Below are 57671 nucleotides of genomic sequence, written 5' to 3'. Positions count from 1 at the left end.
GCGCTTCACACCCTGATACGGGTATCATGCAGCTCGAAGCGGACGACAGCCGAGCTGCGGGTGGTGGCATACCGCCCGCCCATTGCCGCCCGTGGCGTCTGCTTGCTGCCGTCAGCGGCGCAGGCCGACGTTCCCGCCGTTTGCAACAGCGTCCCTATCGTCGTTCCGCTCGATTCTTCTACAAGGAGCTCTCATGTCCCAGCTCTACCTCGTCCGCCACGGTCAGACCCTTTTCAACGCACTCCGCCGCAAGCAGGGTTGGTGCGACTCGCCCCTCACCGAGGTGGGTATCAAGCAGGCCCACCTTGCTGGCAAAGTGCTGCGCGAGCGCAGCATCACCTTCGACCACTTCTACTCATCTCCCGCCGAGCGCGCCTGCGACACGCTCGAGATTGTGCTCGATGAGCTCGGCTTGGCGGGCACGCCGTACGAGCGCGTAAAGGGTTTGAAGGAGCAGAACTACGGCATCTTTGAGGGGCTTACCGAGGACACCAATCCGCCGCGCGGCACGCGGGGCTTCTACGCGCGGTTTGGCGGCGAGTCCGAGGAGGAGGCTGCTGCTCGCATGGCAGCGTGTATGGCCGAACTTATGGGTCGCGAGGGCCACGAGCGCGTGCTTGCCGCGGTCCACGGCGGCGTGCTCTGGTTCACGCTGCTCGCGGCTGGCAAGGAGCACCTCGCGCGCCTCGACAACCCGCAGCCCATCCCTAATGCGGCGATTCTCGTGTGCGATTGGGATGGCTCATATCTCACACCCGTCGAGCTCATTGACCCGGCCGAGGGGCAGGGCGTCTGCTAGTGAGAACCGTGATCCCTCACAATACGGGATGACCGTCGTCTCGTTGTTGGCGGTTCCGCGGCGTATGACATGTTCGTATCGCTTCTCGCTCGAACAGCCTCTTGGACAGCGCGCTCAGTGGTTGCACGCGTCGCGCGCTCGCCGATTCCTCGTGGGTCGTAGCGCTCGATGCCCGCATAATGGGGATACCGGAAGGGCGAGCGAGGGGAGCTTCACATGGGACACGACAATAATGCGGCGGATGCCCCAGCAGATGCGCACGAGCTGTTGACGGCTGCGGACCGTGCCGTCATCGAGGCGGCTGCCGAGGCAGACTGGTTTCGCGCCGCTCCGGTATCCGAGGCGTTTCGCGCGCAGTTCTCACCCGATTTTCTGAGTTTTGTCTTTATCCCCTCTCAGGCGCGACAGCGTTTGGTGCAGCTTTTTGGTACGTCATCGAATACATTCGCGCTCATCGCGGCTGACTGGGCGTGCGCGTTTGCTGCGGACGCTCTCTACTTGCACGACGAGCGCTCCGTGAGCTTTGCGACCCACGTGCCACTTGCCAATGGCCATGCAGTTGAGGTCTCCATCGCTAAGAGCAAGCGGCCAGACGGTTTGCCGTGGTACCTTTCCTATGTGCCACAGGTGGAGCGTCTGCGCCTGCGTCGCGATGTTGCACGGCAAGATGCTGCTACGGTCCCTTCTGCCCCCTTGACAACGGCGGTTTCGTCACCAGTGCTGGGCGCGGCGCATGCCGTGCCAACGGATGCGCTTACGGGAGACGTACCAACAGAGGCTGCGGCTTCCGATACGGTTGCCAGCGGTCAGATTGCTGAAGTCGCATCCACGGCTGAGCCCGTTACTCGCGCTACATCCGAGGGCACGTTCGCGGATTCATTGCCGCCTGTGCGACCCGAGGCGCTCGAGGCCATGCGCGCGTCGGAGGACTATCAGCTTGGTCCCGTGCCCGAGGCTTTATGGAGTGAGGTTGCGAGCGCGGGTGGCATCTTTACCGACCTTGTATGGGTTTCGCAGCGTTGGACAGAGAAGCTCCGCTCTGCTGCCAAAGCGCCCATCGACGTTTACGCGCTTCTCAACCGCGACTGGGCAGAAGCGTTGAGCACCCATACCGTCCGCAGCTATGAAGGCAAGCTGCTCTTTCCCGTGAGCATCTTGCGCTCGGATGGGACCACACTTGTGGAAGTAGCCTTGAAGCGCGACCGCGCGCCAGAAAAGTCAGGCTCCAAGCCTTGGTTTGTCTGCTATGTGGACGACTTCGCCAAACAAAGGGTCGTGGCTGGCCACGCGCTTACCGATTGGGCATATCTTGGCAACATGACAGAGTTGCTCGACACGCTTGCTACCATCGCCTTACCTGAGCGCTGGAGTTTCGACGATGAGCAAAACGAGCATGCGCGCCCCATTTTGCGCAGCTACCTCACCTATACGTTCTATCGCCTGCAAGCTGAGGGCAAGGTGCTCGAGAATAGGGAACAGGGTATTGCTGCCTTCAATACAGGCCTCGTCGATCGGACATATGAGCCGCTTTACGCGTGCTTCTCGCCCTCGTCGCTCGGTGAGCAGTGGCGGTTTGAGGCATTTTGCAAGGCGGGGTCTCGCCAATGGGGCAAAAAGCTCGTGGCCACCTTCAATCCGCTGCCGCGCCGTCCGCAGTATTTCAAGCGTAAAGAGGACCTGCTGTTCGATACCGACCGCGAGCTCAGGCGTGACGTGGACCACATATTGCTCGACAATATCAACCGTTTGCCACGTGATTTTCTGCTGGAAGAAATGAGGACTTCCGCCGAGGCGCCTGCCGTTATCGAGCGGGCGTATACCTCGCAGGATCCGGGTGAGCGGATTCTTGCGTTTGACGAGCTCAGAGAGATCATCGAGGATGATCCGCGTATCAAGCGGCGCCTCATCAATCGGCTGGATGATGCCATCGAGCTCGCGCAGAAGCGCGTGGACTGGAACTTCAAGACGGCGGTGCCGGCGTTCTATCCCACCAAGAACACGATGAGTCTTTTGCTGCCGCTTGATTTGACAGAGGACGATAGGCCTGACGTGGCGCTGGTGGTGGAGCTCATGGAATCGGGCGCCTACATCGGTCAGACGATCCTTACCATGCGTATGGCCTACAACAACGCGCGCCTCATCTGTCGGCCGGACAGCGACTGGCTCAACACCTCGCTCAAGCTTTCCGATGCCGAGACCTTGGCGTAAGCGTAGCTTGCGTGAGTCTTGCGCCTCTGCTAGCTCATCTGGGCGTCGCTCGGCAGGATGTCGTTCGACGCCCATCCGTTGTTTGCCCAGTTGGGCATTGCGTTCAGGAAGTTCATGAGTATGTCGAGGAAGGGCTTCAGGCTCGCTTTGTCGGGAATGATCTCTTCGTCGCTCACGTATTGCAAAACGGCGTTCGGCGGATAGCCTCCGCGCGACATCTCCTCCAGGGTCTCGTACACGTTGTCGGCGTAGAAGTAGTCATTGGCATCGTCGGGCACGTTGGCGTCGAGAAAACCGATGAGTTGCTGCACCTCCGGCAACGTGAGCTCCCAGTCGTAGAGCGTGTTGCAGGCAGCCATCTCGGGCTCTAGGTGGCGCACCGGTTTGCTCTCACGGGCCTTGAGCAGGTTTTGAAGCATGGGTGGGAGAGGCGCCTCCACGACCGCAGGGGCTGCCCAAGGGTCATCGGGCGCGGTGCCGGCGTCGTCGGAGAGGGTGTGGAAGATGTGCCAGCGCGTCTTGCCGTCGTCCAGAATATCGGAATCGAGCTGGTCGCTTTCAAAGTTGACGCTAAGCAGCGCTTCCACGGCGCGCCGCTTGCCGTGTCGGGCGAAAAGCTCGGCATAGCCTGTTCCAAGGTCCTGCGCGGCGACCTCGTCAATAAGCTCGTCCTCAGAAACGATGCCGCGGAGCTCCGCGTACATGTTGGCGAGTCGGCAGATGCGCATCTCGGTCTCACCGTTGGCGATAATCTCGTCGAGGGGCGCAGATCCAAGCGCCGAGCGCAGCTCGACGGGCACAGCAAAGGTGTAACTCTTGCCCGTTTTGAACGCAAAGGACCACGGCGGGCAGGGGAGAAGCCGCGTTGTGCGGTCGATGAGCTCGTCTACAGAAAGCGTGATTGAGAAACCGTTCTCCACAATCCGTTTGAGTTGCCGGCCCCGCATTTCGTTGAGACCAAAGAGAGCCTCGTGAACGCGCGTGGGATCGGCGAGCGCCTTAACGGCAGCTTCTACCAGCTCTGCCTTTTTCAGGTCGCGTGCGTGTGGGACCTGCAGTTGCAGCGCGATATGCCGCACTTGATCCATGTGCAGGCGGCTGAGCAGGCGATCGAGCGGCTGGTCGGGCTTGCCTGCAACGCGCTGCTCCTCCATAAGGGTGATGATGTGGAGTTGTGGCTCGGCTCCCTCCTCGTCGAGTAGATCAAAGGGTTTCGTGTCGATATAGATGTCGATGGCTCGCTCGCGTTCTTTGATGTCGAGCCCCGCGAGGACGCCGCGGTGTGTGCCGACGGGCTGCTCGGGCGGGTTGAGCTCGTACTCGAGGTCCTCTAGCGCCTCGCGCGCGGCGTGCTCGGCCTCTTCGGCGTGCATGCGGGGCACCTCCTCAATAAAGGTCGCGGCGTCCGAGATGACCGGTTGGGTCTCCACCATATGGCGCAACTCCTCCGCAAGCGCCTTGCGCATGCCGTCACCCCAGCCCATCGGCAGCTCTGAGAAGACGGCAGGGTAGGTTATGCGACCCGCAAACGGAATGAGGGCGATGCTGAGCCCAAGAGGGTCTTCGAAGGTGGGGCGGTGGGAGAGCATGTCGACCATCTCGCGCGAGATGCCGCACGGCTCCACCAAGCGGTCGCTGACGCTTAAGAGCAATCGCCCGCAATCGTCGCAGAAGGCGAGAGCGTAGCCCACATACACCTTCTTCCACTGGCGCACCTGGCTGAGCTCGTAGGAGCTGAAGCCCATGGGATTATCTGCAACGAAGTCATCCACAAGGGCGAGGTTTTGCCATAGCTCGTCGAGGACGTCCGCAAGCTCGTTGGGGTCGTAGACAGGGTCTTGCAGGTTGAAGTGGTCTCGCCGCAAGTCGAGGGCCGCATTGGTGTATGCGGCGAGCCCGTCTACGGTGTCGAGCAGAAGAATCGCAGGCTGCTGGGCAAAGATCATCTCGACTCCCATCCCCAAGACGCGTCACTGTCGTCATTGTACGTGACGTCCGCTGGGCGTGGAGCGTGGGGCGAGCACCGCTGCCGAAATCTTTAGGCATCGGTTGACTAGCGGTGCGGACTGCGCGGTATAGTGATGTTGCCAGCGGGCCCGTGATCTAGAGGGAGCTACGGGCGGCGCGGTGTGGTTAAGGCGCCTGTTCCAGCAGGCGCCTTCTTGCTACTCAGGCGATGCGTCTCGCCTGTCACTCATTGTCATTACGTCGCATCTGGTGTTATACTTTAAACAAAAATATCGGTCGAAAATGAAAGTTGGTTGCGATGAGACTTCTCAAAATGTATTTCGACCATTTGAAAATGTTCGAAGACGGAGTTTTTGATCTCGACTTCTTTACTTCCGACAGAGTTCCCGCGTCAGATTCGTCGGCAACAGAGCTTGAGCGACCGATCTATACCAACAATATCTTGGCGTTTGCAGGCATCAACGCATCGGGCAAATCGACCGCGCTGCGCCTCATTGATTTGGCTGCGAGAGTGTTGAACGGTCGGTCCATTAGCGGGACAGAGTCATTGTCAGCGCTGTGCACCCTGTTCAACGGACCCTCGACACTTCGCTGCCTTGTATGGGAAGGGGGGAAGTACTTTCTTGTCAAGTCCACGCTTCTTACGCCAGAGTTCACACCGGGCGGATACGACCGGGAGCTTACGTTTGGCGAGGAGCTCATCTTCTCCATTCCATCTTCGTTGCTTAAGAAATCCCATCTCGCTTCTTGGGATGAGCTACTGGATGTGGCACAGCTCGTATACCAACGCAGCAAGCCGCTTCTCGATCTGACTATTGTTTCGAGCTTCAACCTGTCCATCGCCTCTCCGGTGATTAGCTACGAGTGCGGTGGTAGGCCCTCTCTTCCGGTTTTCTCCGAAGAGGGATTTACGTTGCGACAGGCAACAGAGGGAACCGATCGCATTCTGAAGGTTTTTGATGCAAGGATTTCTCATCTCGAGCCGCAAGATTCGGGACGCGCATTTATCCTGCAATTTGAAAACGAAGAGCCATTGCTTTTGTCTGCCGAAGGTTTGGCGGAGGTCCTATCTTCGGGAACGATGCGAGGGCTTAGCCTGGTGTATCGAGCGCTAAGCGCTCTTACAACGGGTGGCTATTTGCTTGTGGACGAGATTGAAAACCACCTGAATCGTCAACTCGTGCAAGTGGTACTTGATTTGTTTGTGAACAAAAGCACCAATCCAAACGGTGCCACGATAGTGTTCACCACGCATTACCCGCAAGTACTTGACCATGTGCATCGGAAAGACAACGTGTACTTCCTTGCGCGTGGGACAAATTGCTTGTCGACTGTGGTGAAGTATTCCACCAAGGTGAAACGCATCGAGAACAAAAAATCTGAGGTGTTCGCAGCAAACTACATCAAGGGCACAGCGCCTCGTTACGTAGATGTAAAGGCATTGAGGGGCCATGTGGAGCAGGTGGTCTCCCATGGGTAGCGACGATATGCTTACACAACTTGTGGAAAGGCATTATCATCCCATCATCCTTTGCGAGGGCTCCGCGGAAAGAGTAATAGTCCAAAAGCTGTTGGATGCGGACGCCTTGCGTTTTCCTAAGGACGAGGTGGTCGATGTCGTGCGCAGAGTTTCGGCGGCGAACGTTCAGAATGACCTCCTGAACTTCGACTTCGACTGGCCGGTATGTCTTGTGCGCATTGCCGACTCGCGACATGAGGCGTTTAAGCTTGGAAGGCTGTATGCCGACAGGTTCCCCGTGGTGACGGCGTTTACGCATCCCGAAATCGAGGTCCTTGCGATCATTCGACAGGGAGAGTGGGAACGCTGGCACAAAAGAAAGTCAAAGACAAAGCCGAGTGACTACTGCTCCCAACAGTTAGGCATGAAAGAGATTAAGCGGACGAACTATCTTGAGGAATATTGGGACGCCCCCTCTATCATTGCGGCGGCAAGGGAGTATCGACGCCTTTCCCATATCCCGCGAGGGGAATACTGCTTGGATGACCTGATTCGACCGGATGCCTAGGCGTTGTAGGGTTACGCAGCCCATTCCTACTTCGGCGAGGGGCGTCAGCAGCGCGTGTGATTGGCCTACCGTTAGGCTACGCCTGCGACTCCGTCGTAGCTGCGGTTTTCTCGAGCTGTGCCGTCTCGTTTATGACCCCCGGCTCCGTGAGCTCGTCCTCTTCCGGATACATCTTCTTTCGCCTGATGAAGTAGGCGCCACCCAGATAAGCCGTCATGAGGACCCACGTCACCGGCTCGGTGGCGCAGGTGCCGATGTAGCCCCAGACGGGGATGAGGAAGCTCGCGGCAAGGAACTTCATGGCGAGCTCCACGCAGCTCGAAATCACGGGCGCCGCCTTGTAGCCCATGGACTGCATGGCGGTGCGCAGGCACAAAAGAACGCCCAGCACGGCAAAGAACGGCAGGCTGAAGTGGATGGCGAGCGTGCCGCCCTCGATGATGCCCGTACTCTGCGTGCCGGTGATGAGGCGGACCATGAACTCGCCCACGGCAAAGCCGAGCGCGCATGCAATGAGGCCCCAGACGACCTCGAGTACCAAGGCGATGCGCAGTCCCTGGCGGATGCGGTCGTAGCGACGCGCACCCCAGTTTTGCGAGACAAAGGTTGAAGCGGCGGCCGCGAGCGTGCCCGAGGGCGTCATGAACGCCTCGATGATCTTGCGGGCGGCGGCGTAGGCGGCAATGAGCGTCTCGCCGAGCGCGTTGTTGGCCCGCTGGAAGATGAGCGTGCCCACGTTGACCACGCAGAGCATGAGCGCCATGGCAAAGCCCGAGCTTAGTAGCTCCGGCCAGAGCTTTTGCGAGGCGCCCCAATCGCCGCGCTCGGGCAGGATCGCCTGGTATTTGCGCAGCAGCGTGCCGCCACAAAGCACTGCCGAGAGCGCCTGGGCAAGGACGGTGCCGAGCGCCGTCCCCACCACGCCAAGGCCGAGCACGATGATAAAGAAGAGGTCGAGGGCGATGTTCACGAGGCTCGACACCACCAGCACGTAGAGCGGCGTGCGGCTGTTGCCCACGGCGCGCAGAATGCTCGAGAACATGTTGTAACTCACCGTGGTGAAGAGCCCCAGGCTCAAGATGAGCATGTAGGCAAAGGACTGCTCAAAGATGCCCGCGGGGATGTTCATGAAGTGGAGCATCGGCGTGAGGAAAACGACCGAGAGCGTTGTGGCAATCACCACAAGCGCGCCGTTTAGGATGAGCATACCGGCGATGGAGCGGCGCAGGCGCTTCTCGTTATGCGAGCCAAACGCCTGGGTGACGGGGATGGCAAAGCCGTTGTTCATGCTGATGACAAGGCTCATGAGTAGGTTGTAGAGGGCAGACACCGCACCCACGGCAGAGATGGCGTTGTCGCCGACGAAGTAGCCCATCTCCATGGTGTCGATCATGGTGTACACCTGCTGGAAGAGGTTGCCGATGAGCATGGGCATGGCAAAGGCGATGAGGAGCTTTAAGGGGTCGCCGACGGTCATGTCCTGCATGCGTGCCGATTTCTGCTTGGCGGTCTTCATGGGAGGGGTCCTATCTAGCGGTGTTCGAGGTGTCGGCCGGCGGGGGAGGGTGCCCTCCGAGCCCTCTCGACGCCTCGAGTGGGTGATATGTGAATTGGGATGGACGGCTCGGTGTCTGCGTTGCGTCTGCCCCGCGCATCCGTGTCGCCCCGACTGTTATACCGCAAACACCGTCACAGTGGGATGTCAAAGGATAAAGTCGGTACGGTGGCGCCGCGAGTGTGGAACTGCCCATGGGGGTTTGTACGCTTTATTCATCGTTATATTGGCAAGACCTTTCGCCCCGCTCTGCAAGCCATCCATGCCACCCGTCCTTTCGACTCCTGCGGGCAACAAAAAGCCCGCACCCATCAGATGGGTACAGGCTAAAGACGCGTCACAAGATGACGAATGCGCTAGCCGTTTGTCTTAATTCGACGCCGCCTGGATGTAGTAGTAATACGAGCCGACGATTTTGAAGAGATTGCCTTGGTCAGAATCAACCTGCTCCAAAAGTCCCTTTGCCGCAATCCTCACATCAGCAGAACAAGCTTCTCCGAAAACCATCCCGTTCCACACCTGATCAACGACAACGCAAATCTGCTCGTGGGCGGCCGCTTTTTCCTCTAAGTCGGCATTCTCTTCGCTCAGCTCAAAGGAAACAGAGCCTTCGATCTCTGTGCCGACACGCATCACCTTTCGACCGAACTCGAGCATGGATGCAACAAAATCAGGGTTATCAATCTCCTCAGTAACAGTGGGGTTGATACAAAACAAACGGCAGGTTGCATCAATCGCGTCGAAGAGATCCCCGAAATATCGCCAAGGCAAATCGTCTGAGAAGTCCCCAAGCGCCATGAAAGAGGCATCTTCTAGGTCAGAGTTCTCCTCCGCGATTCCAAGCGTTTTTGTTTCATCGAGCCGTCTTAGAAAGCGTGCGCCCCGAGCGGCTTGCCGGACAGTCTTTCCCATGAATCTGGGGGTAATGCTTACCGTGCAGTTCTTCAATGGAGCGGCTTTTCGGAATGTCATAGTAATAGCAATCGGTGCCGTGTTTTGGCCAGCGTTTGACCTGACGAGCACCTCGGAACCTTCTCGAACCGTCTTAAGTTCGATGTGCAACGGGTAGCTTTTCGCAGGGTCATCTCCTGCGAAAATACTCAAGGCCGCAGGGTGTGTCTGCGGCAGGGAAAACGCCTTTATCGAAACAATGTCTGCATCATGCAATGAGGGATCGATCAGCGACGTGAGGCCAATGTCGTCTGTTCCCAGCTCAAACGAGTGGCCCTCTTTAATGAGTCCCTCAACTGCTTGGGCGCCCTGAGGGGTTTTGATACGCAGTTTCACTGCGGGCACAGGCTCTTTCACCCATGGCTTGAGAGAGTAGACGACGGTTTCCGTCTCGCCGTCAGTCGTGACCGTCGCTGTGAACCTGTCGTCGAGCAAGACATCGTTGTAGACTCTGACGTCACGCGCCGCTGCAGCCAAAGGATTGTGTGGCGGCTCGCTGCTTAGACTTTCCAAAGCATCCTGAATGTTCGGGAAATACTGTTTTCTCACCTTTGGATGATTGATGACCTTCGCTCGCATTTCAGAGCCAAGGATGTACTCGATCTTCGTGCCGTTTCGCTTCGTCTTGAACTCATCAAGCCAGTTTTGCATGGCGGGAGTAGGATCTTCTGAGCACACCAGTATCCAGTGGGGCAAGTCGTATGAACCAGAGGCGGTATTGAACGAGCGCTCGATTTCCTTTTTCTGAGGCGCGCCGAAACCCTTCTTGAAATGCTTGAACTGAAAGATGATGTCCGGACTGGAAAACTCGCCGACATAAGCATCGACACCGCCATCGCCACCACTTCCATCGATTCTGCGCAGACCGGGATATTCGAAGACCAGAGTGTCGAAGCACAAGTCCTCCCACTGGTCTTGGCTGAGTGCTCTAAAGTCGATACTGTCATTAGTTACTGACAACGTACTACCCCAATATCTCTGAACCGAATTCTGCAAGTGTGTACGAGTTCGGCATGTCGAGCGCCTCGCTGGCGAACACCATGAAGTAGCGGAACTTTCCGCCGGCCATATCGGCCCAGCGCGTACCCAGGCTCAGCTTGAGCCTGGAGTCGTCGCCCTTCAAGTGCTCGCCCTTCGTCTCTATGGCCATGAGGGTGCCGTCGTCGCGCAGCGCGAGGAAGTCAGGATAGTGCGTGATGAACCCGTTGATGCTGAACTCGCCCTCGCGGCGCTCCACGACGCGGTGCCACCAGACAACGCGCGGGTTGTTGGCCAGAAGGTCGATCATCTGCCGCTCGGCGCCGTCGATGCGTCCGTCCTCCGCCGCGTAGAGCGACTTCGCATAGCTCGTGAGGGGGCTCGTCTGCGTGAAGCTGTCAGGAAAGCGGTACTCGGGGCTGATCTTCACGTCGCCCCGCGAGAGCAGCTTCTCGAAGCGGTCCTCGCAGAAGTCGTCGGCCAGGCTCCGCACGGCATCAGTGATGGCGCGGGTCACGTTGCCGATGCTGTCGTAGCACGCCTCGACGTCCGGTGACTCCATGTCCTCGACCACACGCTTGATGAAGCGGGTGATCTGCTGCTCGCCATAGGTGTTCTTGAACTGGCCGGACATGGCTTTGTAGATCGCCGCCTTGAGGCTCTCGCGCTTGCCCTCGTCTGACATGTTGTTGAACAGCATCCGCATGTTCTTGCGGATGTCCTCCTCGATCCATCGGATCTTGTACTCGTCAGAGTCCTCGGTCAGGTCGATCTCGCGCGCATCGGAGAACGTCGCCGGATTGATGGTCACGCGGTCGATGCCGTACTTCGAGAGCTTGAAATCGCGAAGCGGGTCCTCGCGGTCGAGCGGCTTCCACGTCTCGTCGTCGGTGAAAAGCCCGCCGTCAACGCGGATGACGAACTGGGGGACGGCGAGCGCCCGGGCGGAATCCGCCGCCTCGTCGCGCATGGGGTACACGTTCGCTCCTCCTCCCAGTCCTCCGGCGAGGGTGTCAAGCCCGCCGTGGCCGGTCTCGTTCTCAAACTGCTCCTCGACGGCCTCAGACTCCTCGATGATGTCGTCAACAAACGGGCTCGCGGGGCCGTGGCCGCCTCCATCGCCGGAAGCCTCGCTCCCCATAGGATCGGCCGCAGGGAAGTGCAGGTCGAGCCCGTCGAGGTCGAGCTCCTCGCCCTCCTCGTCGGCGGAGGGCGAGGGCGTAAAGTCCAGCTGCCCCTGCTGCCCGGAGGTGGGCGCGGGGCCCGCCTCGGCGACGTCCTCGCGCGAGAAGCCCACGCCGTTCAAGCCGTCCACGACCTGCTGCAGCGTCCGGTCGAAGTCGGAGGACGCCGTGAGCACATAGGCTATGTTCAGGCTGCGGGCGCCGGCGCGGGCCGCGTAAGGCTGCCTCAGCACGCGTCCCACGATCTGCTCGACGCTCACCTGCGAGTTCTTGTTCGCCACCGTGGCCAGCACGTAGGCGAACGGGCAGTCCCAGCCCTCGGCGAGCGCCTCCACGGTGATGATGAAGCGTATCGGGCACGCGCGGTCCATGAGGTCGGCGCCGCGCAGCTCGTCCATGTCGCCGGTGCGGATGGCGATCTGCTCCTCGGGGATGCCGCCCTCCACGAGCTTGTCCTTGAGCTTCTGGTAGGTCTCGGCGTCGTCGGTTCCGCGCCGCTCCGCCTGGAAGAGCACGATGGGGCGGATATAGCGGCCGGTACGGCGCTCGTCCTGCTCCGCGATGGCCTCCAGCCTGCGCTGCAGCATGACGGCGTCGGCGACGGTGGTGCGCTTGTCGGGGCGGCGGTAGACCACCACGGGGAGCTTGACCATCTCCTCTGTCTTGAGCTGGCGGGCGGTCGCCTGCGCGATCACGTTGGCGTGCTTGGGGTCGGGCGTCGCCGTGAGCTCCAGCACGAAGCGCGGGTTGAGGTTTCTGAGCATGTCGAGCGAGAGCTTGCTTCCGACGTGATGGCTCTCGTCCACGATGACGATGGGGTTGAAGCCGGCGAGCGCCGAGATGAGCGCCGTGTCGTCGGCACCCTCCACCGACACCGCCGTACCGGCGGCGCGCTGGTACTCGGTCACGTTGGCAACCGCAGAGTTCTCGGCGTAGGCGCGCCGGCCGTCCTTGTTCTTGAACGAATCGTAGGACAGAACGAAGAGCGTGAGCTGGTCGCCCACGGTCGCGGCGCTGAACGAGCGCCCGCGCAGCCCGTCCTCCTTGTCGAGAACCTCCACGCGGCCGGCGAAGTCGCGGTCGAGCTGGATGCGCAGGAAGTGCTCGGGGTTGCGCATGTTGCGCAGCGTCTGCGCGAGGATCTCCCTGCGCGGCACGAGCCACACGATGACGTCGTCGCGCGAGGGCAGCGTCTCGGCCAGCACCTTGGCGGCGCAGGCGCCGATGAAGGTCTTCCCACCGCCCGTCGGCACCTTGACGCAGACCTTGGGCACGCCGCCCAGGTCGTCGTGGTAGCGCGAGACGCCGCCCTGCCCGGGCGTGAGGCCAATGTCGCCCATGAACCGGTCGTAAGCGGCTTTCGCGTCCCTGGTCATCGCGTACGTCCTCGCGAAGCGGCCGACCTCCCTGAGGACGTCCCTCTGGTACTGTTTCAGCTCCATGGCTAGATCCTCGCTATCTGGTCGGGCACGCGCTTGAAGACGACGCCCATCTCGTCAAGGCGCTCGGGCGCGATGGCGCAGCGGTCCGCGTAGATCACGGTCGGCGACCCCTTGCGCGGGAGGCCTCGTAGCAGGTCGTAGGTGAGCGCGGTCTCCTCGCCGGGCTCCCAGGCGAGGTAGTAGACCGCCTGCGCGTGCTCTCCGAGGAGGTAAGGGTGCTCGTCGGCGAGGTCCTCGTAGGGCGCGCGCGTCTCCGTCGCCCACACGTAGCGGGCGAGGTCCGCGCGCGTGACGTCCGGACTCAGCGTCCCGTCGCCCCGGAAGAGCGCGGGGCCGAGCTCGTAGTAGGAGAAGCCGGAGTCGATGCCCTCTACGGCGTTGCCTCCCTCGCCGTAGCCCGCGATGACGCGGCGGACGCGCTCGGCAGTGACGGTGTCGGCGTAGCCGTCAAGCTCGGCGAGGATGAAACGGCGGGAGCCGCCGTCCACTGCGTTGAGCCTCAAGACCGCGTGCGCCGTCGTGCCGGAGCCCGCGAAGGAGTCGAGCACGAGGGCGTCGTCGCCCACAGCAATCTGGAGCACACGCTCAATCAGGCGCGTAGGCTTCGGCGTGTCGAACGGGGCCTTTCCGCCGAAGATTGTCTTGATTTCCTTCTTGGCCTCGTCGGTGTGGCCGACCTCGGAGTAGGGCCAATAGTTCGTCGGCAGTCGCCCTCCTACACTGTCGATATAGGTCTTACGAGCGATTCCACCCTTCCCGTTTCTGGAAAAAAAGAACCTCGGCCACGGGCCCGTCTTCTGGATTGCGGAGGCCATGGCCTTCGACTCCTCGACGGACTGGGCGAGCACGATGCCCTTGACTCCCTCACGGACCTCGGAGGCGTCGAGACCGCAGACCTCGGCCCTCCGATCTGCGTCGTCCAGATCCTTGAGGACATACGGGCACCAGCCGTTCATGTAGTCGAGCATCTTGTCCTGCTGGTACCGCCAGCAGGACCCGCTGTACGGGTATAGCAACTTGCCGGTAAAGGGATGCTGAATCGCATAAACCATTCCCTGGTGGGTCGCGGCGCCTGGCGCGAATGCGTCGCTACTTCTCCAAGGCATGACGTCGTTGTCTGGGTTCTTGTACTTCGAGTCCATCTCCGACGTGCGCGGCAGCTTGCGGGGCTGCCAGCCGGGCGCCTTGCTGTAGACGAGCATATGCTCGACCTCGGCTGGGATGCCCTTGGAGTCGTTTCTGGTCGAGTAGTTTCGCTGCCAGGACACATCGGAGACGAAACACGAGGGAGAGAAGATCTCGTCGCACACGAGCCTCAGGTTCGCGAGCTCCGTATCGTCAATGCTGATGAAAATGGCGCCCGTCGGGGAGAGCAGCTTCCTCAGCAGCTGAAGCCTCGGGTACATCATGCACAGCCACTTGTCGTGGCGGCTGAAGTCCTCGCCCTCCTTGCCCACGGCTTCACCAAGCCATTTCCTGATGCGAGGGTCGTTGACGTTGTCGTTGTAGCGCCACCCCTCGTTGCCGGTGTTGTACGGCGGATCGATGTAGATGCAGTCAACCTTGCCCTCGTACTCCGGCAGCAGCGCCTTGAGCGCCTCGAGGTTGTCGCCGTGGATGACCATGTTCCCGCAGTCCGAGCCGTGGCTGTCGAGCACGCCCTTCTCGGGTACGCGCTCGAGCACGCGATACGGGACGTCACGGTGGTGGTTGACCACCTTCTCCTTGCCCATCCAGTTGAGAGTCGGCATTGACGCACATCCAATCCGGCACAAGCCGTGACGGTTAACAACACAATGCAACCATTATCCCACAGGGACCAGACATGTTGAAAAGTCGGTTCACGCAGGGCGGGGAGAACATCCCTTCATGCGCTCGCTGGCTTTAGGTCCTTGCTTAGCGTGCCGTTGCTTGTTATTGAAGCTGACGGTCCAGCTGTAAGATGTCAATTCGTGGATACTTGTGCTCAAACGATGCCGTCGTTGGAGTAACCGTACGCTTTGAGCACGGCGGCCTTGTTTACCATCTCCCCTGTCGGCTTCGGACGCCCCGACACACTCATCACACTTACGAAAGTTGACAAACCCTCTCACAGGGATTCTCATGTTTTGTCGTAAGGGGGCCGTGCTCGCTTTCCCTCAATGGCTATGGCACATGTCGCACAGGAGCATGACTAATCCTGAGATAGCTGGGAAAATGTCCATCTTTGGCGGTGAGAAAGCCAAGTATCGTAAGTGTACGATGCCCTTTGTATATCTCATTAGCGTTTTGTTGCGCAACGACGAGGATGTTGTGAGGGCCGTTCGCTCTGATGATCTCAAAACGACCGTCTGATAAGTCCGAGAAGAAGTTTTCAAGGTGCTCTCTCTTATAGAGCTCCTCAGAGGTATCGAAGGCGAGCAATCCACTTGAATCTTTAAGTACGACACGCTTATTGCCTGCCTCATTTCCAGACAAGCTTTCGTAAAGTCGTATTGATTCGTCAACCGCACCTCGGCACCAGGCAATGTTGTCCTTCGCCTCAATCAGCAGATTCTCCATGGCTTCAAGTTCTGAACGCCTTTCAGCAAGCCTTAGGCGCATCCGCCTAAGGGATAGGGAAAACAGTGTGCGATCTTCCACGAAGCTAGCATTTCGCAAAGTGCTGTTTGCGGACGCGATAAGTTCGTTCTTTCTTGAAATATCCCGGTTTACCTGCTCTTCGTGCTCTTTGAGCGCCTTCTGAAGTTTTTTCAAGCCTCTAATACTGTCAAAGATATCGAATGATGCATTCGAGGCCTCGTTAACAAGATTTGTCTGAGGGGTTTCCAAACTGATGGCAACCTTTTTGAAAAGATTGGAAAGCTTGCTCTGGGTATCGACGGATTGATGGAGGTTCTGGCTCAGTTTCGTGAGCGCTCTTAGAGATGTCCTTGCCTCATCGAGGATGAGGAGTAGCTGTGACTTAAGGGCAACGTATCGATACAAGTTTCTCAGCCCCGACATTAGGCACCAAGCACCAAGTATAAGCAGAAGGAAATACGCATACAAACTGAGAGGAGAAAAGAAGTCAGTCACATCCAGAAGCGAAGCGAGGCGAACGACAACAAAGAACAGCATTCCTCCTAGAGCAAGAAGTGCTACTGCTCTCGGCAGGCATGTCCAGCGCGCCCTGCCGCCGGCAAGCATGCTCAGCTCCCGCTCAATGTGCTCGGAGAGTATATTGAGCGAGTTGGATATTTCCTGATTGTAATCCAATTTTGAGGTGAGATTTCGATATATCGCAATGTCGGTTTTGATGCGCCCACGCTGGCTGACCTCTGAAAAAAGAGATCCAATTAGAGAGAGCACTGCAGCAAGGATTGGGACAATCACGGTGGCAATCAATTCAATTGTCACAGCAAACCCCCTTTGGATCTCCAGGAGAACCTTAATAAACTCAGATTATATCGGGGACGGGGATTCAATTGTTTCGCATAGCTCTACATGTGTCCTATGGATTAGGAAGAATCAGCAATATCTTCCGCACCCACCGTTCTTGTCTTCTAGAAAGTAGCGCGCTCCGTCGCCGTTCGTGGCGAAACACCATAGAATATATTAAATAGAGAGAATAGCTTCAATATCTGAGATTAAATAATCAATTATCGTAGACTAAATTATCAAACTATAATAGTATCTGTTGTGAAGTGAAATAAGGAGACGAGAGACACCAAGTGCCTCTCTCCGTGGGGCGCAGGCATCTCGAGAAAGGTGGACGCCATGGCAAGCAACCTCTTAGAGCTGCGCCGCGCGGCGGGCTACAAGAACGCCAACGACTTCGCCGAGGCGCACGGGATACCCGCCTCCACCTACGCGCGCTACGAGTCCAACCCGGACAAGATCCCCATGGACCGCGCCTGGCAGCTCGCGGACATCCTCGGCACCACCATCGACGCCATCGTCGGCCGCAAGGCGCCGGCGCCGGGCACCGCGCGCGGCGAGGTGCAGCTCGAGTACGACGGGCTCACGCCCGAGGCGCGGCAGCTCGCCGACGAGCTCCGCGAGTTCGTGCTCATGAAGGACGAGAAGATCCGCGCGCACCGCCGCCGCGAGGAGGAGCGCCCCTACGAGGCGCTCTGCTACCAGTACGAGCAGCAGATGCTCTCCCAGATGCGCGACGGCGCCGCCTTCGGCGAGCTCGTCGCGTTCGACAGCGCCGAGGCGGCGCGCACTACCTTCGAGTCCTTCCTCCAGGAGCAGGCGGCGAAGAAGCGCGGCAAGCACCCGCTCAAGGCGCAGGAACTCATCGACAACAGGACCATCGAGAAGATCATGGCGGCCTACGACCGCACCCACGGCGAGTTCGAGCTCGAGGGCATGCAGGTACTGTGGGGCTCCGTCGACCACGGCGTCGCGGTAGAGTACGACTCCGCGGCGAGCGGGAGGGGAGGTGACGCGAGGGCGTAGAGACTCAAAACAGGTGGGCCCGCGGGAGCTGGCACTCCCGCGGGGCCGGCGTCCGGTCCAGAGGCAAATCCAGAAGGGACGGTGACAAGTATATGTCACTGACTGCAACCTCCCAAACCCCCTACAAGGCCATCAGCGGCAAAAGAACACTCCAGAGGCTCCGCCGCGAGGCGGGCTACCGCTCCGCGAAGGAGTTCGCCGAGGCGCTCGGCATCCCCGGCTCAACCTACGCGCGCTACGAGCGCGCCGGCGACGGCGCCGACTGCGGCATCCCGCTGCCCGCCGCCTGGCAGATCGCGGACAAGCTGGGCTGCTCCATCGACCTCGTCATCGGCCGCGAGGACATCGACGCGCCCGAGCCCGAGGGAATCCAGCCACGCTACGACGCCCTCAGCCCCGAGGGCCGCGCCCTCGTGGACAGCTACCTCTCCTACGTGGAGCTGAGCGAGCATGCGATACGTTCGCAGAAGTGCGTCCAACGGTAGGTGGTCACAAATGACTGATGTATGCAACGTTGGCGATGAAGAAGGCGCCTCCTCATCCGGGGGTCATTCTAAGCCCATGCTTACCGTTGAGCAGCAAATAGCCCACATGAAGTCAAAGGGCATCACCTTCGATCTCGTCTCTGAGGAAGATGCCGTTGCTCATCTGCGTACCAAGTGCCAGTTCTTCCGTGTCTACTCCTACCGCAAGCTCTTTCCCAAATACGTCGGCGGCCCGCATGACGGGAGGTACGTGAAACTCGACTTCGGTCATCTCAAGACGCTGTCGAATCTCGATCGTCAGCTGCGTGACATCCTGCTCGCCATGACTCTTGACATCGAGCACTTCGCAAAGGTCCGCCTACTCTCGGCTGCCGAGGACCACGGCGAGGACGGTTACGCCATCATGCGCGCGTACCACGCGAGCCTTCCCAAAAACGACCGCTCCCGCATTGAGGGGGAGCTCAAGAAGAGGAGAAACGACCATTACGCCGGTGGCGTTGTGAGAAAGTACTTGGGCGACATGCCAATTTGGGCGTTCTGCGAGGTGGTGCCGTTCGGCATCTTCGCCGATCTCGTGAGGTTCTGCGCGGCCAGGTGGGGCGACAAAGACCTGAGGGACGTCCACTATCAGCTCAAGAACTCGAGGCAAATTCGCAACGCTGGGGCACATGGAGCATGCATTCTCAACGATGTCGCAAGTCCCTCGCCCTCAAAGCGCTCGCCCGCTGTTCTTGTGAACGCCATGAACGCGCTTGGAATCCCTAAGCGTCTGCGATCGAAGTGGTTCCGCAGTCGCCGGATGGTCCAGATATGCAGCCTGCTGTATCTCTTCTCGCAGATCGTTCCCAAGGGAGAGGTCCGTTCAGATCGCAAGGCCACGCTCATGGAGCTGTTTGCAGAAGTCGACGCATGTGGGTTACCGCCCGAGAACCCGAGCATGGCGGCGCTTCTTTTCCTAAAGCGCTTGACCTCATCGCTCGGTCTGCTAGACTAAATCGCACGTTGCAAAGCCTTCGGGCTTATCGGGGCGGGACTGCGCGAGCGGTTCTGCCCCGTTTTCGTTATCACCAATTAATCGAGGGCGTTCAGGAGCGGCTTATAGGACAAAAAGTGTGTCACGGTAGAACACCTGTCCTAGTCCAGCCAGAAGGGGCACGGGTCCCTGTGGTAGAGCTCCTCCCAGACGACCTGGTCGCCCCACTCCGGGCCGCCGTCCTCGCGCTTGGGCTCTTTGTTGGATGGTGCTAGACGGGCGATCGGCTATTCCAAAGATATCCGGACGGCCGCGTCTAGGACTCGGAGCCGTTAGTTGAGCATGGGATTCCAGCCGCGCTTAATCACGGTCACTTTGCATGAATAAACGTGCCAGCAAAACGTTGGGTCAACGGGTACGTTGTTGTCTCCGCCAAAGCGCGTGACGCTGCGTACGCGGCAGAACGGTTTGTCCCAAATGCGACATTCCTCAAGCGCTCGTGTAAAAAACTGGTCATCGTAATCGTGATAGGGCGTGAAGGGTAATGGGGAGCCGTCCTGCGTCGTGAAGGTATATCCATATTCGTTTTGCTCTTGCGGGCACCGGCGAATCTCGATAACATCGCCCTCTTGGAGTGCTGCGACAGTGCGCTCGAGCTCGATGTTTCGCGCACTCTCCCCGTCGCGTCAAGTCGATTCGGCCCAAAGCTCGGCGATGCCGATCTTAGTCTCGTATGCTGGGGTGTCGTCTGTGAAGTCGCTCGGTTCCACCTCTTCGGCGAACGCATCCAAGCCGCGCATCTCAATAGCCTCGCCTAGTGTCTTTGCCGCGGCAAATCTAACCGAGAAATAGTCCCTTGCATCGAAGCGAGGACCGTCGTAATGCTTTGGTAGCGGAAGGCCAAACTCGTCCAGTCCATCTCGATTGGCGTTCTCTTCCATAGCCAGCCTTCCCTGCTCCCTTTTGATGCAATCTTGTGGCAGAGATTATTCAAATCAGAATAATTCTGTTCGGAATAATCTTTGTCAGACGATGTGGGACCGGCCGGCGATTCTGTCCCCGGCGGGTCGGGTACCATGGACGTAGACAAATCGGAAGGGGCGCCCATGACCGCTGACAACACCGTTGAGTTTTTGGACCTGTACAACCGGCTCGAGCGGCTCATCCGCGAGCGGTACAACCTCTCGCGCGATGGCGGCGCCATCGCGTGGCTGCTCAGCCGCGACAAGGCACCCCGGGCGCTTCGCGACGAGCTCGACTACTGCCGCGAGGTGCGCAACTTCCTCCAGCATAACGAGCGTATCGACGGGTCATACGCCGTCATCCCCAGCGACGCCATGCTCGACGCGCTCCGCTCTACGCTCGGGCGCTTTGAGGGCATGGGCGCGGCGGAGGACGTCTGCACCCGGCGCGAGAAGATCCGCGTCGCCACTATGGACGAGCCCCTGCGCCCGGTGCTGCGCGACATGGCCGAGCGCGGCTACGCACACGTGCCCATCTTGGCCGACGGGCGCGTGGTGGGTGTGCTGAGCGAGAGCACCGTGCTTTCGTATCTAGTGGACGATATGGCGCTCGAGATCCCCGAGACGGCGACGCTCAAACAGCTCGAGCGGTTGCTCGCTCTCGACGCGCACGAGCCGGGGCGCTTTGCCTTTGTGGCGCGCCGCGAGCCCGCCGACGAGGTGGCGGAACTCTTCCAGGCGTCGCTCAGGCAGGCAAACCGCCTCGTCATGGTGTTTGTGACCGAGCACGGCAAACCCGACGAACGGCTCCTCGGCATCATTACCGCCTGGGACCTCGCCAAATTCTTCTAAGCGGAGGCGTTAGATAGCGATGCCTGAGCAGTGGTCTATCTCGTGCTGGATAATTTCTGCGGTGTAGCCGCTGAAGCGCTCGGTGCGCTCGCGCCAGCTCTCGTCCTGATAGCGCACGGTGATGCGGCGGTAGCGCGTGGTGGGGCGGGTGCCCGCGAGCGAGAGGCAACCCTCCTCGGTCTCAAACGGCTCCGCCTGCGCGATGAGCTCGGGGTTGTACATGAGACGGGCGGGGGAGTCCGCGGCGCCGCCCTCGGAAAACACGATGATGCGCTTGAGGACACCGATCATGTTCGCGGCCATGCCAACGCACTCCGTCCGGTGTGCGGCAAAGGTGTCCAGAAGGTCCTGCGCATGCGGTTCGTCGCCGGGTGCGGCGTCTACCGATGGGCGCGCGAGGATGACGCGCGAGGTCATGATGGGACGGATCACGGCTGCTCCTTACGGTTGCTTGCCTGGTGGCGCGTGCCTGCGGCCGCAAGGTCTCGCCGCACATGGGTGCGGAAGGCCCTGGCGCCGCAGCGCGCCTGCGGTGCCGAGCGGGCTTTGCGCGCACGGATCGGGCTCATTCTTATAATGATGCCATCACGAGCAGTGGGGCAACGTACGCGCTCGGAAGTTCCATCGCGATGTCGGGGGGCGATATGACGGCGACGCTTAGGGATTGCATCTTGGGACAGGCGGTGGCGGACGCACTCGGCGTGCCATACGAGTTCCGCGCGCGGGACACGTTTTCCTGTACGGACATGGTTGGCTTCGGTTCGCACCATCAGCCTGCGGGAACGTGGAGCGACGACACCTCCATGGCGCTTTGTATCTGCGATAGCTTCCGGGAGCTCGGTCACATCGACACCGAGGACATTCGGCAACGCTTTGTGAGGTGGTACCGGGAGGGCGCCTACACCGTCGATGGGCTCTTTGACATCGGCGGGGCATGCGCCCGCGCCCTTGACCAGGGGTATGGCTGCGCGGGGGAGTGGGATAACGGCAACGGGTCGCTCATGCGCACGGTGCCCCTCGCCTTCACGGACGCGACCGACGACGAGGTTCGTGCGGTCTCGGCCATCACGCACGCCCATCCCACGTCGACCGGGCTCTGCGTATCGCTCGTTCATATCGCGCGCACGCTTGCGCGCGGGGTCGCCCCGTGCGATGCGATTCCAGACGCCGGCGTGCTGGCGGCGCGCCCGCGGGCGGAGGTCCGCTCGAGCGGATTTGTGCGCGACACCTTCGAGACGGCGCTCTGGTGTCTGCTCACAACCTCAACCTACGCGGACTGCGTACGCGCCGCGGTGAATCTGGGCGACGACACCGACACCACCGCGGCCGTGGCGGGCGCGCTCGCAGGCATCGTCTACGGTGCCAACGCGATTCCTGCGCGGTGGCTCGCTGCGCTGCGCGGGCGTGACGTCATCGAGGCGTGTCTGTTCTGATGCGCGGTTCGCCCGGGCGGCTCAAAACGCGCCCATGGGGTAAGAAACGAGCAAATGCGTAGCGGATTTGAAGGGAGTTTCGCATGAACGACATCATCAAGGCGCTTGAGGAGCGCAGGAGCGTGCGCGCGTACGAGGACAGACCCGTCCCGCGCGAGCTCATCGAACAGGTTATCGAGGCGGGCCTCTGGGCGCCGAGCGGCATGGGCCGCCAGTCTCCCATCATCGTCGCGGTGACCGACCGAGCGCTCCGCGACCGCCTCTCGGCTGCCAACGCCGCCGTCATGGGCGGCGACGGCGACCCGTTCTACGGTGCACCCGTTGTGCTCGTGGTGCTCGCCCCGCGCGACGTGCCCACCTACATCTACGACGGTTCGCTCGTGATGGGTAACCTCATGAACGCGGCGCACACGCTCGGTCTTGGGAGCTGCTGGATCCACCGCGCGAAGGAGGTCTTTGACCAGCCGGAGTTCAAGCAGCTGCTCGCCGACCTCGGCGTCGAGGGCGATTACGAGGGCATCGGCAACTGCATCCTCGGATGGCCGGCGCAGAGCTCCGAGACCAAGCCGCGCCGCGAGGGCCGCGTATTCTGGGCGGAATAGGGTAGTTCCGTCTCGCGGCGCCGTTCATGCGCGCTCGCGCACGGACGCCGAAGCGTGCTCAAGTCGTTTATGAGCGTAAAAGATCGGTGCCCGTCGTGAGCCGCGGTTGATAAGGCAAGTCGCAATAAAGAAAGAGCAGGTAGAAGCTTTGTTCAAATGAGCTTCTACCTGCTCTTCGCCGTACGGCGCCCTTTACGCTCATAACCGACTTGAGGGTGCGAAAGCGCAAGCGCGCACACTCCCGGAGGCGCTACTTCGCCAGTTTGTCGATGACGCGCTCGATCTCGTCGAGCTTCTCGGCCTTCTCCGCGGGCGTGCCCGATTCCAGCGCGCCGGCGACGCAGTGCTCGAGGTGGGCCTTCAGCACGTCGGCGTTGATGCGGGCGAGGATCGACTGGGTGGCCATGAGCTGGGTCGATATGTCGATGCAGTAGCGGTCGGCCTCGACCATGCGGATGATGCCGTCGATCTGCCCGCGCGCGGTGCGCAGGAGCCGGAGCGTCTTGTCGGTGTCCGCCTGCATGCTACGCAGCGGTGATGGAGACGACCTTGAAGGCGTCGCCCGCGGCGCAGACGGCCGCCTCGAGCGCCTCGGGGGCGACCTCGCCGTCGCATTCCACGGTGACCGTGTTGGTCTCGTGGTCGGCGTCGGCGTCCGTCACGCCCGCGACCTTCATGAGCTCGGTCTCGACGGAGGCGTCGCAGTGGCCGCAGTGGAGGCCCTCGGTCTTGATGGTGTAGTTCATGGTCAGATCCTTTCTGTAGGGGACGGGCTCGCCGTCCGGTATACCCGATGATACGCGTCCGCCGCGGTGCGCGCCGCGGCGGCCGCGCGTCGGCCGCCTACGCCCGCTCGCCGGCGATGCGGTCGGTCACGCGGGGGCGGAAGCCCCTCAGGCGCAGCGCGTTGGTGCACACGCACACCGACGACAGGCTCATGGCCGCCGCCCCGAACATGGGCGAGAGCTGCCAGCCCAGGATGGGGAAGAACACGCCGGCCGCGAGCGGGATGCCGCAGGCGTTGTAGAAGAGGGCCCAGAAGAGGTCCTGCTTGATGTTGCGGATGACGGCGCGCGAGAGCTCGATGGCGCGCGCCACGTCGAGCAGGTCGCTTCTCATGAGGACCACGTCGGCGCCCTCCTTGGCGATGTCGGCGCCCGCTCCGATGGCGAGCCCCACATCGGCGCGGGCGAGCGCGGGCGAGTCGTTGATGCCGTCGCCCACCATGGCCACGGTCGCGCCCGTCTCCTCGAGCTCGCGCACGTGGCGCTCCTTGTCGGCCGGCATGACGTCGGCGATGACCTGCCCGATGCCGACGCGCCGGGCGATGGCCTCTGCGGTGAGCGCGTTGTCGCCCGTGAGCATGACGGTCTTGACCCCGAGCGCGCCCAGGGCCCGGATGGCGGCGGCGCTTGTGGGCTTCACCTGGTCTGCCACGGCGATGGTGCCGGCGAGCTCGCCGTTGCGGGCAAAGAAGAGCGGCGTCTTGCCGGCGCGGGCGAAGGCGGCGCGCTCGTCTTCGGGCACCTCGATGCCGAGCTCGGCCATGAGCTGCGCGTTGCCGGCGGCGATGGTGCTCTCGCCCTCACGGGCCGTCACGCCGCGTCCCGGCACGGCGGCGAAGTCGTTCACCACGCGCGCGACGATGCCCATCTCGTCGGCGCGCGCCATGATGGCCTCGGCGAGCGGGTGCTCGCTTCTGCGCTCGAGCGCGGCGGCGAGCTTCATGAGCGCCTTCTCACTCATCACCGGCGTGCCGTCGGCGCGCCGCGCAGGGATGACGTCGGTTACCTGTGGGCGCCCCTCCGTCACGGTGCCCGTCTTGTCGAGCACCACCACGCTCACCTTGTGCAGGGTCTCAAGGGCCTCGGCGCTCTTAAAGAGTACGCCCATCTCAGCGCCCTTGCCGGTGCCCACCATGATGGCCACGGGCGTGGCGAGCCCGAGCGCGCACGGGCAGCTAATCACCACCACCGCCACGGCGGCGGTGAGGGCCTCGTTGACGTTGCCCGTCACGATCATCCACGCGACAAACGTAACGGCCGAGATGCCGAGCACCACCGGCACAAAGACGCCCGCGACCTGGTCGGCGATGCGCGCGATGGGCGCCTTGGTGGCGTTGGCGTCCTCCACGAGCCGGATGATCTTGGCGAGGGCGGTGTCGGTGCCCACACGCGTGGCGCGGAAGGTGAACGACCCCGTTCGGTTGATGGTGGCGGCGTTGACAGTGTCGCCGGGATGCTTCTCCTGCGGGATGGACTCGCCGGTGAGCGCGCTCTCGTCCACGGCGGAGCTTCCCTCGAGCACGATGCCGTCGACGGGAATCGACTCCCCGGGGCGCACGAGCACGGTCTGGCCGAGCTGGATGGTCTCGACGGCGACCTCGGTCTCGGTGCCGTCCTCCTCGACGACGGTCGCGCGCTTGGGTGCGAGGTCGATGAGCTTCTCGAGCGCCCCTCCCGTTTTGGATTTGCTGCGCGTCTCGAGGTACTTGCCCACCGTGACGAGCGACAGGATGGTGCCGGCGCTCTCGATATAGAGGTTGTCCATGGCGAGGACGTGCGCGGCGTGCACGCCGGACGCGGTGCCGGCGGAGAGCGCGTCTGCCATGAGGAACATCGCGTAGACCGACCACGCGGCGCTCGCCGCGGAGCCGATGGCGATAAGCGCGTCCATGGTGGGGGCGCGGTGCCAGAGCGACTTGAAGCCGTTCTCAAAATAGGCGCGGTTCACGTACATGATGGGCAGCACGAGCACGAGCTCGGTCAGGGCGAGCGTCATGGCGTGCGCGGGGTCCGCGAAGACGGCGGGCACGGGCCATCCGAGCATGTGGCCCATACCGATGTAGAAGAGCGGAACCCAGAAGACGAGCGAGATGATGAGGCGGTGCTTCATGGCGCGCGCCGTCGCCTCGAGCTTCTTGGTGGGGGACTCGAGCTTGGCGGCGCGCACGGGCGCGCCCGGGGCGGCGGCGACGGCAGGACCCCCCTGGGGGGAGGCGGAGTACCCCGCGCGGTCGACGGCGGTGCAGATGTCGTCCTCCGTGAGGACGCTGTCGTCGAAATCAACGGTCATCGAGCCGGAGAGCAGGTTGACGGCGACGCTGTCGACGCCGTCAAGCCTTTCGACCGCTTTCTCAACGTGGGCCTGGCATGCCGCGCAGGTCATGCCGCCCACATCGAAGCATTCGTGTGCCATACGGTTCCTCCTCGGTGGATATGGTGCGGGTGCGGGGCACGGCGTTCGCGCGCCGCGCTGCATCCCCGGACATGGTTGCCTGCTCCATCATATACCCCCGGGGGGTGGGGTGTATCCCATTATACGGGAGAAATCGGTATTCCGCCCTCGTCAATAGGTCCCGCCAGACGGCCGTGGCTATGCTGCGACGCAGGTGAATAGCGGGTTGGGCACGCGGTGGCGCATGATGGGGTTTGCGTGCGTACGGGGCCGGCCATCGGTGCCGCTCCCCGCAAAACCCTATACTTACCGACGGCGGTTCTGCTCCCGCGCGTCTGCTCCAGTCGGGCATGTGCCCGTTTTGCGCGTACCGCCCACGACAAGATAACCCTGGTGCTTTGCGGCGCCCTGCGTCCCCTCGCGGGTCGATGGCGCCCAGAATGGAAATGCAACTCTATGACTACAACTGAACACACGCCGCGCGCTGCGGCAGAGGCCGAGGGATTCGGTGGGCTCGGGCTGTCCCGAGCGACGCTCGCCGCCGTGCGCGATCTGGGCTACGAGGCGCCCACGCCCGTGCAGGCCGCGGCCATCCCCCAGGTGCTCGCGGGGCGCGACCTGCTCGCGGCGGCGCAGACCGGTACCGGCAAGACAGCCGCGTTCCTGCTGCCCGCCCTTGATCGTTTGGGCCATGTGGCCCCGGCCCCTGCGGAGGGTGACGCGCCGCGCCGCTCCCGCAACCGCGCGCGCAAGGAGGCCGCCGGTCGCGGTCCCCTCATGCTCATCATCACGCCCACGCGCGAGCTCGCCCAGCAAATCGACGAGGTCGCTGCCAAGATCGCCCGCCGCACGCAGCACACGGCGGTGACGGTGGTGGGCGGCCTCTCCTACAACCCGCAGATCAGCGCGCTCAAGCGCGGATGCGACGTGCTCGTCGCCACGCCGGGGCGCCTGGTCGATCTCATTGACCAGGGCGCGGCGAATCTCTCCGAGGTCGCCGTGCTCGTGCTCGACGAGGCAGACCGCATGCTCGACATGGGCTTTCTGCCGGCCGTCCGCAAGATCGTGGGGTGCACGCCCGCCGAGCGCCAGACGCTCCTGTTCTCCGCCACGCTCGATGAGGCGGCGGTGGGGTCCATCACCGATTTGGTGCGCGATCCCGCGCGCGTCGAGATCGCCCCTGCCACGGCGACGGCCGATACCGTCGACCAGTACGTGCTGCCCGTTTCGCTCGAGGCCAAAAACGCGCTGCTCGCCGAGGTGCTCAAGCGCGAGGGCGCGAGCCGCGTCATCGTCTTCACCCGCACGAAGCACCGTGCCGACGCATGCTGCCGCCGCCTCAACCGCGCGGGCATCAAGGCGCAGCCCATCCACGGCAACCGCAGCCAGGCGCAGCGCGAGCGCGCGCTCGAGGCGTTTCGCAGCGGCGCCTGCGACGTGCTGGTGGCAACCGATGTGCTCGCCCGCGGCATCGACATCACCGACGTGCGCTACGTGGTGAACTTCGATGTGCCGGAGGAGCCGACCGATTACATCCACCGCATCGGTCGCACGGGCCGCGCCGGCGAGCTCGGTTGGGCGCTCACGCTGGTGACGGAGCGCGACGTCGACGAGTTCTTCGCCATCGAGGCCCTGATGGGCAAGACGGCGGAGCTCTTCGATCCGCACGGCCTTGTGGTGGGGGAGAACCCGCCCGCGGTCGACCCGGCGCGCGTGCCGGCGGCCCATCCCGCCAAGAAGAAGACGAAGCGCGGGAAGTCCACGTCTAAGCGCGGTAAGGGAAAGCCGAAGGCCCCGTCCGCGTCGCCGGTGCAGAAGCAGGAGTCCCCGGCCGCATCATCGTCGCAAGGGACGGATGCGCCGACTGCGCGGCGGCGCGGTAAGGACTCGGCGCGCCGTACGGAGACGCCTGCGGATGACGAGCGCTCCCCGAGGGAGGAGAAGCCGCGGCCGGCGCGCCCTAAGCGCTCCGGGCGCACGCGCGTGCGCGCGGTGGAAGAAGAGCGCGCCTCCTCGCCATCCCGCTCCTCCGCGCGGGAGGGGGCGCCCGTGGTGGCGGGTCAAGACCATGCCAACTGGTCGCGTCACGACCGCCATCGCGCGGGCGAGCCGTCTGGCGCTTCTGCCGGGCGCCCCTCTCGGCGTCGACGCGTGCAGGAGAGCGCGCCCGCGCCGAGCCATGATTGGCGCAACGCCGACCAGGTTTCCGAGCGCCGGACGCGGAGCCGCTCCGGCCGTTCGGGCGGACGCGACAACCGCGGCGGACACGATCGTCCCGTCAAAAGCGTCGGGGTGCCGCGCGGCGGCGCCACCGGACGCCGCCCGGGGGATCGCGGCGGACGCCGCTAGGCTTCCCCACCAATCACATAGTGCGCAAAGCGAGCGCTCGATGCCAGACGGCTCGGGCGCTCTTTTACGTTTGCCGCTGTTAGACCACGGTGGATGCTGCCGGGTACCGGGGGCCTCCTTGCCGTATCCCCGGTGGTCTAACAGAGGCTTACGTTTTGCAGCAAGAAGGCGCGGTGGCGGGTTGTGCCCGTTGCCGCAATCTGGTAATCTATCACGCGGGGTATAACTTAGTAAAACTATGTAATACCAACGCACCAAAACGCAGCACGGAGCGGCGCGCAACCCATCAATCCGTAGTGCAACAGGCACGCCGTCCCATAAACGCAGCAACGCCACAGCATGAGGGACCGCCATGGCAGAACACATGACCCCGGTCGTCGCGAAGGTGCTGCCTCAGGAGAAGGCAGCCTTCGCGGCGGCGACCCAGCGCGTGGGCACGACGCCCTCCAATGCCATCCGCATGTTCATCGCCGCCTTCAACCGGTGCGGCACCTTTCCGTTTGACATCTCGCCCACGGGCGCGTTTGGCCAGGGGGCGGCAGACGGCGCCGATCCGGGTGCGGCGCGCGCCTTCGCGGACGGCTCCGAGCTCAAGGAGGCGTCCTGATGGCGCGCTCTGAGCTCTCTGTTCCGGCCCGTCTGTACCGGGGCTTCCCCTGGCTTCTTGCCTGCTGCGGAGCTGTGGGCGCCTATCTCCTCATGAGCGGGAGCACCTACCTCGCCGTGGCCGAGCTCGTGCTCACGGTCGCGCACCGCGCGGAGGTCGATATCGCTGATCCTGCAACGCTCGCCACGTTCGACCTCTGGTTTCAACTCGCCTCACAGCTGGCGTCGGCGCTTCTGTTCTGGTTGTGGTGGCGCATCCTCACCCCCAGGCAGGTGTCCTATGCGCGCCGCGGCCTGCTGCGGCGCGACGCGGCCTCGATCGCGCGCCGCCTTGTCGCCCTCGCCTTGCTCGGCGTCGTGATCCAGATGCTCGTCTCCGTGGTGCTCACACTCATGGTGAGCCTTCTGCCTCAGGTGATGAAGAACTACCGCGACACGATGGAGGCGGCGGGCACGACGGATTTCAGCCTCATCACGGTGCTGGTGGTCGGGCTCGGCGCTCCGCTTCTGGAGGAGACGATGTGCCGCGGCGTCCTTCTGGAGTTCGCCCTGCGTGCCGTCTGCCCCGAGTGGCGCGCCGCATGGCGGCGGGGTGCCCCGCGCGATGAGCGCTGGCGCGCCCGGTCCCGCCGCGTGCCGGCAGCGCAGCTCTGGCTGGCAAACGGTATCCAGGCGGCGCTCTTCGGGCTGCTGCACGGCAATATCGTCCAGACATGCTACGCGTTTCTCATCGGCCTCGCCCTGGGCGCGCTCTTCTGGCGCACGGGCCGTTTGCGTTACAACATGATGCTCCACGGGGTGGTGAACATCGCCTCGTACGCGGTGAACGCCATCTGGGGCGCGCTCGCCGGCCTTGGGCTCATCGGTATGATCGTCGTGCTGGTGGTGGTAGGCGTGTTCGCAGCGGACCTGTATCGTACGGGTACCGTCGCCTTTGCGGGCGCGCTCCCCGCTGCGGGCGAGACGGAGGCGCGCTGAGGGGCGCTCTTTGCGGGCGGCGCGACCCGTGGGGCCCGGTTGGGCTACCATAGACGGCAAGGTGGGGTGCCGGCGCATCAGAGGGCGTCGGCGATAGGAGGGCGCGCATGTCCGGTCGACAGATGACCTTACAGGAACCTTCCGCATCGGACGGGGCGTCCTCGCCCGTAGCCGCCGCGCGCGAGCTCGCCCGGGGCGCCCGCGCGCTGCCCGGGGCGCTGCGCGAGCTCGGCGGGCACCGGGCGCGCCACACGCGCGTGTCGCATCAGAACCATATGCCCGTCCCTTGGCACGAGGTCCTCGACGACCACGACGTGCGCGCCCCCGAGGCGGGTATCGCCGACAAGTCGTCGCTCATATGCCGCCTCGGCCTCCTCAAGCTCTCCGGCGGATCGGGCGCATGGCGCGTGCGCGAGGCCATGAACGCGGCGGCGGAGGTCCTCGGCGTCACGATCTCCACCGACGTGAGCCTTACGTCCATCGAGTGCACGTGCTTCGATGACGAGGGCTCGTTCTCGGAGGTCGCATCGCTCACGACGACGGGCGTCAATACCGAGCGCATCTGGCAAACCGAGCGTCTCGTGCGCGACCTCACGCGTCGCGGCGCCGAGCTCACCGTTGGCGAGTGGCACGCGCTCATGGACCAGATCGAGCACCGTCCGGGCAACTATGCGCCCTGGCAGGTGGGGCTCGCATCCGCGGCGGCGTGCGGTGCCTTCGTGTTTCTTCTGGGCGGCGGCCCCATCGAGATGTTCTGCGCCTTTGTGGGCGCGGGTCTCGGCATGGTGACGCGCCGCCTTATGGCCGACCGCAACCTCACGCACTTCGCCTGCATCGGCATGGGCGTCACGGTGGCCTTCGCGGCGGCGACCCAGCGCGTGGGGACCACCCCTCCAACGCCATACGCATGTTCATGGCGGCGTTCAACCGCTGTGGAACCTTTCCTTTCGACATATCGCCCGCCGGCGCCTTCGGATCTTCTCAGGTCGAGGGCGATGAGGGCTGCGACGGGGGCTTGCGTGTCTGCTAGCGCCTCTCGGCTGCCACCGACATGACGGTGCCGTGTTCCCGGAATACGCTTGCGCGCCCGGGGCCCGCTTGCGCTAGGATAGTGAGCCGGTGCCAAACGGCGTCATGGTCCACATGAAAGGGCACGGTGGCTCCCATGGAGCGAGCGAAGCAGGTTTCCGAATCGATCGAGCTGGGCGTGATCCTCGCGCTCGCCGGCGGGTTCATGGACGTCTACTCCTATGTGGCGCGCGACGGCGTCTTCGCCAACGCGCAGACGGGTAACATCCTGCTGGTGGGTGTCCACATCTCGGAGGGCGACCCGCTTCTGGCGCTCCGCTACCTCTTCCCCGTGCTGAGCTTCGCCGCGGGCATCATGCTCGCCGACCTGTTCCACGAGAGATTCTCGAGCCGCATCCATTGGCGTCAGGTGACGGTGCTCGTCGAGGCGGTGATACTTCTCGGCGTCAGCTTCCTGCCGTCGGCGCTCAACCTCCCGGCGAACTGCCTCACGTCATTCGCCTGCGGCATGCAGGTCGAGTCGTTCAGGAAGATCCACGGTCACGGTATCGCCACCACCATGTGCATCGGCAACCTGCGCTCGGCGCTCCAGAGCGTCGACGACTACATAGTCACCCGTAAGCGGGGCTTCCTGGAGAACGGCGTGCTGTATTTCGGGGTCATCGTATGCTTCGTGGCGGGCGCGGTCATGGGCAACTGGTTCGTCGAGGCGATCGGCCTGCATGCCATAGCCGTCTGCTCCCTGCTCGATCTCGCCGCGTTCCTCCTCATGTTCATCGACCGGGAGCATGCCCGCGGTCCCCTCGCACGCGGCTAGGTCCGCCCCTGCGCTGTCGGCGGGGCGGCCGCCGCTCTCCCGATAGCGTCTGCCCGCTCGGAGAAAATCACCCCCCGTGGGTGCGATCTTACGGGTATACAGTAATGCAGGCGCCGGATCTGGGCGCCGACAGCATTCAACCAAGGAGGCAGCATGGCAAACCGTATCGTTCTCAACACCATCTCCTATCATGGACAGGGTGCCATCAAGGAGATTCCCGGTGAGATTCAGCGCCGCGGGTACACCAAGGTGTTCGTGTGCTCCGACCCCGACCTCGTGAAGTTCGGTGTCACCGCCAAGGTGACCGACCTTCTCGACGAGGCCGGCATCGCCTGGTCCCTCTACGACGAGATCAAGCCCAACCCCACCATCCAGAACGTGCAGGACGGCGTGAAGGCCTTCGCCGCGTCCGGTGCCGACTGCATCGTCACCGTGGGCGGCGGCTCCGCTATGGACACCGCCAAGGCCATCGGCATCATCGTCGAGAACCCCGAGTTCGCCGACGTGCGCTCGCTCGAGGGCGTCGCCCCCACCAAGAAGCACGCCGTGTTCACCATCGCCGTGCCCACCACCGCCGGCACCGCCGCCGAGGTCACCATCAACTACGTCATCACCGACGTGGAGAAGGTCCGCAAGTTCGTGTGCGTCGACACCAACGACGCCCCCGAGGTCGCCGTCGTCGACCCCGAGATGATGGCCACCATGCCGGCCGGCCTCACCGCCTCCACCGGTATGGACGCGCTCACCCACGCCATCGAGGGCTACACCACCAAGGGCGCCTGGGAGCTCACCGACATGTTCCACCTGAAGGCCATCGAGCTCATCGCCAAGAACCTGCGCGACGCCGTGGCCGAGGCCAAGAGCGGCGTGCCGGGCAGCGGCCGCGAGGGCATGGCGCTCGCCCAGTACATCGCCGGCATGGGCTTCTCCAACGTGGGCCTCGGCATCGACCACGCCATGGCGCACACGCTCTCGGCGCACTACGACACGCCGCACGGCGTCGCCTGCGCGATGCTCCTGCCCATCGCCATGGAGTTCAACAAGCCGGTCGTGTCGGAGCGCCTGGCCGATGTCGCCGTCGCCATGGGTGTGGACACCACGGGCATGAGCACGGACGAGGCCGCCGACGCCGCCATCGCCGCGGTGCGCCAGCTCTCCGAGGACGTGAACATCCCCAAGGTCTGCGAGGCCATCAAGGCCGACGAGCTCGACCAGATCGCTGACGACGCGCTCGCCGACGCCTGCTATCCGGGCAACCCGCGTGAGGCCGATCACGACACCGTCGTGGAGCTCTTCAGGAAGATCATGGCGTAGGGGCACATACTTTCTTTGCCGGCTCCCGATCTTTCGACGAGTTCATATAGGAGCCGGCTCGCATGACGGCGGGGGATGCCCTCTTTGGCACCCCCGCCGTCAGTCTGAGCTCAGCACGGTGCCCCCGCCGAGAACGAAGTCACCTTGGTAGACCACGACGGCTTGGCCGGGGGCGATGCCGCGCTGGGGGCGCTCGAAGTCGATGCGCACGCGGCCCTCACCGCTGCGCGCGAGGCGGGCGGCCTGGTCGTCCTGGCGGTAGCGGATCTTGGCGCCCACGGCGAGCCCCTCGGGGCCCGCCCCGTCGAGCGCCGCCTCCATCTCATCGGCCGGGGCCGTCCACACCCAGTCGCCTGCAACGAGCGAACCTGCCATGAGCTCCTGCTCGCTCCCGAGCGTCACCGTGTTGGCTGCGGCGTCAATGGCCGTCACGTACAGCGGCTGCGCGGCGGCGATGCCGAGCCCCTTGCGCTGGCCCACGGTGTAGCGGATGGCGCCGTGGTGGCGGCCGAGTACGTTGCCGGCCGTGTCGAGCACCTCGCCCTCGGGGAGCGCCCGCCCGCGGCGCCTCTCGATGAAGGCGGCGAAGTCGTTCTTCGGCACGAAGCAGATGCCCTGGCTGTCGCGCTTCTCGGCATTGGCGAAACCCTGCTCACGCGCGATGCGGCGCACGTCGCCCTCCTTGGTGAGGTCGCCCAAGGGAAAGAGCGTATGCCCGAGCGCCTCGTGCCCGATTCCGTAGAGAAAGTAGCTTTGGTCCTTGGTGAGGTCGCGCGCTTTGGCGAGTGCGGGGACCTCGCGCCCGTCCGGCGTCGTGCGCCGCACGATACGCGCATAGTGTCCCGTTGCCATGAGGTCGCAGCCGAGCTCGCGCGCCTTCTCCCATAGCAGGCCGAACTTGATGTGCCGGTTGCAGATGCAGCACGGGTTGGGCGTGACGCCGCGCTCGTAGGCGCAGACGAACTCCTCTACCACGGTGCGTTCGAACGCCGCGCGGCAGTCGAGCACGTGGAAGGGGATGCCGAGGTGCTGGGCAACAGCGCGTGCCGCGGCGACGTCGGCGGACTCACCTGTGGGAGCGAGGTTGGAATCAGCCGCACCGTCGTGCAGGATCATCGTCGCGCCCACGCAGTCGAAGCCCGCCTCGATAAGGCGCCACACGGCGACGCTCGAGTCCACGCCGCCGCTCATCGCGACCAGCACCCGCGGCTTCTGCTCCATGTACGCTCCTTCGTGTCGAATCGCTAACGGCGCCTTCGGCAGGGCGCCCCGATGCTCCGATGGGCCTCTCGGCTCGGCAGGCCGGCCGGAGCTCATCGCATATGCCTATTGCGTGAACAGCTCCGTCGAGAGATAGCGCTCGCCGGTGTCCACGAGCACCACCACGATGGTTTTACCTGCGTTCTCGGGCCGCCGAGCGACCTCGAGCGCCGCCCATGCCGCCGCACCGGACGAGATGCCCGCGAGGATGCCCTCCCTGCGTCCGAGCGCGCGGCCCGTCGCGAAGGCGTTCTCGGCGGTGACGGGGATGACCTCGTCGTAGACGGAGGTGTCGAGCGCCTCGGGCACAAAGCCCGCGCCGATGCCCTGGATCTTGTGCGGGCCGGCAGCCCCGCCCTCGAGTACGGGGGAGTCGGCGGGCTCCACGGCAACGACGCGCAGATGGGGGTTGCGCTCCTTAAGGTAGCGCCCCGCGCCCGAGATGGTGCCGCCCGTGCCTACGCCGGCAACGAGCACGTCGACCTCCCCCTCGGTGTCCTCCCAGATCTCGGGGCCGGTGGTGGCGTAGTGGGCCGCGGGGTTCGCGGGGTTCTCAAACTGGCCGGCGATGATGCTCCGGGGCGTCTCTGCCGCGAGCTCCTCGGCACGGCGGATGGCGCCCGCCATGCCCTCGGCGCCCGGGGTGAGCACGAGCTCTGCCCCGTAGGCGCGCATGAGGCGGCGGCGCTCCTCGCTCATGGTCTCGGGCATGACGATGAGGGCGCGGTAGCCGCGCGCGGCGGCGATCATGGCGAGGCCGACGCCGGTGTTGCCCGAGGTGGGCTCGATGATGGTGTAGCCCGCGTGCGGTCGCAGGCGCCCGGCGCGCTCTGCCTCGTCGATCATGTTCCGGGCGATGCGGTCCTTGGCGGACCCGCCGGGGTTCTGCGACTCGAGCTTTGCGAGCACGCGGGCCCTGAGGGCGAGCTCGCGCTCGAGGCCGGTGAGCTCGATGAGCGGGGTGTTGCCGATAAGCTGGTCGATGGATGAGTACACGGTCATGGGGATACCTCCTAGAAGAGGGATGAAACGTGCCCGCCGCGCGGTTGCCGTGCGCCCGCCGATCCGGTCACGTCAGTCGCGCGTGATGAAGCCGAGTAGCCAGCACATGATGCTCACCACGATGGCGCCCGCAAAGGAGGCGCCAAAGCCGGTGATCGCCACGCCCGCGCCGAGGAGGTTCAAGGCGAGCCAGCCGGCGAGCGAGAGCATGAGCGCGTTGACGACGAGCTGGAAGATGCCGAGCGTCACGATGGTGAGGGGCAGCGACAGCACGGAGAGCAGCGGTTTGATGGAGGCGTTCACGATGGCGAGGAAGAGCCCTGTGAACGCGTAGGCCAGCCATGGCTCCACCGCGCCGAAGGGAAAGATGCCCGGGACGAGGGCGGAGGCGACCGCGATGGCGATCGAGGTGACGAGCCAGGTGAGAAGAAAACGCATACGGACCTTTCTGACGGGGCGCGGGACGCGCCCGGCCTGAGCTAAGATGGGAGCCGATGCGCCCGTCCGTCCCTGCTTTGCGAGGAAGCGGTCGGGGTCGTGCGCGCCGGACCCGCTTTGTGCGTATACCCCAATTTGGAGGCGCGCGCAAGGAGAGGGCGCCGTTCGTGGGGAAGGTATGGATATGACATCTTGTGAGTCACCTATAGATGGCGAGGTCGCCCCCGCGGGGCATGCGGGCGCCTTCCCGTCTCCTCACCTGGGCAACGACGCTACGGGCGCGCGCGTGGCCGAACTCTTCGTTTTCAACACCGACGTGCGGCTCTACGCCTATCCGCCCGACGGCGCCTCGCTGCGCGATTCCTCGGTGCGCGGCGTTCTCGACGCGGCGCTTGAGGACGCGGCGGCGCGCTGCTGGTACTTCGAGCGCACGCTCTCGCGCACCCGTCCCGACTCCGACATCGCGCGGGCGCACGCCGCTGCGCCGCAGCCGGTGCCGGTTACGCCCGAGACCGCCGAGCTGGTGCGCTGCGCCCTCGCCTACGGGACCGCGAGCGAGGGGCACTTCGACATCACGATGGGAACGGTCACGTCGCTCTGGGACTTCCATACCGGTACCGTGCCGGCGCGCGTCGCGCTTGCCCGCGCGCTTGAGCACGTAGGCGCTCACGCGCGCGTCCAGCTGGGCGAGCGCCGCCTGGCAGACGGGGCGCTCGTCCCCACGCTCGCCCTCACCGACCCGGAGACGATCCTCGACCTCGGCGGCATCGCCAAGGGCTACATAGCCGACGACCTCGCTCGCCTTTTGCGTGCGCGCGGCGTCGACCGCTTCGTGCTCAACTTGGGCGGCAACGTGCTGGTCGGCGGGGGCCGCCCCGCCGCTCCCGAGGCGCGGCCGCCGCATCGGGCGGGCGACCCGTGGCGCATCGGCATCGTGAACCCCTTCGACCCGGCGCATCATCGGGCGCTGATCGAGGTGGCCGACGGCTCGGTGGTGACGAGCGGCCTCTTTGAGCGCTCGTTTACCCGCGGCGGCGTCACCTACCACCACATCCTCGACCCCCAGACGGGCATGCCGGCGCAAAGCGACGTGGCGAGCGCGACCATCGTGTCCGAGCGCTCGCTCGACGGGGACGGCTGGTCCACCACCGCTCTCATGATGGGCGCCGCCCATGCGCGCGACGTCATCGAGGGGCTGCCGGGGGTGGAGGCGCTCATCATCGACGACGCCGACCGCGTAACGTGGACCTCGGGGCTTGCCGAAAGGCTCTCGCTCATTCCCACGCTGCCGCATCTGTAGGTGCGACCACGTGGGATATTACGGTCATGTCATAGTCTTTCCTGCAGCGCGCACTTTAGCGTAGTGGTGTGCTACACTACGCACGTGCCGCCGACCGACGGGGAATGCCCCGGCGGGCCGCGGCACGCATACGGCACAGGCACGCGAGCGGAATTGGTGGTCCGATGGATATCGAGAAGATGTATCAGAGGCAGGATGTGCGCCAGCTCGTGCACGCGCTGACGCTTCTCGAGGACGAGGCCGATGTCGAGGCGTTTCTCGCCGACCTCTGCACCCCGCGCGAGATCTGCGACTTTGCCCAGCGCCTGCAGGTCGCGCGCCTGCTCGACGAGGGCGACCCCTACGTGGAGGTCCAGACGCAGACCGGTGCCTCGTCCACTACGGTGAGCCGCGTCTCCAAGGCGCTCAACGGCGCGTACGGCGGCTATCGCAAGATGCTCATCAAGCTCGAGGACGGCGTGTAGGGGAGGCGGAAGACATGGTGGACGAGATTGTGTTCAAACCTGTCGAGACGCGCGAGGAGCTCGAGGCGCTCGCCCGGCTCGCCGCAGAGATATGGATGGATTACTGGCCCGCGCTCATCGGCGAGGAGCAGACCCGCTACATGGTGGAGATGTTCCATTCCGTCGAGGCGATGGAGCGCGACCGTGCCGAGCACGGGTACGAGTACTGGTTCATCCAAAGCGAGACGGGCGACGTCTTAGGTTACACGGCGGGCCACGATGAGCCCGAGAGCGGCCGGTACTACATCTCCAAGGTCTACCTCAAGCCCGAGGCGCGGGGACGCCATCTGGCGACCCGCACCTTCGCCTTCTTTGATGAGCTCTGCCGCAAACGCGGGTGGCATGCGATGCGCCTCAACGTCAACAAGGGCAATGAGCTCGGGCTGCGCGCGTACCGCGGCAACGGCTTCCAGGTGATCGACGCGGTGGTAAACGACATCGGCAACGGGTTTGTGATGGACGATTACGTGATGGAGCGGCCCGTCTCCGCGTAGGCGCCGCGCATCCGGAGCGTTTTCACGGGGCCGCCCGCTATGAGGAGCGGCCATCTGTCGCATATGTCCTTTTTCTTGTCCGCACGGGCCGTTAGGATACTATCCAGAAGACGGATTCCGTGAGGACGGAGGTCGTATGCCGCTCACCATCTCGATAGCCCCGCGCGAGAACCGCCTCGCGCCCGATGAGGTCGCCGCGCTCGCCGAGGCGGTCGCCGAGACGGGCAGGGCGACGCTTGTCGTGCCGCGGTTCGCGGTGCGCGATCGCTGCCGGCGCGATCTGGCGGATGCGGGCCTGGGCGTTGCCGTCGAGGTGACGACGGCAGATGCCTGGATCGCCGGTCTCTGGGAGCTTTGGGGCGATGGGCGCCAGCTGGTGGATGCCCCTGCCCGTCGGCTGCTTATAGCCGAGGTCCTTGCCGAAGGCGAGGCCGCGGGCGCGGCCGAGGGGGCGGCTGCGGGCGGTGCCCGGCTGCTGCGCGAGACGGCGGGCACGGTCGACATGCTCGCCCGGGCGGCGCGGGCGTATCTGCCCCGGGCGATCGACGGCGCGGCGGAGGACGCGGCGGTCACCGTTGCGGAGCGTCTGGTTCTGAAGGCGCTCGCGCGCTACGCGGCCCTGCTGGACGAGCGCGGCCTCATGGAGCCCGCTCAGGCGGCGGATGCGCTCGCGACGGCGTTTGCGCGCGACGGGCTTCCGCCGCAGGCGCGGGCCCTTTTCGTGCGCGAGCTGGATGAGGTGCCGTGCTATCTGCTCGATCTTCTGGCTGCCGTCGCGCGCACGGGTTCGGCCACGTTCTCAGTCGATACCGGGGCCGCCGCCCTCGGCGCCGCGGTGGCGGATGCGGCGCGCACCCGCGGGGTGACGGTGGAGGTGGAAGACGCCGGGCCGGCCCCGACTCCTGCTATCGCGGCGCCCGGCGCTCCCGGCGGCCCGGCGATCTTCGAGGTCGCGGGCCCCACGGCGCGCGACGCCGCCTACACCGAGCTCATCGCTGCCGCGGCAGCCGGCGCGGTCGCGGTCGCTGCCCCGCGTCCCGTGGACACGTTTCGCCGCCTCGCCCCGCGCTTGGCGGCGCGCGGGCTGGCGGTGCGTGCGGAGGGGACGCTTCCCTTCGCCCGGACGCGCGCCGGCGAGACGCTTGCCGTGCTGATGGATTTCCTCGGACGGGTGGAGACGGAGGAGCCGAGCGCATGGTGGCCGGCGCCCGAGCTGCCCGATTGGATCCGCTCGCCCTTCTCCGGCCTCGGTCCGGGGGCGTCGCGCACGGCGCGCGCGCTCGATACGCGCCTGCGAAAGACGCGCAAGTTCGACGCCGTCTCGCTCATGGCCGAGCTCGACCGGCTCCAGAGCCGGGAGCAGCAGCGGATGCACGAGTATGCGGAGCGCACCGGCGCAGACCCGCGCCCCGTTGTGATGAAGCCGGTGCTCGACGCGCTCGCGGGCGCGCAGTACGCCCGCGCACTCAAGCTCATGCGCGATGCGGCGGCAGCGGCCTCCCCCGCGGCGTTTGGGGCCGAGGGCACGGCGGCGCAGCTCACCGAGCTCGCTGCGCTCGATGCAGCGCTCGAGCTCTTCGAGCGCGCGCGGGCGCTGGGGCTCGCGGGCGAGCGCGCCCACACGGTGCTCGAGGGCCTGCGGCTGCGCACGGCCCTCTCCTCTGCTCCCGCGCGCGAGGGCGCGGCGGACGATGAGGCGGCGCGTGCGGGCGCTGGGGTGCGCATCTTTGATGTGGACGCGCTGGCGGATGAGCGGAGCGGCCAGGTGGATGCCGTCCTTCTCACCGACGTCGATGCCGCCTCCTACCCGCTCGCGCACCGGACCACCGTAGACGAGCTTCTCGGCGAGAAGCTGGGGGCGGCCCCGCTCGCGATCGCCCCGGCGGCGCGTCAGCGCCGGCAGATCTCCCGCGCCCTCGCGACGGGCCGCGCCCGCGCGCTCGCCTACGTGGCGCACGATGCCCACGGCGAGGAGCGCTTCGCCGCGCTCGCGGTGGGCGAGCTGCGCGCAAGGGCGGCGGGGGAGCAGGGCTCCGGGTGGCCGGCGGTCGCGCTGCCCCACGAGGGCGCCCTCGCCGCCAATGCGGACCCCGCGGGCTGGCGGGACGCGCGCGTGGACGATGCCCCGCGCGCTGGCGTCTTCGCGCTCGCGCCCGAGCTCGTCCCCTATGTGCTCCTGCCCACGCGCGCCGTGGGAGGGGAGGCGCGCCCCCGCACGCTTTCCGCCTCGCAGATAGAGAACTACCTAGCGTGCCCCTACCGGTGGCTCGTCTCCAACCGCGCCGCGACGCGTCGTCTCGACCTCGGGTTCGGGCCCATCGAGATGGGCAACTTCGTGCACGATGTCATGCAGCGCTTCCACGAGCGCCTGCGTGAGGGCGGCCTTGTGCGCGTTACCCCGCAGAACCTCGAGGCCTGCCGCGCCGAGATGGATGCCGCTTTCGACGAGATGCGCGCCGACCATGCCCGCGGCAAGTACACGCACGGCAAGTACGCTAAGGCGGCGGGCGGTCGCCCGCAGACGATCAAGGCGCCGCTGGTGGCGACCGACGAGATCGAGCGCGGCCAGATCGAGGCCATCCGGCCCAAGCTGCACGAGGTCGTGCGCTATGAGAGCGATATGCTCGGCATCTTCGTGCCCGAGCTGTTCGAGTACGCCTTCGATAAGGAGGGCGTCAGCTACGCCGGCTATCCGCTCGGCGGCCGCATCGACCGTATCGACGTGGCGCCCGACGCCGGTTCCGGCGCGCGCTTCGTGGTCATCGACTACAAGAACCGCGGCGCGCTGGGCGAGTTCGCCTGCCCCGATCCCACCATGGTGCGCGACGAGGGAGAGGCGCTCGACGAGATGTGGTTGCCGGGGCGCGACGAGGACCGCTCGCCCAAGGTGCAGACACTCATCTATGCGACGGCCTATGCGCGCCTAACCGGGGGCTCGCCGCAGGGTGCGGTCTATTTCGGCACGCGCGGACCGGTGGTGCGAGGTGCTGTTGCGGCGGCGCTCACCGAGAGCGAGCCCGCCGCCTTCCCGCATGACAAGGTGTCGGGCTACCCCGGCGTCAAGCAGCCGAGGAGCCGCACGGCGAAACACGACGGCACGCTCTCGTTCGAGGCGCTGCTCGTGCAGGTGGAGCACGCCATCTCCCTGGAGCTCTCCGCGCTCGCCGCCGGGCGCATCGCACCGGCGCCCGCTGCGGATGCCTGCACGTACTGTCCCCTTACGATGTGCCCGAGGAGGCGCTGACCCATGCCCCGTCTCGACCGCAAGCAGGAGCGTATCGTACGCACGCTCGAGGGCCCGCTGTTCGTATCGGCAGGCGCCGGCTCGGGCAAGACGTTCACGCTCACCCAGCGCGTGCTCTACGCGCTCACGCCGGGGTCCAGGTCGCGGGAGCTGTGGGCGGACCCGGAGGTGCCCGAGGCCTTTCTCGACAGCATCGATCAGGTGCTCGCCATCACGTTCACCGATAAGGCGGCGGCAGAGCTCAAGGAGCGCATCCGCGCCGCCCTCATCCAGACGGGGCTCGCGCGCGAGGCGGAGCGGGTCGACGGCGCCTGGATCTCCACCATCCACGGCATGTGCGCCCGCATCATCCGCGCGCACGCCCTCGACCTCGGCGTGGACCCGGCGTTTACCGTCGCGGACTACGCCGACGACCTCAAGCGCCTGGCCGCAGAGCACGTCATCCGCCGTGTCACCGACGAGGATGCAGATGGCGCGGGCGCTTTCGACGCCGTCCTGCATGCGTTTCAGCTCGAGGGGGCCCAGGCGGGCTCGCACGACCTCGACAACCTGCTCGCCATCCTCATAGCCCTTCTGGCGCGCGTGTCCGCCTCGCTCACCGGGCTCGATGCCTTTCGTCAGGTGCCCCCGCGCCCGCCTTTCCGGGAGCTGTACGAGGCGTATCGCGAGATCGCCGAGGCGCCGAGCTACGCCAACAACGCCGCCGCCAAGGAGGCGGTCGCGGCTCTCGAAGCGTGGCAGGCGTCGCCTCACGACCTTCCTCACCTGCGCACGTGCTTTGCGGCGTGCGGCACGTTGAACCTCCGGGCGCGCGGCATGGGTAAGGACGAGAAGGATGCCGTGGCCGACGTGCGCGCCGAGCGCGCGCTCTTCTTCGCCGACGCCTATCTCGCGGCGCGTCGCGAGGCGCTCGACGAGCTCGTCCCGCTCGCCGCCGAGGTCGAGCGCGAGTACACCGCGCTCAAGCGCGAGCGCGGGATGCTCGACAACGACGACCTGCTCGCGCTCGCCTACGACGCACTCAAAAACGATGCGGCGGTGCGCGCGGAGTTTGCCGGCCGCTTCAAGATGGTCATGGTGGACGAGTTCCAAGACACCGCTCAGCAGCAGGTGGAGCTCGTGCGCCTGCTCTGCAGCCCGGACGGGCGCGAGCTCTGCACCGTGGGCGACGCCCAGCAGTCCATCTACCGTTTCCGCGGGGCGGACGTGTCGGTCTTCCGCGGCAAGAAGGAGGAGGTCGCGGCGCAGGGCGGCACGGTGTGCGACCTCGACGTCAACTTCCGCAGCCATGCGGACATCCTCTCGTATGCCGACGCGCTGTTCGAGGGCGGAGCGGCAAACCCGCTCGGGCGCGACTTCTTGCACCTCGACTCCTGCGGGGAGGACCGCCGCGCCGGCGCCCGCGCGCTCAAGAGCCCCGAGACGTCGCGCCGTCAGGCATTCCTCGTCGCGGGCGGAACCTCCGAGGAGCGCGCCCGCGCCAAGGCGGCGGCCATCGCGGCGCGCTTCGTGCGCCTCCGCGACGAGGAGGGCTTCGCTCCCGGCGAGATGGTCATCATCATGGCGACGCTCTCAAAGGCGGATATCTATGCCGATGCTGTGCGCGCCGCCGGCATGCCCTGCGTGGTCTCGGGCGGCACGTCGGTATTCCGCCGCGCGCCCGAGGTGGGGGTCGTGGGTGCGCTCCTCGACTTTCTTGCCAATCCCGATGATGGCGAGCGGGGCATCACCCCGCTTGTCACCTCGCCGCTCTTCGGTTTCGGGGCGACGGAGCTGCTCGCACTCGCCACCCATGTGGATGCGGAGGCGGGCATCGTCGACAGCCGGAGCATCACGGGCGATACGCTCGTCTCGGGCGATGTCATGGCGGAGTTCGGCGCGCTGCCGCTCGTCGCGCGCGCCCGCGAGGTGCTCGCCCACGCCCTCGGCCGCGTGGGGCGCGACCGCGTCTCGGTTATCGCGCGCGACGTCGTGAGCGAGGCGGGGTGGCTCTGGCGCCTTGAGAAGGGCGGCGCGCAGGAGCACGCCCAGGCCGCCAACGTGCTGCGGGCCCTCGCCATCGTCGAGGAGGTGGAGGAGGGGCGCGCATATGCCCCGCGTCTTGTCGCCGAAGCGTTTGCCGACCACATCGCCCATGCGAAGGAGTCACCCGCCATGCTCTCGGGGGCGGACGGCGACGCCGTGCGCATCATGACCATCCACGCGTCGAAGGGCCTGGAGTTTCCCGTCGTCGCCGTGGCGGAGTGCGACGGCATCCGCTCGGACCGCGGACGCGTGCAGCTCTTCGAGCGCGCCGGCGCCACGTGGTGGACGGCGCGCCCCAACCGCTTCGAGCCGGCCTCCGATAAGGACCTGCTGGGGACCGCGCCGGCGCTCGACGAGGAGGTGCTCGAGGCGGACGAGCTGCCCGCCACCGCTACCGAGGCGTTCTCCTACCTGCGCCGGAAGAACGGCCTGCTGGATTACGAGGAGCAGGCGCGCAAGCTCTACGTCGCCCTGACGCGCGCCCGCGAGGTCGCCATCTTGGCGCTCGGGGCGGCGGGCGCGAGCGAGCTTGGCGAAGGGCACGCCACGTCGCTCGTGGGCGAGGTGCTGAGCCGCATCCTTCCGGCAGATCCCGAGATCGGGGCGACCGATCTCGGCGTCGACCGGCTCTCCTTCCCGGGGGCGCATGCCGGCGACTGGCAGCTCATCCTGCTCGACGACCTTGATTTCCCGTACTATCCGTCCAAGGGCAAAAAGGGCCCGCAGGTGCATTTCGCCGCTGCGGACTATCCGGTGGCCGCGCCCGCGCCGGAAGGGGAAGACCCCGTGGAGCCGGACGTCCCCGCGGAGGAGGCAGCGCGCTCGTTCGCGCTCACGTGGCCGCAGGCGCCCGCTGTCACGGTCGCGCCGGCGGCGCGTCCCCCGAGGGCGAGCTACAGCTACACCTCGGTCGCCGCCGCCCTGCACGCCGAGGCGGAGGACCGCGGCTCGCGCACGGAACCGGCGGAGGGCGACGATGCCCCCTGGGCCGACGTGTCCGCTGTCGCGGGCGCCCCCGCGCCATCCGCTGCCGAGGTGCCGGCCCCTGCGCCGCGCTCGGACCTCGAGGGGGATCCCACCGCGCTCGGATCGGCGTTCCATGCGCTCGCGCAGTGGCTCGTCGAGACGGGGGAGGAGGCAGTGCCCGCCGCGCGCATCGAGGCGCAGTGCCGTTACTGGGGCGTGACCGCGCGTCAGCGCGCCCGCCTGGAGGCGGCGCTGGAGCGCTGGGAACGCTCGCGCGTGCGCGCCGAGGCGCGTTCTTGGGCGCAGCTGCGCGCTGAGGTGCCGTTCTTCTCGCAGGGCGCCGAATGGCTCCGCGAGCGGTTCGGCGCGTACGCGGAGGGCGCCATCGACCTTCTGGCGACCGACCCGTCGCGCCCCGGGGAAGCACTCGTGATCGACTACAAAACGGGCGGCAGCGCCTCCGAGACCCCCGAGGGGCTTGAGGAGAAGCATCGCCTGCAGGCCGATGTGTACGCCGACGTGCTCCACAAGGCAGGTTATGGCCGCGTGACGCTCAAGTTCGTTCGCGTGGAGATCGACGACCCCGAGCACCCCGGCGAGCCCCAAGTGGTCACCTACGAGCGGTAACCGCCTTGGTCGTGGGGAGACGCCCCTTCGCTTCGCGCAAGTTCCGCACGAGCCGGAGGCGCCAGCGGCGCCTCCGAGCGAGCCAGGACTGCTCGAAGCGCGAAGCGAAGGGGCGTCTCCCCACGGGCCCATCGCTACCGCTCACCGAACGGATGCCGTTTGCGGTGATTTGCCTAGCGTCTACTCGGCCATACTGAAAAAGATGGTGCGTACAGGCCCTCTATCCCAAGGAGTGTATATGACCGAGCCCATGATTGAATCTATCCTGATCAACCTCGGCATCGAGGTGGACCAGGACCGTGTGCACGTCGACTGGAGCCCGGCGAAGCTCATCGAGCACGCCGTCTCCCACCACGAGGCCTACCTCACCTCGACCGGTTCGCTCTCCGTCTCGACGGGCGCCTTCACCGGCCGCAGCCCCGAGTACCGCTACCTCGTCGACGCCGGCGAGGCGGACAAGAACATCAACTGGAACAGCAAGCAGAACAAGCCCATCGACGAGGCGACCTACAAGCGCGTCCGCAAGAACGTCGCGCGCTACATGTCGCAGCGCCGCCACCTCTTCGTCGTGCGCGGCTATGCCGGCGCCGACCGCAAGTACGCTCGCAAGGTCATGATCGTGTGCGAGCGCGCGCATCAGGCGCTCTTCATCCGCCAGATGCTCGTGCGCCCGACGGCGGAGGAGCTTGAGAACTTCGGCCGCCCGGATATCACCGTGTACGCGGCGCCCACCTATGTGTGCGCGACCGACCGCGACGGCCTCGCCCCCGCCGCCGTCATCCTCGACATGAACCACAAGAAGATCGTGGTCGCCGGCACCGGGTATTGCGGCGAGATCAAGAAGGCCATCTTCACGATGATGAACTACCTGCTGCCCATCGAGGACGGCGTGCTGCCGATGCACTGCTCGGCAAACGTCGACCCCAAGACGGGCAAGACGGCCATCCTCTTCGGCCTCTCCGGTACGGGTAAGACCACCCTCTCGGCCGATCCCGAGCGCCTGCTCATCGGCGACGACGAGCACGGCTGGTCACCGCGCGGCATCTTCAACATCGAGGGCGGCTGCTACGCCAAGACCATCGACCTCACGCGCGAGCGCGAGCCCGATATCTATGACGCCATCACCTTCGGCTCGGTGTCCGAGAACGTCAAGCTCGACCGCAAGACCCGCGAGCCCATCTACTCCGACAGCTCCATCACCGAGAACGGCCGCGCCGCCTACCCGATCGAGCATATCGAGCGCGTCGTCGAGTCCGGCGTCGGCGAGAGCCCGAGCGTCGTGCTCTTCCTCACGGCGGATGCCTACGGCGTGCTGCCGCCCATCTCCAAGCTCTCCCGCGAGGAGGCCATGTTCCACTTCCTGACCGGCTACACCGCCAAGGTCGCCGGCACCGAGGTGGGCATCGTGGAGCCCACGCCCACGTTCTCCGCGCTCTTCGGCGAGCCCTTCATGCCGCTCGACCACATGGTCTACGCCTACCTGCTCGGCGAGAAGATCGTGCGCCACAACACGCGCGTCTACCTCGTCAACACCGGTTGGACGGGCGGCCCCTACGGCATCGGCCACCGCATCGCGCTGTCGCACACCCGCGCGCTCGTGCGCGCCGCCATGGACGGCTCCATCGACGACGCCGGCTACCGCCGCGACGAGATCTTCAACGTCGACGTGCCGCGCGAGTGCCTGGGCGTCCCCTCGACCCTGCTCAACCCGCGTGAGACCTGGGCGGACCCGGAGGAGTATGACAAGGCAGCCAAGAAGCTCGCCGGCATGTTCCAGGAGAACTTCGAGAAGCGCTATCCGGGCGTCTCGCTCGAGGACCTCGCGCGTCCGCGCAAGGACGATTAGCACCCGTCCGCACACCTGATACACTGATGGCGGAGGTCCTACGGGGCCTCCGTCGTCCTATAGGGGAGACGTACCGAGAGAGGGCGGCGCCGCGCGGCACCGCCCGTGCCATACAGGAGGACGCCATGGAGTTCACACGGGAGTTGGATATCACGCCGGAGGAATTCTTCGACCAGATCGAGAAGACCATTCTGGAGGATGCGGAGAAGGCGACGGGCAAGCCCGTGACGCGCAAGAAGCTCGCCGGCATGCGCTACACGAAGCGCTCCAAGCAGGGCGGCAAGAACGGGACGACGCTCGACGTCAAGATCCGCAAGTACCGCTACCCCGAGGTCTACGAGGTGAAGTTCACCTACAGCTCGGGCGTGAACACCATCTGCTACCGTGCCGAGCCCGCGGGCGAGGGCATGATCCTCACCTATTCGGAAAAGTTCGTGAACCCGCGCGCCACAGGGGGCTGGTTTGAGCGCTGGCGTCTCGCGCGCTATGAGAAGCGCGCCGAGAAGCGCGCGGACCAGACGCTCAAGAGCATCGTGAGCTATGCGAAGAAAGACCGCGAGGCCCGTCGCAAGAACCCGCTTCTGGCGGAGCTCGACACGCAGGATACCGATAACTGAGCCGCGACGGTCGGCGTCGCTTCCGCCATCGAACACGGTGTGAGGGCTTCGCGAGGTGAGATTCCTGTCCGGCCGCTGCGGTAGAATCGGGTAGCACCGCAACGCTCGATGCTTGAGCGACGTACGCCAGCACATCAGATGAGGAGCAGCATCCGTGGCCTTCGTTCACCTGCACAACCATTCCGAATACTCTATGCTCGACGGCGCCACGCGCGTGGGCGATATGGTCAAGCGCGCCGTGGAGCTCGGTATGCCCGCCGTGGCGCTCACCGACCACGGCTACATGTACGGCATCCCAGAGCTCGGTCTCGCCTGCGATGCCGTCAACAACGCCGCGCCCGACTTCCGTCAGTGGAAGCACGACAAGGCGACGTTTGCCGAGGAGGGCTTCGGCGAGGCTCCCGCCGACGAGAAGGCGCGCGCCCAGTGGGAGCGCGACTGCGCCGTCTGGACCGAGACGGGCTCGCTCGATGCGGCCAAGCCCGCACCCGTCATCAAGCCCATCTTTGGCTGCGAGGTCTACTTCACCCCGGACGACACCCTCGCGCGCGACCGCAAACCCGAGCTCTACCATATGATCCTGCTCGCCCGGAACCACACCGGCTACGTCAACCTCATGCAGATCGTGTCGGAGGCGGCCGTCCAGGGCTTCTACTACAAGCCGCGCGTAACGCTCGACAACCTTCGCCGCCATGCCGAGGGCATCATCGCCACCTCGGCGTGCCTGTCGGGCATCGTCATGCGCAACATCGATTTCGGCAACCCCGCCGAGGCGCTCAAGTGGGCGGAGACGTTCCGCGACCTGTTTGAGCCCGGCAACTTCTATATCGAGATCCAAGAGCACGGCATCACCACCGAACGCGGCAACACCGAGGAGGAGATCAACCGCCAGCTCATCGACCTCGCCCACCAGGTGGGCGTCAAGGTCATCGCCGCCAACGACTTCCACTACCTCGTGCGCGACGACGCGCCGGTGCAGGACATCATGATGTGCATCGGCACCAACTCCAAGGTCGACGACCCCAATCGCATCCGCATGACGGGCTCGGAGTTCTACATGAAGACCGAGGAGGAGATGCGCGCCCTGTTCCCCTATTGCCCGGAGGCCTGCGACAACACCCTCGAGATCGCCGAGAAATGCGACGTGCAGCTCGAGTGGGGCCAGATCATCCTGCCGCGCTACCCGCTGCTCGACCCCGGCGAGACGCATGAGAGCCAGTTTCGCCGCGAGTGCGAGGCCGGTCTTGCCAAGCGCTACGGCGACGATTGGGCCGACCAGGTCATCGGCGGCGTCTCCGTCAAGGAGCGCTTCGAGTTCGAGTACAAGGTCATCTGCGACAAGGGTTTCGCGGCGTACTTCCTCATCGTGGCGGAGTACGTGCGCTGGGCCAAGCAGAACGGCATCGGCGTCGGCCCGGGCCGTGGCTCGGCGGCGGGCGCGCTCGTTGCCTATGCGATGGACATCACGACCTTCGACCCGCTGTCCAACGGCCTCATGTTCGAGCGATTCCTCTCGCCGGAACGTACCGAGATGCCCGATATCGATATGGACTTCGACGATGAGCGTCGCCTGGAGGTGGTGGAGCACGTCCGCCAGCTCTACGGCTCCGAGAAGGTCACCCACGTCATCACCTACTCGACCATCAAGGCCAAGCAGGCCATCAACGATGCGGCCCGCGTGCTCGACTTCCCCGTCTACATGGGCCAGCGCCTGTCGAAGATGATCTCGTCAGACCCCAAGGTCAAGCTCCGTCAGGTGCTCGAGCGCCAAGAGGGGCACGAGGAGAACTACAACCCCGACTTCGCCGACGCCTACCGCACCGATGACGATGCCCGCCGCATCATCGACGCGGCGCTCGCTATCGAGGGACTGACGCGCGGCGAGGGCGTGCACGCCTGCGCCGTCCTTATCTGCCGCGACCCGGTGAACGAGCACGTGCCCACCAAGCTCGACACCAAGGGCGGCGTGGAGATCACGCAGTACGAAGGCCATACCGTGGCGGATATGGGCCTCCTCAAGATGGACTTCCTGGGACTCCGTACGCTCACCGTCATCTCCAAGGCGAAGGCGAACATCAAGGCGAACTTCGGCATCGACATCAACCCGGATGAGATCCCGTTCGACGATCCCGAGATCTTCAAGCTGATGCAGACCGGTCACACCGCCGGCGTCTTCCAGATCGAGTCCGCCGGCATGACGGCCACGATCAAGAACATGAAGCCGACCGAGTACAAGCACGTGGTCGCTCTGATCGCCCTCTACCGTCCGGGACCTTTGGGTGCCGGCATGGTAACGAGCTACATCAACCGCATGAACGGCAAGGAGCCCGCCGTCTCCTACGACCCGCGCTTGGACGATATCTTGGGCGAGACCTATGGCACCATGGTCTACCAGGAGCAGGTTATGAACATCTCCGTCGAGATGTGCGGCTTCTCCAAGGGCGAGTCGGACAGCCGTATCCGCAAGCCCGTGGCCAAAAAGAAGATCAAGATGCTCACCGAGCAGGTCTTCACCTGGGAGGACGGGCACGAGGAGACCATCTACGACCATTGGATGAACGGTGCGGAGCGCAACGACTACAAGCGCGAGACCGCCCAGCGCATCTGGGACGACGTGCTCGAGTTCGCATCCTACGCGTTCAACAAGTCGCACTCCGCCGGCTACGCCATCCTCGTTATGCAGACGGCATGGCTGAAGGCCCATTACCCCAACGAGTACATGGCGGCCGTGCTCACGTCCTATACGGGCAAGACCGATAAGATCGTGCACTACATCTCGGCCTGCCGTCACGACGGCATCCAGGTGCTGCCGCCGGATGTCAACGAATCGGGCCGCGAGTTCACGGCCGTCACCGAGGGTATCCGCTTCGGCCTCGCGGGCATCCGCGGCGTGGGCGAGGGCGTGGCCGACGCGATCATCGCCGAGCGCGAGGCGGGCGGTCCCTTCAAGAACCTGCACGATTTCGTCGACCGTGTCGATTCGAGCCAGGCGAACCGCCGCGTCATCGAGGCCCTCATCAAGGCAGGAGCGTTCGACTCTTCGGGGTACACGCGCCGTCAGCTCATGAGCTTCGTCGACAAGGAGAACCCCGAGAACATCGTCGACGCCGCCGCGCGCCGTCAGAAGGAGCAGGCATCGGGCCAGGTATCATTCTTCGATATGTTCGGTGACGTGGAGGGCTCGGGCTTCGAGGTCTCCGTTCCCGAGCCGGACGGGCAGGAGTGGGACCGTCACACCAAGCTCTCCCAAGAGCGCGAGGTGCTCGGCATCTACGTCTCCGACCACCCGCTGCGCCCCTACGAGTACGCGCTCGGCAAGGCGCGCGAGTACACGCTCTCGCAGATCGATACGGGCTTTGAGGTTGCGGCGCCCGGCGGCGGGACCGTCAACAAGGCCATCCCCGAGGGCAAGCCGTACTGGTTCGCCGGCATGGTCGCCGAGGTGGGGAAGCGCGTCACCAAAAAGGGCGATCCCATGGCGATCGTGCGCCTGGAGGACATGGAGGGCGAGGCGACCATCGTCATGTTCCCCAAGGTCTACAAGGAGTGCGAGAGCTTCCTCTACGGCGAGACCGACCCCGAGACGGGCGCCGTGCTCTCGGACGCGTTCATCCGCGTGCGCGGCAAGCTCGAGCGGAGCGACCGCGGCGACCAGATCATCGCGCAGGAGGTGCTGCCGCTCGAGCTCAACGACGAGGCCAACCGCCCCAAGGTGTTTGAGGTGATGGTGCCGAGCGCGCGCTTCTCCCAGAGCAACATGGCCCGCCTGGCGGCGCTCTTCGCCACCAACCCCGGCGGCGACCGCGTTGAGCTCTTCATCGAGCAGCGCGACGGCCAGCACATGCGTGCCGAGATTCCGACGCGCGTGAACGCGCGCTCCATCCCGCTCATCGCCGAGGCGAAGGCGATCGTGGGCAACGCCGGCCGCGTGACCGTGGTGTAGCGAGGTCGGCGGTCGCGCCGCGAGGCGTGGCCAACCGCTCACCGGCATCTCTTCCGTCCGCATCCACTACGGTTGGTCCCGCGATGCGGGGGATTATGCGGACGGGTTGCTTGCTCGGGACCCCGCGGGGATAAAACCGGCAGATTGTATGCTCGGGACCCCATGGGGAGAAAGCCGGCAGATTGTATAGGCAGATTGTATGTTCCGTTTCTGCGACGGCAAAAGCCCAGCTCAGAGGGGTGCAAAGAACGGGCGGATTGTATGGAAAGATACAATCCGCCCCGTCTTTACCCCAGATTTCATACAATCCGCCGCTTCTCTCCCTTTTCCGCGCGGACATTCAGTCCACCGCATCATCCCCTTTTCAGCGCGGGCATACAATCCGTCGCATCATTCCCGATTGTTCAGGGGTACGCGATCTGCCGGTTTATCCCGGCGCGCGGGGAGGTGGGGCCGGGATAAACGTTCGACGCCAGTTTGGCTCCTCAACAAAAGAGCGCCCTCAAAGGGGCGCTCTTCAGACAAAGCCTCACATAAGGGAATGGGCGGGGCCGCTCTAAACACGGGCAGCTCGCCGCGCACCTTATACGACGTCGATGGAGACCGAGACCTCCTGCACGGGCACGTCGTAGAACGGGTCCTCGCGGCGGCCCAAGAAGTCGCGCGCCTGCTCGGGAAAGAGCGCGTAGCTGAGCACGTCCTCCTCAGAGCGGGCGTAGCAGGCAATCTCCTTGCGCAGCCTGCCCATCTCGGGCAGGATGAGGTCGGCGGGGCGGCAGGTGATGGGCTGTTCCTCCCCGATGATCATCTCGCGGATCTCGCGGCTGATCTTCACGGGCGAGCGGCCGTACATGCCGCGCACGTACTCGCGGATCTCGTTCGAGACCACCTTGTAGCGCTCGCCGGTGACGACGTTCATGAGGGCCTGGGTGCCCACCATCTGCGACAGCGGCGTCACGAGCGGCGGGTAGCCGAGTTCAGCGCGCACGCGCGGCACCTCGGCCAGCACCTCGTCGTACTTATCGTCGAGGCCCAGGTCGTGCAGCTGGTTGATGAGGTTCGAGAGCATGCCGCCCGGCACCTTGTACAGAAGCGCCTTGGGCTCGACGGACAGCACCTTGGGATTCAGGATGCCGTCGGCGAGGAAGCGGTCGCGCACGGGCACGAAGTGCTCCGCGACCTTCTCGAGCGTCTCGATATCGAGGTCGGTCTTGTAGCCCAGCGCATCGAGGGCGATGGCCATCGACTCGGTTGCGGGCTGGCTCGTTCCCTCGGCAAAGGGGGAGAGGCACGTGTCGATGATGTCCGCCCCGGCCTCGACCGCCTTGAGCAGCGTCATCTGGGCGATGCCGGCGGTACCGTGCGTATGGATCTGCAGGGGAATGTCGACCGAGCCCTTGATCTCGGTCACCAGCTCGGTGGCGACATCGGGCGTGAGGACGCCGGCCATGTCCTTGATGCAGATGGAGTCGGCGCCGGCGCGCTCCATCTCGATGGCGAGCTGGGTGAAGTAGCGCACGGTGTGCACGTCGCTCGTCGTGTACGAGATGGCCGCCTGCACCTCGCCGCCCGCCTCCTTGGCGGCTCGAATCGAGGTCTTGAGGTTGCGCGTGTCGTTCAGCGCGTCGAAGATGCGCAGCACGTCGATGCCGTTCTCCACCGACTTCTTGACGAAGGCGGCCACGACGTCATCGGGGTAGTTGTGGTAGCCCAAGAGGTTCTGGCCGCGCAGCAGCATCTGAAGCTTCGTGTTCTTGACGTGCTCGCGGATGGTGCGCAGGCGCTCCCACGGGTCCTCGTTGAGGTAGCGCAGGCATGCGTCAAACGTGGCGCCGCCCCAGCACTCGAGCGCGTAGAAGCCGGCTGCATCGAGGTCCCCGAGCACCGGCAGCATGTCCTCGATGGGCATGCGCGTGGCGATCTGGCTCTGCTGACCGTCACGCAGGATGGTTTCCATAAAGCGAATCTTGCGGGTCATCGTGTCACCCCTTTCAAGCGGCGGCGTCTACTCGCTGTCGCTCGGCGGGAAGATGCGTCCGAGCGCCAGCGAGACGAGGTATATGATGAGCATGACGAGGAAGATGCCGCCCCAGCCGAGGCCGAGGATCTGGACGGCGATCTCGAGGTTCTCCATGTTGAAGGTCATCTGAACCACTTCCTAATTAGAGCAGAAGGCCGAGGACGAGACCGCCGGCGACCACCGAGGCGATCTGGCCGGCAACGTTGGCGCCCGCCGCCTGCATGAGGATGAAGTTCTGCGGGTCCTCCTCGGTGGCGAGCTTCTGGATCACGCGCGAGCTCATGGGGAAGGCCGAGATGCCGGCGGCGCCGACCATGGGGTTGATCTTCTCCTTGCGGAAGATGTTCAAGACCTTGGCGAAGAGCACGCCGCCCACGGAGTCCATCACGAAGCCCAACAGGCCGAGCCCCATGATGATGAGGGTATCGAGCTGCAGGAAGTCGTGGTACTCCATCTTGACCGAGACGCAGAGGCCGAGAAGGATGGAGATGAGGTTCACGAGCTCGTTCTGTGCGGACTGGGACAGGTTGTCGAGCACGCCGCACTCGCGCAGCAGGTTGCCGAACATGAGGAAGCCCACGAGCGGAAGCGAGTCGGGCGCGATGAGGCCCGCGATGACGCAGATGATGACGGGGAAGAGGATCTTGGCCGTCTTGGACACCGAGCGCGGGTTGTAGTTCATGCGGATCTGGCGCTCCTTCTTGGTGGTGACGAGCTTCACCGCGAAGGGCTGGATGATGGGCACGAGCGCCATGTACGAGTACGCGGCGACCATGATGGCGCCCATGTACTTCGATCCGAGCGAGTTCGCCACAAAGATCGAGGTCGGGCCGTCTGCGGCGGCGATGATGCCGGCGGAGGCGGCGTCGTTGATATCGAAGCCGAGAAGAGACGCCACGATGATGACGAAGAAGATGCCAAACTGCGCGGCGGCGCCAAAGAGCAGCAGGAACGGGTTTGAGAGGAGCGGGCCGAAGTCGATCATCGCGCCGATGCCGATGAAGAGCAGAAGCGGGAAGAGCTCGGTCTCGATGCCGGCGTCGAAGAGGATCTGGAACGGACCGGGCTCACCGCCGGTCATGAGGACGCCGGAGCCGGGGATGTTCACGAGAATCGTGCCGAGGCCCATGGGCACGAGGAGCGTCGGCTCGTACTGCTTCTTGATGCCGAGGTACATGAGCAGGGCGCCGATGAGCATCATGGCGATGCGGCCGGGTTCGGCGACGAGCGAGACGACGCCTTCAATCAATATCTCCAAGGGAGTACCTTCCTTCGTAGGGACAGATCAACCTGAGCGCGCTACGAGAGCGAGAAGAGCGTGTCGCCGGGGTTGACCATGTCGCCCTTGGCCACATTGATGGAGGCGACGACGCCATCCTGCTCGGCCACGATCTCGGACTCCATCTTCATGGCCTCGAGGATGAGGACGGGCTGGTTGACTTTAACGGTGTCGCCCACGTTGACCTTCACGTCGACGATCTTGCCCGGCATGGGCGCCGTCTGCACGTGGGCACCGCTCGGGACGCCGGCGCTGGCGGCGGGGGCGGCGGCCGGTGCGGGTGCAGGCGCGGGCGCGGGGGCCGCCGGAGCGGGCGCCGGGGCGGGTGCGGCCGGGGCAGCGGGCGAGGCGACGGCGTCGGCGGGCGTCGCGGTGGCGCCGACCTCCTCCATCTCCACGAGATAGGCGGTGCCGTCGATCGAGATCTTGAATTTACGCAGCATGGGTCTCCTCCAAAGACTTCTGACGATAAACGTGCTTGACGACAAAGGAGCTCTCGGGGAGAGCTCCGGCACCGAGCGCCGTGGCGATGCAAGCCACACGGCGGTACTCGGGGTTTGCCAGGGATACGCGTTTGACCGAGAACGAGGTCTCGGGCCTATCGGCCGCGGCGACGGCGGTGGCGATGATGACGGCTTCGCGGTGTTCGGCCGGGTCGACGGGTAGGTACGGCGGGATCTCCTCCCAGTCGCGGGCGGGGTATCCCGGTGCGATCTCGGGTTCCGGCGGTGCGGCGACGACGGTCCGTGCGGCATGCGTCGCACGGGCGCGCCCGCCGGCGGAGCGTCCGAACAGATTGCGTAGCATCGAGCGAAGGCCCATAGCGGCCCTCCTTTCCGGCTATCGGGCACGGTATGCAGTTGCGTGCACAACAGTCGATATTGTATAGGCCTTATGGAGATGGGCGGCCGAGCGGTAGCAAGAGTTCGGGGAGCGGTTGCTTTATGAGGGAAGACGGTCATACTCGAGCGGTGAACGGTTGCAACGCTCGTGAGGATGGCGTGAAGACGTCGGCCTTGTGGTAAGATGCAACCCGCACTGCGAAAGCGGTGCCTGACGAAGCGGGGCATATGGCCCCCACCTTGCGGCGCCCGAGGGTAGCTGTCTGGTTATCACATATGCAAACGGTCGGCCCCTTGGGGCCTGTTTGATGATGGATGATGCCCGGACGCCCTTAGGCCTCCGGGTTTTTTCGTCTGCATATCTCATACGAGGGAGGTACCGAAAATAGCTAAGCACGATGACACGCGCATCAACGACGAGATCACCGCGACGCGTTGCCGCCTGATCGGCGTCGACGGCTCGCAGCTCGGTCTCTTCGGCATCCGCGATGCGCAGCGCGTTGCTGACGAGCAGGGTCTCGACCTGGTCGAGATCGCGCCCAACGCCGATCCGCCGGTTTGCCGCGTGATGGACTACGGTAAGTTCAAGTACCAGCAGGCCATGAAGGCCAAGCAGGCGCGCAAGAACCAGTCGCGCGTCGAGGTCAAGGAGATGAAGTTCCGTCCCAAGATCGACGTGGGCGACTACGAGACCAAGAAGGGCCATGTTCTTCGTTTCCTCAAGAAGGGCGCGCGCGTCAAGGTCACCATCATGTTCCGTGGCCGCGAGATGGCGCATCCCGAGCAGGGCCTGAACGTGCTCGAGCGCCTGTCCGCCGACCTCAAGGATGTGGCGACGGTCGAGTCGCAGCCCAAGCTCGAGGGCCGCAACATGATCATGCTGCTCGCTCCCATCAAGGGCGCCTTCGACGAGAAGCCCGCCAAAAACGAGAGCAAATCTCAAGCGTAAGTAACCTGTCAAGCGATTAAGGAGTAACCCATGCCCAAGATGAAGTCCCACAGCGGCACCAAGAAGCGCTTCCGCGTCACCGGTTCCGGCAAGCTCATGCGCGCCAAGGCCTTCAAGAGCCACATCCTCACCAAGAAGACCACCAAGCGTAAGCGCAACTTCCGTCAGGAGACCACGATCTCCGCTGCCGACCGCAAGGTCATCACGTCGCGTCTTGCCTAACGAGTGCGCGCACCCGATTCCAACGATCTGAGTTTTACCTAGGAGTGATTTCACATGGCACGAGTCAAGCGCGGCGTTATGGCCCGTAAGCACCACCGCACCGTTATGAAGATGGCGAAGGGCTACTACGGTGCCGCTTCGCGTACCTATAAGCACGCCAAGGAGCAGGTCCAGCACTCGCTCCAGTACCAGTACCGCGACCGCCGCAACAAGAAGCGCGAGATCCGCAGCCTCTGGATCCAGCGCATCAACGCCGCCGCGCGTCTGAACGACATCTCCTACAGCCAGTTCATGCACGGCCTCAAGCTCGCCGGCATCGAGCTCGACCGCAAGATGCTCGCCCAGATGGCCTACGAGGACATCGAGAGCTTCAACGAGCTCGCCACGATCGCCAAGAAGGCGCTCGAGGCCTAAGGCTGACGACACGTCGGGCATATCCGTTGCATGCAACGGTACTAAGGGGCGCCTCCGGGCGCCCCTTTGCATAGGTATAGGTAGAAGGGGACGAGGAATAACCGAGGCAGATGCGACGGCAGCGGCATGAGGCGGGCATAGGGGAAGGCGTTAAACCGCTGGATCTCTTCACAAGCACCTGTGGTGTCCAACATATATAGGCATGAAGTCATATAAGCGCGGCGGTCAGCCGCCCTATATAGGTGGAGCACTCCCGCATATAGAAGTACCGTGCATTTCTGGGGCAGAGTATGATTCGCCCAAGGCAATAGATGTGTAGGAAATGTGTGCTTAAAAATCCCCCTTGCGCCCGGCCCCTCCGGGTGGCAATATATCTCCTTGCCGCGCGGGCCGCACCCCACGGGGGAGGCCGCGGCGGGCACCTTGAGAACCGGATATCGCGGGAGGACACGGGGCGATTCGCCCCGGTGTCCCACAGGAGACAGAGAAGACACCATCTTCCAGAGACGATGAGAGAGAGCAGTAGGGTAGGTACCCTATTCCGCTCAGGTCGACGATGCGAACGA

Annotated in this window: 47 protein-coding genes (1 of these 47 running past the window's edge); 28 read left to right on the top strand and 19 right to left on the bottom strand. The window is 64.6% G+C overall.

Annotated features, from left to right (window positions below; genetic code table 11):
* The 3 genes from B5F70_RS07375 to B5F70_RS07365 all read left to right on the top strand — a co-directional run.
* Positions 1-16: the 3' end of a class I SAM-dependent methyltransferase gene (locus B5F70_RS07375; RefSeq protein ID WP_087204934.1), read on the top strand. Its footprint begins 605 nt before the window's first position; 16 of the gene's 621 nt are visible here — the last part of the coding sequence; its start codon lies off the left edge, out of view; the stop codon is at positions 14-16.
* 177 nt (positions 17-193) lie between these two features.
* Entirely contained in the window at positions 194-799 is a 606-nt protein-coding gene (locus B5F70_RS07370; RefSeq protein ID WP_087204933.1) for a histidine phosphatase family protein, read from the top strand.
* Positions 800-1015: 216 nt separating this feature from the next.
* On the top strand, positions 1016-3007 hold the full coding sequence (locus tag B5F70_RS07365; protein ID WP_087204932.1) for a DUF3825 domain-containing protein: 1992 nt from the start codon (positions 1016-1018) through the stop codon (positions 3005-3007).
* A gap of 29 nt (positions 3008-3036) precedes the next feature.
* Here B5F70_RS07365 and B5F70_RS07360 read toward each other — a convergent pair whose 3' ends face one another.
* Complete coding sequence (locus tag B5F70_RS07360; protein WP_087204931.1) at positions 3037-4953, bottom strand: hypothetical protein; 1917 nt, start codon at positions 4951-4953, stop codon at positions 3037-3039.
* A 320-nt stretch (positions 4954-5273) separates the two neighbouring features.
* Between B5F70_RS07360 and B5F70_RS07355 the strand changes: the two genes are divergently transcribed.
* Together B5F70_RS07355 and B5F70_RS07350 are read left to right on the top strand one after the other, a co-directional pair.
* Positions 5274-6455 (top strand): AAA family ATPase, encoded by a 1182-nt coding sequence (locus B5F70_RS07355; protein ID WP_087204930.1) that lies wholly within the window; start codon positions 5274-5276, stop codon positions 6453-6455.
* On the top strand, positions 6448-7002 hold the full coding sequence (locus B5F70_RS07350) for a hypothetical protein (protein ID WP_087204929.1): 555 nt from the start codon (positions 6448-6450) through the stop codon (positions 7000-7002). Before B5F70_RS07355 ends, B5F70_RS07350 begins: the two co-directional genes overlap by 8 nt.
* Positions 7003-7078: 76 nt before the next feature.
* On the opposite strand, the gene B5F70_RS07345 is transcribed toward B5F70_RS07350, so the two are convergent.
* The 5 genes from B5F70_RS07345 to B5F70_RS07325 form a co-directional block, all read right to left on the bottom strand.
* Positions 7079-8518 (bottom strand): MATE family efflux transporter, encoded by a 1440-nt coding sequence (locus B5F70_RS07345; RefSeq protein ID WP_087204928.1) that lies wholly within the window; start codon positions 8516-8518, stop codon positions 7079-7081.
* A 408-nt stretch (positions 8519-8926) separates the two neighbouring features.
* Entirely contained in the window at positions 8927-10468 is a 1542-nt protein-coding gene (locus B5F70_RS07340) for a hypothetical protein (RefSeq protein WP_143753941.1), read from the bottom strand.
* A 4-nt stretch (positions 10469-10472) separates the two neighbouring features.
* Entirely contained in the window at positions 10473-13112 is a 2640-nt protein-coding gene (locus B5F70_RS07335) for a DEAD/DEAH box helicase family protein (protein WP_087204926.1), read from the bottom strand.
* Between the two features lie 2 nt (positions 13113-13114).
* Complete coding sequence (locus tag B5F70_RS07330) at positions 13115-14863, bottom strand: site-specific DNA-methyltransferase (protein WP_087204925.1); 1749 nt, start codon at positions 14861-14863, stop codon at positions 13115-13117.
* Between the two features lie 394 nt (positions 14864-15257).
* Positions 15258-16490, bottom strand: coding sequence for a hypothetical protein (locus B5F70_RS07325; RefSeq protein ID WP_087204924.1), 1233 nt, complete (start codon positions 16488-16490; stop codon positions 15258-15260).
* Positions 16491-16850: 360 nt separating this feature from the next.
* Between B5F70_RS07325 and B5F70_RS07320 the strand changes: the two genes are divergently transcribed.
* From B5F70_RS07320 to B5F70_RS07310, 3 genes are all read left to right on the top strand, one after another.
* On the top strand, positions 16851-17537 hold the full coding sequence (locus B5F70_RS07320) for a helix-turn-helix transcriptional regulator (protein ID WP_087204923.1): 687 nt from the start codon (positions 16851-16853) through the stop codon (positions 17535-17537).
* Positions 17538-17629: 92 nt separating this feature from the next.
* The gene (locus B5F70_RS07315) at positions 17630-18022 is read left to right on the top strand and encodes a helix-turn-helix transcriptional regulator (protein WP_087204922.1); all 393 of its coding nucleotides are present in this window, start codon (positions 17630-17632) and stop codon (positions 18020-18022) included.
* 76 nt (positions 18023-18098) lie between these two features.
* Positions 18099-19016: an Abi family protein gene (locus B5F70_RS07310; RefSeq protein ID WP_158094963.1), complete on the top strand. Its 918-nt coding sequence runs from the start codon at positions 18099-18101 to the stop codon at positions 19014-19016.
* Between the two features lie 665 nt (positions 19017-19681).
* Here the strand turns inward: B5F70_RS07310 and B5F70_RS07305 are convergent.
* On the bottom strand, positions 19682-19936 hold the full coding sequence (locus B5F70_RS07305; RefSeq protein ID WP_087204920.1) for a hypothetical protein: 255 nt from the start codon (positions 19934-19936) through the stop codon (positions 19682-19684).
* 165 nt (positions 19937-20101) lie between these two features.
* On the opposite strand from B5F70_RS07305, the gene B5F70_RS07300 reads away from it, so the two are divergent.
* Positions 20102-20809: a CBS domain-containing protein gene (locus B5F70_RS07300; protein WP_158094962.1), complete on the top strand. Its 708-nt coding sequence runs from the start codon at positions 20102-20104 to the stop codon at positions 20807-20809.
* Positions 20810-20818: 9 nt separating this feature from the next.
* Here the strand turns inward: B5F70_RS07300 and B5F70_RS07295 are convergent, their stop codons facing one another.
* Positions 20819-21241: a peptide deformylase gene (locus B5F70_RS07295; RefSeq protein WP_162607517.1), complete on the bottom strand. Its 423-nt coding sequence runs from the start codon at positions 21239-21241 to the stop codon at positions 20819-20821.
* 212 nt (positions 21242-21453) lie between these two features.
* Between B5F70_RS07295 and B5F70_RS07290 the strand changes: the two genes are divergently transcribed.
* Positions 21454-22242, top strand: coding sequence for an ADP-ribosylglycohydrolase family protein (locus B5F70_RS07290; protein WP_087204918.1), 789 nt, complete (start codon positions 21454-21456; stop codon positions 22240-22242).
* Positions 22243-22325: 83 nt separating this feature from the next.
* Positions 22326-22844: a nitroreductase gene (locus B5F70_RS07285; protein ID WP_087204917.1), complete on the top strand. Its 519-nt coding sequence runs from the start codon at positions 22326-22328 to the stop codon at positions 22842-22844.
* Between the two features lie 250 nt (positions 22845-23094).
* On the opposite strand, the gene B5F70_RS07280 is transcribed toward B5F70_RS07285, so the two are convergent.
* From B5F70_RS07280 to B5F70_RS07270, 3 genes are all read right to left on the bottom strand, one after another.
* On the bottom strand, positions 23095-23367 hold the full coding sequence (locus B5F70_RS07280) for a metal-sensing transcriptional repressor (protein WP_087204916.1): 273 nt from the start codon (positions 23365-23367) through the stop codon (positions 23095-23097).
* A 1-nt stretch (position 23368) separates the two neighbouring features.
* On the bottom strand, positions 23369-23590 hold the full coding sequence (locus B5F70_RS07275) for a heavy metal-associated domain-containing protein (RefSeq protein ID WP_087204915.1): 222 nt from the start codon (positions 23588-23590) through the stop codon (positions 23369-23371).
* Positions 23591-23687: 97 nt separating this feature from the next.
* Positions 23688-26042 carry a heavy metal translocating P-type ATPase gene (locus B5F70_RS07270; protein WP_087204914.1) on the bottom strand — a complete coding sequence of 785 codons (2355 nt, stop codon included), beginning with the start codon at positions 26040-26042 and terminating at the stop codon, positions 23688-23690.
* 435 nt (positions 26043-26477) lie between these two features.
* Here B5F70_RS07270 and B5F70_RS07265 point away from each other — a divergent pair, with 435 nt between their 5' ends.
* The 6 genes from B5F70_RS07265 (at position 26478) to fucO (ending at position 33114) form a co-directional block, all read left to right on the top strand.
* A complete protein-coding gene (locus B5F70_RS07265; protein WP_087204913.1) occupies positions 26478-28370 on the top strand; it encodes a DEAD/DEAH box helicase in 1893 nt (630 codons plus the stop codon).
* 352 nt (positions 28371-28722) lie between these two features.
* Complete coding sequence (locus tag B5F70_RS07260) at positions 28723-28977, top strand: type II toxin-antitoxin system RelB/DinJ family antitoxin (protein WP_087204912.1); 255 nt, start codon at positions 28723-28725, stop codon at positions 28975-28977.
* Positions 28977-29954, top strand: coding sequence for a CPBP family intramembrane glutamic endopeptidase (locus B5F70_RS07255; RefSeq protein ID WP_087204911.1), 978 nt, complete (start codon positions 28977-28979; stop codon positions 29952-29954). Before B5F70_RS07260 ends, B5F70_RS07255 begins: the two co-directional genes overlap by 1 nt.
* Positions 29955-30061: 107 nt before the next feature.
* A complete protein-coding gene (locus tag B5F70_RS07250; RefSeq protein WP_206383524.1) occupies positions 30062-31009 on the top strand; it encodes a threonine/serine exporter family protein in 948 nt (315 codons plus the stop codon).
* Between the two features lie 110 nt (positions 31010-31119).
* The gene (locus tag B5F70_RS07245; protein WP_087204910.1) at positions 31120-31800 is read left to right on the top strand and encodes a YoaK family protein; all 681 of its coding nucleotides are present in this window, start codon (positions 31120-31122) and stop codon (positions 31798-31800) included.
* A gap of 153 nt (positions 31801-31953) precedes the next feature.
* Positions 31954-33114: a lactaldehyde reductase gene (gene fucO / locus B5F70_RS07240; protein WP_087204909.1), complete on the top strand. Its 1161-nt coding sequence runs from the start codon at positions 31954-31956 to the stop codon at positions 33112-33114.
* Between the two features lie 99 nt (positions 33115-33213).
* Here the strand turns inward: fucO and mnmA are convergent, their stop codons facing one another.
* From mnmA to B5F70_RS07225, 3 genes are all read right to left on the bottom strand, one after another.
* Positions 33214-34335 carry a tRNA 2-thiouridine(34) synthase MnmA gene (gene mnmA / locus B5F70_RS07235; protein ID WP_206383523.1) on the bottom strand — a complete coding sequence of 374 codons (1122 nt, stop codon included), beginning with the start codon at positions 34333-34335 and terminating at the stop codon, positions 33214-33216.
* A gap of 105 nt (positions 34336-34440) precedes the next feature.
* Entirely contained in the window at positions 34441-35376 is a 936-nt protein-coding gene (cysK, locus tag B5F70_RS07230) for a cysteine synthase A (RefSeq protein WP_087204908.1), read from the bottom strand.
* 72 nt (positions 35377-35448) lie between these two features.
* A complete protein-coding gene (locus B5F70_RS07225) occupies positions 35449-35814 on the bottom strand; it encodes a phage holin family protein (protein WP_087204907.1) in 366 nt (121 codons plus the stop codon).
* Positions 35815-35998: 184 nt separating this feature from the next.
* On the opposite strand from B5F70_RS07225, the gene B5F70_RS07220 reads away from it, so the two are divergent.
* The 8 genes from B5F70_RS07220 (at position 35999) to dnaE (ending at position 51379) form a co-directional block, all read left to right on the top strand.
* Complete coding sequence (locus B5F70_RS07220; protein ID WP_241145934.1) at positions 35999-37114, top strand: FAD:protein FMN transferase; 1116 nt, start codon at positions 35999-36001, stop codon at positions 37112-37114.
* A gap of 164 nt (positions 37115-37278) precedes the next feature.
* On the top strand, positions 37279-37578 hold the full coding sequence (locus B5F70_RS07215; RefSeq protein ID WP_087204905.1) for a YerC/YecD family TrpR-related protein: 300 nt from the start codon (positions 37279-37281) through the stop codon (positions 37576-37578).
* Between the two features lie 14 nt (positions 37579-37592).
* A complete protein-coding gene (locus B5F70_RS07210; protein WP_241145933.1) occupies positions 37593-38111 on the top strand; it encodes a GNAT family N-acetyltransferase in 519 nt (172 codons plus the stop codon).
* 136 nt (positions 38112-38247) lie between these two features.
* Positions 38248-41355 carry a PD-(D/E)XK nuclease family protein gene (locus B5F70_RS07205; RefSeq protein ID WP_087204904.1) on the top strand — a complete coding sequence of 1036 codons (3108 nt, stop codon included), beginning with the start codon at positions 38248-38250 and terminating at the stop codon, positions 41353-41355.
* Between the two features lie 3 nt (positions 41356-41358).
* Entirely contained in the window at positions 41359-44973 is a 3615-nt protein-coding gene (locus B5F70_RS07200; protein ID WP_087204903.1) for a UvrD-helicase domain-containing protein, read from the top strand.
* Positions 44974-45211: 238 nt separating this feature from the next.
* On the top strand, positions 45212-46819 hold the full coding sequence (pckA, locus tag B5F70_RS07195; RefSeq protein WP_239463718.1) for a phosphoenolpyruvate carboxykinase (ATP): 1608 nt from the start codon (positions 45212-45214) through the stop codon (positions 46817-46819).
* 125 nt (positions 46820-46944) lie between these two features.
* Positions 46945-47436 (top strand): DUF3284 domain-containing protein, encoded by a 492-nt coding sequence (locus B5F70_RS07190; protein ID WP_087204902.1) that lies wholly within the window; start codon positions 46945-46947, stop codon positions 47434-47436.
* Between the two features lie 154 nt (positions 47437-47590).
* A complete protein-coding gene (gene dnaE / locus B5F70_RS07185) occupies positions 47591-51379 on the top strand; it encodes a DNA polymerase III subunit alpha (RefSeq protein ID WP_087204901.1) in 3789 nt (1262 codons plus the stop codon).
* A gap of 583 nt (positions 51380-51962) precedes the next feature.
* On the opposite strand, the gene B5F70_RS07180 is transcribed toward dnaE, so the two are convergent.
* From B5F70_RS07180 to B5F70_RS07160, 5 genes are read right to left on the bottom strand one after another with little or no spacing between them, the layout of a single operon-like run.
* On the bottom strand, positions 51963-53357 hold the full coding sequence (locus B5F70_RS07180; RefSeq protein WP_087204900.1) for an oxaloacetate decarboxylase subunit alpha: 1395 nt from the start codon (positions 53355-53357) through the stop codon (positions 51963-51965).
* Positions 53358-53384: 27 nt separating this feature from the next.
* Entirely contained in the window at positions 53385-53525 is a 141-nt protein-coding gene (locus tag B5F70_RS10700; protein WP_087204899.1) for an OadG-related small transporter subunit, read from the bottom strand.
* Positions 53526-53541: 16 nt separating this feature from the next.
* The gene (locus tag B5F70_RS07170) at positions 53542-54657 is read right to left on the bottom strand and encodes a sodium ion-translocating decarboxylase subunit beta (protein WP_087204898.1); all 1116 of its coding nucleotides are present in this window, start codon (positions 54655-54657) and stop codon (positions 53542-53544) included.
* Between the two features lie 41 nt (positions 54658-54698).
* Entirely contained in the window at positions 54699-55121 is a 423-nt protein-coding gene (locus tag B5F70_RS10980) for a biotin/lipoyl-containing protein (protein ID WP_087204897.1), read from the bottom strand.
* Complete coding sequence (locus B5F70_RS07160) at positions 55111-55500, bottom strand: hypothetical protein (RefSeq protein ID WP_087204896.1); 390 nt, start codon at positions 55498-55500, stop codon at positions 55111-55113. The genes B5F70_RS10980 and B5F70_RS07160 overlap by 11 nt, the downstream gene beginning before the upstream one ends.
* A 405-nt stretch (positions 55501-55905) precedes the next feature.
* On the opposite strand from B5F70_RS07160, the gene infC reads away from it, so the two are divergent.
* The 3 genes from infC to rplT are packed head-to-tail and all read left to right on the top strand — an operon-like array spanning position 55906 to position 57105.
* Complete coding sequence (infC, locus tag B5F70_RS07155) at positions 55906-56469, top strand: translation initiation factor IF-3 (protein WP_204556231.1); 564 nt, start codon at positions 55906-55908, stop codon at positions 56467-56469.
* A gap of 30 nt (positions 56470-56499) precedes the next feature.
* A complete protein-coding gene (gene rpmI / locus B5F70_RS07150) occupies positions 56500-56691 on the top strand; it encodes a 50S ribosomal protein L35 (RefSeq protein ID WP_087204894.1) in 192 nt (63 codons plus the stop codon).
* Positions 56692-56745: 54 nt separating this feature from the next.
* Complete coding sequence (rplT, locus tag B5F70_RS07145; protein WP_087204893.1) at positions 56746-57105, top strand: 50S ribosomal protein L20; 360 nt, start codon at positions 56746-56748, stop codon at positions 57103-57105.
* Positions 57106-57671 lie beyond the last annotated feature (566 nt).

The organism is Collinsella sp. An268 (assembly GCF_002159765.1).
Classification (GTDB): domain Bacteria; phylum Actinomycetota; class Coriobacteriia; order Coriobacteriales; family Coriobacteriaceae; genus Coprousia.
Note: the sequence above shows the minus strand (reverse complement) of the source record. Positions and strands in the feature narration are given on the sequence as shown.

Coding starts and splice junctions, on each gene's coding strand:
- B5F70_RS07365 (WP_087204932.1), top strand. CDS start 1,016: ATGGGACACGACAATAATGCGGCGGATGCCCCAGCAGATGCGCACGAG.
- B5F70_RS07310 (WP_158094963.1), top strand. CDS start 18,099: ATGCTTACCGTTGAGCAGCAAATAGCCCACATGAAGTCAAAGGGCATC.
- B5F70_RS07290 (WP_087204918.1), top strand. CDS start 21,454: ATGACGGCGACGCTTAGGGATTGCATCTTGGGACAGGCGGTGGCGGAC.
- B5F70_RS07350 (WP_087204929.1), top strand. CDS start 6,448: ATGGGTAGCGACGATATGCTTACACAACTTGTGGAAAGGCATTATCAT.
- B5F70_RS10980 (WP_087204897.1), bottom strand. CDS start 55,121: ATGCTGCGTAAATTCAAGATCTCGATCGACGGCACCGCCTATCTCGTG.
- B5F70_RS07355 (WP_087204930.1), top strand. CDS start 5,274: ATGAGACTTCTCAAAATGTATTTCGACCATTTGAAAATGTTCGAAGAC.
- B5F70_RS07200 (WP_087204903.1), top strand. CDS start 41,359: ATGCCCCGTCTCGACCGCAAGCAGGAGCGTATCGTACGCACGCTCGAG.
- rplT (WP_087204893.1), top strand. CDS start 56,746: ATGGCACGAGTCAAGCGCGGCGTTATGGCCCGTAAGCACCACCGCACC.
- B5F70_RS10700 (WP_087204899.1), bottom strand. CDS start 53,525: ATGACCTTCAACATGGAGAACCTCGAGATCGCCGTCCAGATCCTCGGC.
- B5F70_RS07300 (WP_158094962.1), top strand. CDS start 20,102: ATGACCGCTGACAACACCGTTGAGTTTTTGGACCTGTACAACCGGCTC.
- B5F70_RS07180 (WP_087204900.1), bottom strand. CDS start 53,357: ATGACCCGCAAGATTCGCTTTATGGAAACCATCCTGCGTGACGGTCAG.
- B5F70_RS07320 (WP_087204923.1), top strand. CDS start 16,851: ATGGCAAGCAACCTCTTAGAGCTGCGCCGCGCGGCGGGCTACAAGAAC.
- B5F70_RS07260 (WP_087204912.1), top strand. CDS start 28,723: ATGGCAGAACACATGACCCCGGTCGTCGCGAAGGTGCTGCCTCAGGAG.
- B5F70_RS07275 (WP_087204915.1), bottom strand. CDS start 23,590: ATGAACTACACCATCAAGACCGAGGGCCTCCACTGCGGCCACTGCGAC.
- B5F70_RS07285 (WP_087204917.1), top strand. CDS start 22,326: ATGAACGACATCATCAAGGCGCTTGAGGAGCGCAGGAGCGTGCGCGCG.
- cysK (WP_087204908.1), bottom strand. CDS start 35,376: ATGACCGTGTACTCATCCATCGACCAGCTTATCGGCAACACCCCGCTC.
- B5F70_RS07215 (WP_087204905.1), top strand. CDS start 37,279: ATGGATATCGAGAAGATGTATCAGAGGCAGGATGTGCGCCAGCTCGTG.
- B5F70_RS07160 (WP_087204896.1), bottom strand. CDS start 55,500: ATGGGCCTTCGCTCGATGCTACGCAATCTGTTCGGACGCTCCGCCGGC.
- B5F70_RS07190 (WP_087204902.1), top strand. CDS start 46,945: ATGGAGTTCACACGGGAGTTGGATATCACGCCGGAGGAATTCTTCGAC.
- B5F70_RS07330 (WP_087204925.1), bottom strand. CDS start 14,863: ATGCCGACTCTCAACTGGATGGGCAAGGAGAAGGTGGTCAACCACCAC.
- fucO (WP_087204909.1), top strand. CDS start 31,954: ATGGCAAACCGTATCGTTCTCAACACCATCTCCTATCATGGACAGGGT.
- B5F70_RS07250 (WP_206383524.1), top strand. CDS start 30,062: ATGTCCGGTCGACAGATGACCTTACAGGAACCTTCCGCATCGGACGGG.
- B5F70_RS07305 (WP_087204920.1), bottom strand. CDS start 19,936: ATGGAAGAGAACGCCAATCGAGATGGACTGGACGAGTTTGGCCTTCCG.
- B5F70_RS07255 (WP_087204911.1), top strand. CDS start 28,977: ATGGCGCGCTCTGAGCTCTCTGTTCCGGCCCGTCTGTACCGGGGCTTC.
- B5F70_RS07245 (WP_087204910.1), top strand. CDS start 31,120: ATGGAGCGAGCGAAGCAGGTTTCCGAATCGATCGAGCTGGGCGTGATC.
- B5F70_RS07270 (WP_087204914.1), bottom strand. CDS start 26,042: ATGGCACACGAATGCTTCGATGTGGGCGGCATGACCTGCGCGGCATGC.
- B5F70_RS07265 (WP_087204913.1), top strand. CDS start 26,478: ATGACTACAACTGAACACACGCCGCGCGCTGCGGCAGAGGCCGAGGGA.
- B5F70_RS07225 (WP_087204907.1), bottom strand. CDS start 35,814: ATGCGTTTTCTTCTCACCTGGCTCGTCACCTCGATCGCCATCGCGGTC.
- B5F70_RS07345 (WP_087204928.1), bottom strand. CDS start 8,518: ATGAAGACCGCCAAGCAGAAATCGGCACGCATGCAGGACATGACCGTC.
- rpmI (WP_087204894.1), top strand. CDS start 56,500: ATGCCCAAGATGAAGTCCCACAGCGGCACCAAGAAGCGCTTCCGCGTC.
- B5F70_RS07360 (WP_087204931.1), bottom strand. CDS start 4,953: ATGATCTTTGCCCAGCAGCCTGCGATTCTTCTGCTCGACACCGTAGAC.
- B5F70_RS07335 (WP_087204926.1), bottom strand. CDS start 13,112: ATGGAGCTGAAACAGTACCAGAGGGACGTCCTCAGGGAGGTCGGCCGC.
- B5F70_RS07280 (WP_087204916.1), bottom strand. CDS start 23,367: ATGCAGGCGGACACCGACAAGACGCTCCGGCTCCTGCGCACCGCGCGC.
- B5F70_RS07220 (WP_241145934.1), top strand. CDS start 35,999: ATGACATCTTGTGAGTCACCTATAGATGGCGAGGTCGCCCCCGCGGGG.
- B5F70_RS07370 (WP_087204933.1), top strand. CDS start 194: ATGTCCCAGCTCTACCTCGTCCGCCACGGTCAGACCCTTTTCAACGCA.
- B5F70_RS07315 (WP_087204922.1), top strand. CDS start 17,630: ATGTCACTGACTGCAACCTCCCAAACCCCCTACAAGGCCATCAGCGGC.
- pckA (WP_239463718.1), top strand. CDS start 45,212: ATGACCGAGCCCATGATTGAATCTATCCTGATCAACCTCGGCATCGAG.
- B5F70_RS07210 (WP_241145933.1), top strand. CDS start 37,593: ATGGTGGACGAGATTGTGTTCAAACCTGTCGAGACGCGCGAGGAGCTC.
- B5F70_RS07205 (WP_087204904.1), top strand. CDS start 38,248: ATGCCGCTCACCATCTCGATAGCCCCGCGCGAGAACCGCCTCGCGCCC.
- mnmA (WP_206383523.1), bottom strand. CDS start 34,335: ATGGAGCAGAAGCCGCGGGTGCTGGTCGCGATGAGCGGCGGCGTGGAC.